This window comes from Rhizobium sp. GR12, from assembly GCF_036596185.1.
Taxonomy (GTDB): Bacteria; Pseudomonadota; Alphaproteobacteria; order Rhizobiales; family Rhizobiaceae; genus Agrobacterium; species Agrobacterium nepotum.
Window position 1 is genome coordinate 343437 of the sequence record NZ_JASXTH010000003.1, and the last position, 57671, is coordinate 401107.

The 57671-nt window shown below is 57.2% G+C and carries 44 protein-coding genes and 2 pseudogenes (2 of these 46 cut by a window edge); 29 read left to right on the top strand and 17 right to left on the bottom strand.

The window, feature by feature from the left end; translation table 11 throughout:
* Window positions 1-712, bottom strand: the 5' portion of a protein-coding gene (locus QSK43_RS07520) for an NmrA/HSCARG family protein (RefSeq protein ID WP_332302904.1). The gene continues 242 nt to the left of window position 1, outside the view; 712 of the gene's 954 nt are visible here — the first part of the coding sequence; the start codon lies at window positions 710-712; the stop codon falls past the left edge of the window.
* A gap of 135 nt (window positions 713-847) precedes the next feature.
* On the opposite strand from QSK43_RS07520, the gene QSK43_RS07525 reads away from it, so the two are divergent.
* On the top strand, window positions 848-1312 hold the full coding sequence (locus QSK43_RS07525; protein ID WP_332302905.1) for a winged helix-turn-helix transcriptional regulator: 465 nt from the start codon (window positions 848-850) through the stop codon (window positions 1310-1312).
* 248 nt (window positions 1313-1560) lie between these two features.
* Window positions 1561-2421 (top strand): PIN domain-containing protein, encoded by an 861-nt coding sequence (locus QSK43_RS07530; protein WP_332302906.1) that lies wholly within the window; start codon window positions 1561-1563, stop codon window positions 2419-2421.
* Window positions 2422-3485: 1064 nt separating this feature from the next.
* Here QSK43_RS07530 and QSK43_RS07535 read toward each other — a convergent pair.
* The 3 genes and pseudogenes from QSK43_RS07535 to QSK43_RS07545 form a co-directional block, all read right to left on the bottom strand.
* Window positions 3486-6461 carry a Tn3 family transposase gene (locus QSK43_RS07535; RefSeq protein ID WP_332302907.1) on the bottom strand — a complete coding sequence of 992 codons (2976 nt, stop codon included), beginning with the start codon at window positions 6459-6461 and terminating at the stop codon, window positions 3486-3488.
* A gap of 222 nt (window positions 6462-6683) precedes the next feature.
* A pseudogene (locus QSK43_RS07540) lies at window positions 6684-7082 on the bottom strand (hypothetical protein); the annotation flags it as partial.
* 234 nt (window positions 7083-7316) lie between these two features.
* Window positions 7317-7961: a TetR/AcrR family transcriptional regulator gene (locus QSK43_RS07545; protein ID WP_332302908.1), complete on the bottom strand. Its 645-nt coding sequence runs from the start codon at window positions 7959-7961 to the stop codon at window positions 7317-7319.
* An 89-nt stretch (window positions 7962-8050) separates the two neighbouring features.
* Between QSK43_RS07545 and QSK43_RS07550 the strand changes: the two genes are divergently transcribed.
* From QSK43_RS07550 to QSK43_RS07595, 10 genes are all read left to right on the top strand, one after another.
* The gene (locus tag QSK43_RS07550; RefSeq protein WP_332302909.1) at window positions 8051-8734 is read left to right on the top strand and encodes a DAPG hydrolase family protein; all 684 of its coding nucleotides are present in this window, start codon (window positions 8051-8053) and stop codon (window positions 8732-8734) included.
* 290 nt (window positions 8735-9024) lie between these two features.
* Window positions 9025-9882, top strand: a complete 858-nt coding sequence (locus tag QSK43_RS07555) for a cysteine hydrolase (protein ID WP_332302910.1) — start codon at window positions 9025-9027, stop codon at window positions 9880-9882.
* An 88-nt stretch (window positions 9883-9970) separates the two neighbouring features.
* On the top strand, window positions 9971-10519 hold the full coding sequence (locus tag QSK43_RS07560) for a helix-turn-helix domain-containing protein (RefSeq protein ID WP_332302911.1): 549 nt from the start codon (window positions 9971-9973) through the stop codon (window positions 10517-10519).
* A gap of 68 nt (window positions 10520-10587) precedes the next feature.
* Entirely contained in the window at window positions 10588-11100 is a 513-nt protein-coding gene (locus QSK43_RS07565; protein WP_332302912.1) for a GNAT family N-acetyltransferase, read from the top strand.
* A 644-nt stretch (window positions 11101-11744) separates the two neighbouring features.
* Window positions 11745-12623, top strand: coding sequence for a WYL domain-containing protein (locus QSK43_RS07570; RefSeq protein ID WP_332302913.1), 879 nt, complete (start codon window positions 11745-11747; stop codon window positions 12621-12623).
* 57 nt (window positions 12624-12680) lie between these two features.
* Window positions 12681-18593, top strand: a complete 5913-nt coding sequence (locus QSK43_RS07575; protein ID WP_332302914.1) for an ATP-binding protein — start codon at window positions 12681-12683, stop codon at window positions 18591-18593.
* A gap of 125 nt (window positions 18594-18718) precedes the next feature.
* On the top strand, window positions 18719-20194 hold the full coding sequence (locus QSK43_RS07580; protein WP_332302915.1) for a hypothetical protein: 1476 nt from the start codon (window positions 18719-18721) through the stop codon (window positions 20192-20194).
* 181 nt (window positions 20195-20375) lie between these two features.
* Window positions 20376-21503, top strand: a complete 1128-nt coding sequence (locus tag QSK43_RS07585; protein ID WP_332302916.1) for a hypothetical protein — start codon at window positions 20376-20378, stop codon at window positions 21501-21503.
* Window positions 21504-21507: 4 nt separating this feature from the next.
* On the top strand, window positions 21508-23736 hold the full coding sequence (locus tag QSK43_RS07590) for a ThiF family adenylyltransferase (RefSeq protein WP_332302917.1): 2229 nt from the start codon (window positions 21508-21510) through the stop codon (window positions 23734-23736).
* Complete coding sequence (locus tag QSK43_RS07595; RefSeq protein WP_332302918.1) at window positions 23733-24884, top strand: patatin-like phospholipase family protein; 1152 nt, start codon at window positions 23733-23735, stop codon at window positions 24882-24884. Before QSK43_RS07590 ends, QSK43_RS07595 begins: the two co-directional genes overlap by 4 nt.
* Window positions 24885-24941: 57 nt before the next feature.
* Here QSK43_RS07595 and QSK43_RS07600 read toward each other — a convergent pair whose 3' ends face one another.
* Complete coding sequence (locus QSK43_RS07600; protein WP_332302919.1) at window positions 24942-26072, bottom strand: RHE_PE00001 family protein; 1131 nt, start codon at window positions 26070-26072, stop codon at window positions 24942-24944.
* A gap of 198 nt (window positions 26073-26270) precedes the next feature.
* Between QSK43_RS07600 and QSK43_RS07605 the strand changes: the two genes are divergently transcribed.
* Entirely contained in the window at window positions 26271-27416 is a 1146-nt protein-coding gene (locus QSK43_RS07605) for a site-specific integrase (RefSeq protein WP_332302920.1), read from the top strand.
* 2144 nt (window positions 27417-29560) lie between these two features.
* Here the strand turns inward: QSK43_RS07605 and QSK43_RS07610 are convergent.
* A complete protein-coding gene (locus QSK43_RS07610; RefSeq protein WP_332302980.1) occupies window positions 29561-30643 on the bottom strand; it encodes a LacI family DNA-binding transcriptional regulator in 1083 nt (360 codons plus the stop codon).
* Window positions 30644-30868: 225 nt separating this feature from the next.
* On the opposite strand from QSK43_RS07610, the gene QSK43_RS07615 reads away from it, so the two are divergent.
* The 4 genes from QSK43_RS07615 to QSK43_RS07630 all read left to right on the top strand — a co-directional run bounded on the left by QSK43_RS07615 (window position 30869) and on the right by QSK43_RS07630 (window position 35477).
* A complete protein-coding gene (locus QSK43_RS07615) occupies window positions 30869-31702 on the top strand; it encodes an ABC transporter substrate-binding protein (protein ID WP_332302921.1) in 834 nt (277 codons plus the stop codon).
* A 63-nt stretch (window positions 31703-31765) separates the two neighbouring features.
* Window positions 31766-33274, top strand: coding sequence for an amino acid ABC transporter permease/ATP-binding protein (locus tag QSK43_RS07620; RefSeq protein WP_332302922.1), 1509 nt, complete (start codon window positions 31766-31768; stop codon window positions 33272-33274).
* Window positions 33275-33297: 23 nt separating this feature from the next.
* Complete coding sequence (locus QSK43_RS07625; RefSeq protein WP_332302923.1) at window positions 33298-34305, top strand: Gfo/Idh/MocA family protein; 1008 nt, start codon at window positions 33298-33300, stop codon at window positions 34303-34305.
* Between the two features lie 41 nt (window positions 34306-34346).
* Complete coding sequence (locus tag QSK43_RS07630; protein ID WP_332302924.1) at window positions 34347-35477, top strand: NAD(P)/FAD-dependent oxidoreductase; 1131 nt, start codon at window positions 34347-34349, stop codon at window positions 35475-35477.
* Window positions 35478-36011: 534 nt separating this feature from the next.
* Here the strand turns inward: QSK43_RS07630 and repC are convergent.
* From repC to repA, 3 genes are all read right to left on the bottom strand, one after another.
* Window positions 36012-37226, bottom strand: coding sequence for a plasmid replication protein RepC (gene repC, locus QSK43_RS07635; RefSeq protein WP_332302925.1), 1215 nt, complete (start codon window positions 37224-37226; stop codon window positions 36012-36014).
* Between the two features lie 199 nt (window positions 37227-37425).
* Window positions 37426-38457: a plasmid partitioning protein RepB gene (repB, locus tag QSK43_RS07640; RefSeq protein WP_332302926.1), complete on the bottom strand. Its 1032-nt coding sequence runs from the start codon at window positions 38455-38457 to the stop codon at window positions 37426-37428.
* A complete protein-coding gene (gene repA, locus QSK43_RS07645) occupies window positions 38454-39737 on the bottom strand; it encodes a plasmid partitioning protein RepA (RefSeq protein WP_332302927.1) in 1284 nt (427 codons plus the stop codon). Before repA ends, repB begins: the two co-directional genes overlap by 4 nt.
* Window positions 39738-40210: 473 nt before the next feature.
* Between repA and QSK43_RS07650 the strand changes: the two genes are divergently transcribed.
* The gene (locus QSK43_RS07650; RefSeq protein ID WP_332302928.1) at window positions 40211-40387 is read left to right on the top strand and encodes a hypothetical protein; all 177 of its coding nucleotides are present in this window, start codon (window positions 40211-40213) and stop codon (window positions 40385-40387) included.
* Window positions 40388-40559: 172 nt separating this feature from the next.
* On the opposite strand, the gene QSK43_RS07655 is transcribed toward QSK43_RS07650, so the two are convergent.
* Entirely contained in the window at window positions 40560-41432 is an 873-nt protein-coding gene (locus tag QSK43_RS07655) for an MBL fold metallo-hydrolase (RefSeq protein WP_332302929.1), read from the bottom strand.
* A 26-nt stretch (window positions 41433-41458) separates the two neighbouring features.
* A complete protein-coding gene (locus QSK43_RS07660) occupies window positions 41459-42001 on the bottom strand; it encodes a cysteine hydrolase family protein (protein WP_332302930.1) in 543 nt (180 codons plus the stop codon).
* A 101-nt stretch (window positions 42002-42102) separates the two neighbouring features.
* Between QSK43_RS07660 and QSK43_RS07665 the strand changes: the two genes are divergently transcribed.
* Both QSK43_RS07665 and QSK43_RS27130 read left to right on the top strand, forming a co-directional pair.
* The gene (locus tag QSK43_RS07665; protein WP_332302931.1) at window positions 42103-43071 is read left to right on the top strand and encodes a GlxA family transcriptional regulator; all 969 of its coding nucleotides are present in this window, start codon (window positions 42103-42105) and stop codon (window positions 43069-43071) included.
* 417 nt (window positions 43072-43488) lie between these two features.
* Window positions 43489-43857 (top strand): annotated as a pseudogene (locus QSK43_RS27130) (autoinducer binding domain-containing protein); the annotation flags it as partial.
* Here the strand turns inward: QSK43_RS27130 and QSK43_RS07670 are convergent.
* A complete protein-coding gene (locus tag QSK43_RS07670) occupies window positions 43854-44177 on the bottom strand; it encodes a winged helix-turn-helix transcriptional regulator (RefSeq protein ID WP_332302932.1) in 324 nt (107 codons plus the stop codon). The pseudogene QSK43_RS27130 and the gene QSK43_RS07670 overlap by 4 nt on opposite strands.
* 149 nt (window positions 44178-44326) lie before the next feature.
* On the opposite strand from QSK43_RS07670, the gene gstA reads away from it, so the two are divergent.
* Entirely contained in the window at window positions 44327-44962 is a 636-nt protein-coding gene (gene gstA / locus QSK43_RS07675; RefSeq protein ID WP_332302933.1) for a glutathione transferase GstA, read from the top strand.
* A 295-nt stretch (window positions 44963-45257) separates the two neighbouring features.
* Here the strand turns inward: gstA and QSK43_RS07680 are convergent, their stop codons facing one another.
* Window positions 45258-46022: an SDR family oxidoreductase gene (locus QSK43_RS07680; protein ID WP_332302934.1), complete on the bottom strand. Its 765-nt coding sequence runs from the start codon at window positions 46020-46022 to the stop codon at window positions 45258-45260.
* A 123-nt stretch (window positions 46023-46145) separates the two neighbouring features.
* Between QSK43_RS07680 and QSK43_RS07685 the strand changes: the two genes are divergently transcribed.
* Window positions 46146-47051, top strand: a complete 906-nt coding sequence (locus QSK43_RS07685; protein ID WP_332302935.1) for a LysR family transcriptional regulator — start codon at window positions 46146-46148, stop codon at window positions 47049-47051.
* A 62-nt stretch (window positions 47052-47113) separates the two neighbouring features.
* On the top strand, window positions 47114-47200 hold the full coding sequence (locus QSK43_RS07690; protein ID WP_332302981.1) for a YdeI/OmpD-associated family protein: 87 nt from the start codon (window positions 47114-47116) through the stop codon (window positions 47198-47200).
* Between the two features lie 248 nt (window positions 47201-47448).
* On the opposite strand, the gene QSK43_RS07695 is transcribed toward QSK43_RS07690, so the two are convergent.
* From QSK43_RS07695 to QSK43_RS07710, 4 genes are all read right to left on the bottom strand, one after another.
* Entirely contained in the window at window positions 47449-48201 is a 753-nt protein-coding gene (locus QSK43_RS07695; RefSeq protein WP_332302936.1) for a GntR family transcriptional regulator, read from the bottom strand.
* 143 nt (window positions 48202-48344) lie between these two features.
* Entirely contained in the window at window positions 48345-49472 is a 1128-nt protein-coding gene (locus QSK43_RS07700) for a sugar phosphate isomerase/epimerase family protein (RefSeq protein ID WP_332302937.1), read from the bottom strand.
* A gap of 78 nt (window positions 49473-49550) precedes the next feature.
* Window positions 49551-50423, bottom strand: a complete 873-nt coding sequence (locus QSK43_RS07705) for an amino acid ABC transporter permease (protein WP_332302938.1) — start codon at window positions 50421-50423, stop codon at window positions 49551-49553.
* Between the two features lie 3 nt (window positions 50424-50426).
* Window positions 50427-51359: an ABC transporter substrate-binding protein gene (locus QSK43_RS07710; protein ID WP_332302939.1), complete on the bottom strand. Its 933-nt coding sequence runs from the start codon at window positions 51357-51359 to the stop codon at window positions 50427-50429.
* 521 nt (window positions 51360-51880) lie between these two features.
* Between QSK43_RS07710 and QSK43_RS07715 the strand changes: the two genes are divergently transcribed.
* The 6 genes in view from QSK43_RS07715 to QSK43_RS07740 are tightly spaced (at most 34 nt apart) and all read left to right on the top strand, a layout consistent with a single transcriptional unit that may run on beyond the window.
* The gene (locus QSK43_RS07715) at window positions 51881-53095 is read left to right on the top strand and encodes an ABC transporter ATP-binding protein (RefSeq protein ID WP_332302940.1); all 1215 of its coding nucleotides are present in this window, start codon (window positions 51881-51883) and stop codon (window positions 53093-53095) included.
* A gap of 26 nt (window positions 53096-53121) precedes the next feature.
* Window positions 53122-54162 carry an ABC transporter substrate-binding protein gene (locus tag QSK43_RS07720; protein ID WP_332302941.1) on the top strand — a complete coding sequence of 347 codons (1041 nt, stop codon included), beginning with the start codon at window positions 53122-53124 and terminating at the stop codon, window positions 54160-54162.
* A 9-nt stretch (window positions 54163-54171) separates the two neighbouring features.
* The gene (locus QSK43_RS07725; protein ID WP_332302942.1) at window positions 54172-54999 is read left to right on the top strand and encodes an ABC transporter permease; all 828 of its coding nucleotides are present in this window, start codon (window positions 54172-54174) and stop codon (window positions 54997-54999) included.
* The gene (locus tag QSK43_RS07730) at window positions 54992-55813 is read left to right on the top strand and encodes an ABC transporter permease (RefSeq protein WP_332302943.1); all 822 of its coding nucleotides are present in this window, start codon (window positions 54992-54994) and stop codon (window positions 55811-55813) included. The genes QSK43_RS07725 and QSK43_RS07730 overlap by 8 nt, the downstream gene beginning before the upstream one ends.
* 34 nt (window positions 55814-55847) lie before the next feature.
* Window positions 55848-57272: a Xaa-Pro peptidase family protein gene (locus QSK43_RS07735; protein ID WP_332302944.1), complete on the top strand. Its 1425-nt coding sequence runs from the start codon at window positions 55848-55850 to the stop codon at window positions 57270-57272.
* A gap of 1 nt (window position 57273) precedes the next feature.
* Window positions 57274-57671 carry the 5' portion of a flavin reductase family protein gene (locus tag QSK43_RS07740; RefSeq protein ID WP_332302945.1) on the top strand. It continues 274 nt past the right edge of the window, so only the first 398 of its 672 coding nucleotides appear in the window; it begins with the start codon at window positions 57274-57276; the stop codon falls past the right edge of the window.

The following is a 57671-nucleotide window of genomic DNA, read 5'->3' on the forward strand; positions in this document are numbered from 1 at the left end:
TGATACCCGTTACACGCTGAAACGTTTCGACCATCTCGCGAGGGGAAATGATGTCACCCACGATCGGCAGTGTCTTACCATTGAACGTGTCCGGGTCAGACAATACCGAGAGCACAGCTGGTCCCGTCGCCGTTGTCGGATCGACAAACGGTGCGCGAAAGTCTTCCGGAAGGTAGATTGGCATGAGGAGCGTGTCCCCTTGCATCTGGGGCACGTAATATTCGAGCAGGTTGGTGTAGAAAAACGCGAGGGACACGAACGAATGCGCAATGGGTAGGGTGCGAATGTAGTCGGCAACCAGTGCCTTGTCCGTAAAGTGCGGCGTGAATTTCTTACCCGCGGTGATTTTGTCGACATTTTCCAGAGTGGAAAAAACAATGTGACCTACGCCCGCCTCGACTGCCGCATCGGCAAGCTGTTTGCCTAGCGCGAGTTCAGCATTGTCTTCCGGTGTGAGCTGGGGCGTCATCAGGTAGGCACCATCGGCACCTTGAAATGCCGTAACAAGTTCCTTCTGATGGCCTAGACCGAGGGGCGCAACAACAATTTCCGCCCCCAGATCCGCCAGACTACGGGCCGCCGCTGAAGCGGGGTTTCTGGTCAGAGCGCGGACTCGATATTGATTGCTTTTGAGGAGCGTCATCGTAACGCTGCGGCCCTGTTTGCTGGTTGCGCCGACAACCGAAATAAGCGGCTTTTGTTCTTGAGGCATCAGAAATCAGTCCCTTTTGTAGGTTCAGTCACTGGGAACAGGCACGCTGGTTTTGGCGCATCCGTCTTTCCATGCGGGCTACATAAGGGTAAGCTGCTTTCTTGATAAGTACGTACAAAGAGCGCTTGTAGTATCATGAATGATAGTACCTCAAAGACACGAGCACGTCGTGCAGCAACGAAAACGGGTTGCGCTGTTGAGGCGACAATTTCGGTAATCGGTGGCATCTGGAAGCCTGTCATTTTGTTTCATTTGCTCGATGGCAAGTTGCGATTTAACGCGATCTGTCGTCTCACTCCTGCAGCGACGCCGCGGATGATTACGCTTCAATTGAGGGAGTTAGAGGCCGACGGCATCATCAGCCGGACAATTTATCCCGAAGTGCCGCCCAAGGTGGAGTACGAACTGACGGAACTCGGATTCTCATTGGAGCCATTACTGCTTGCGATGTGCGGATGGGGCGAGAGGCTTCAGGAGTCGCATGGCATTACCTGCGACACGGGAAAATGCAGACCTCGATCCCCGAAACAGGTTTTGGAGGCTGGGCCTGATCGCTGGACTTCGGTGACAGATGAGCCACCTCTCATTGAGGCGCCGTAATTTGCGGGCCTGCTACGGCGCGTTCACGCCCACATGCTGGTGCCGGCGCCTCTAAGCGTCACCAGTCTCTAGTCTTGAAGGGACTCGAACCAATGGCGTGCGCTCCGCTGAAATCCTAAGAGGTTGTTTATGTTTATAATATTTGATCTCGCGAGCAGCGCGGTGGCTGAAGTGCAACGCACCGCAATCATCAGTTACGCTCAAGCTTCAAATGCTCTTTGCGCTAGCAAACGATAAGGCAAACGACGATGCGCGCACAAGAGACCGAAACCATCTACGTCCTCGACACCAATGTCATTGTCCGTAACCCAGAAATTATGGCGAGAGTCGAGCCGCCACGACTCGTGTTTCCGTCCCCGGTCCTGCGAGAACTTTTTTTCCGCCGAGACCGAGGTGGCCGCGAGGAGTTGTTGGCTATCATCAATCGACTGATATCCAAAGGCGCACGCCAGATTGGTCTCGACCCTGAAACGCCTATGCCGTCTGAGCTTCTAGACAGTTCCTTCCGACTTGATACGGCTGATATCGAAATCGCAGCGATTGCAAAACATTTAGCCGATCGCAGTGCGGCTAAGGTCGAGGTTGTAACTGCCGACCAGCCTTTGCGTGCAGCGTTGACAAAGATCGGCATTCAATCCCAATCCCCAGTCGATGTGATTGCCTTGCTTCGGGAGATACCGCCGGACCCACAAACCGAAGAGACCGTCCGTAGAGTCGTCTCCGCGGATAACGCTTATGTCTGGCGGAGCGTTATTGCGGCAGTGGTTTGCGCCGCAGCGGGTGCTTACTACGCTTGGAATTTTGTAGCGGTTACCAAATACCTTCCAGCCGTCGCGACCGTGGTAGGGATACCAGTTCTTGGGGTCTTATTATTTTGGCTACGGGAACGCTTTAGGCTAACATATGGTATCGCCGAATTCGCGTTTGGTGTCTTTGGTGCAATCGCTGTTTTCCTTCCCAATTTCGACTATTCCGCGCTCGACCAAAAGTCGGCTCTGCAGATTGCAGGTAGCTTGTACGTTATTGTTCGGGGGATGGATAACGTCGGCAAAGGCTTAGAAGGAACGAGATGGAACGGCTTCTGGAAATCAGTCTTCCGGAAGGGCTGACGATCAGGTTCAGCCAGCAATCTTCGTTTTGACGAATGGACAGAACCTTGGGTCCGAGCGTCTTTCCGGCGCGCTGCCCGATCGCCTCGCCCGCATGCCCCCGCTCGCGCTTCGCGCTACCGCGGGTCCCATGCGAGCGCCACAAGTCGCCTGGCTTTGCTCCGCCAATTTGCTTGAATTTACTCCGGCGTTGACACCGTCTTGGTCTTGAAGCAGACGATATCGATTTCTGGAGGGAGTATCTTTAGGTCGGGGGACGAAATTTTGAGTTGCTTCCGTCATAGGTCAATCGGCGGCATGCGGCACGATCACGTGTGTGGTTGCATACCCAACTTCTGCAAGAATGAAGAAGCGGACCGAGCCAGGATCAGTCTTGCGTCTAAGTTACTGTCAGCGCGTCGGCGGCGCTCTATTTTAAGCGTCAGCGTATCTCGCCGCTACAATAAGTGGCTCCGGTGATTGTTGATTCGTCCTATAGTCGTCTCACTCTGATTGCTTCGAACTCGCAAGGTCTCTAATCATGATAGGCCAGACCGGGGCGACCAATCCGATTCGCATACAAACTTGGTTGAGTACTCCTTCCGGGGCAGGACGTAACGGAATCGTCAAGCCCAATTTGACCGGAGAAGAAATTGCCTGAACTCGGACGTTTTTGCTGCTTCAATTGCCCCAAGCCGGATCTAGAACTTAAATCGCTGGAAGATCGCTGCCCGAATTGCGGCTACACTTATGGATTTCCCCTATTCGATGTTCCCAAGTCGATCGGCAAGTTCGAGGTCCAGCGATCGCTTGGACGCGGCTTCTACGGCGCAGCGTTTGTCGCAAAGCGACAGGGCGCGGTGCGCGCGCAAAGAGTCCTAAAAGTCTCGCCAAAGGCGATGTACAGCCACTTCAACAAATCGTTTGAAGACGAGGTGGCGCGTCACTCCGAGGTCGCGGAAGGCTCCGAGTTTATTGTCGGCGTTGAAGACCTGTTCGAAGCCGACATTACCTTCGGCGACCTTACGAGGGGTCGGAACAAGAGCAGTGCAAAATCGTACGCTAAGGGCGAACGGAATGAGAACTTATGCGACCCGCCGCAGCCCAGCTGGAAGGCGGAGCGCTCGGAATCCGTTCGGCATCTGATGTTCCGCATCCCAGGTGTAGATGCCGGTAAGGTTGATATGTTCCCAACTCAGCGGCGAGATGTGCTTCAACTGAATATCGGGAATGTCTCGCCCCGCTCGTTTCAGCTGTGTGACCGCGCGATCAAGATAGACCGTATTCCAGTGCACGATCGCACTGACGACAAGATTGAGCCCTGATGCGCGGAACGCCTGGCTTTCGAACGACCGATCACGGATCTCGCCTCGCTCGTGGAAAAAGACAGCGCGCTTCAGCTTATGGGCGGCCTCGCCTTTGTTGAGACCCGCTTGGCATCTCCGCCGTAGTGCCGGGCTTGAGTACCATTCGATCATGAAGAGCGAACGTTCAATCCGACCGAGTTCGCGGAGCGCCTTCGCGAGATGGCTTTGCTTCGGAGACGCAGACAGCTTCTTCAGGATCGTAGACGGCACCACGGACCGCGTCGTAATCGACGCCGCAAGATGGAGCAGATCGTCCCAATGGTCGAGGATCAGATTGGCATTGATCGGCGCCCCGATGTGGTTCGACAGCGCCGGATATGCATCGCACTTGTCGAACGTGTGGAACTTCCGGTCTTTGAGATTACGCAGTCGTGGTGAGAACCGCTTGCCTATCAGGGCGAACAGCCCGAAGATATGATCACTGGCACCGCCCGTGTCGGTAAAGTGCTCCTGGATGTCGAGGATCGTGTCCTGATCGAAGAGCCCGTCGAGCACATAGGCCGCCTCGCTTTCGGTCGGACTGATGGGCAAAATGCTGAAATAGCCGTACTGATCTGACAGATGGCTATAAAACTTTGATCCGGGCTCGCTACCGTAATGCAAATTGATGTCGCCGCGCTTTGCAGCCCGGTCGCTCGTACGGAAGAATTGGCCATCGGACGACGACGTTGTGCCATTGCCCCAAAGGCGCGAATGCGGGTGCTGGGTGTGGGCATCGGTGATGCACGCTTGAGCCGTGCGGTATGTCTCCGATCGGGCGTGGAATGTGCGCATCCACCCGATCTGGTGAGCGCTAGTCCCCTTGGATGCGCCCGCCATTCGCTTTGGCCCGAGATTGGTCGCATCCGCCAGTACGCCCGCGAGCATGGCAGAAACATTTTTCGGTACGTCGCCGGTGCGAACATGCGTGAAGAAATCTGCAAAGCCGGTCCATTCATGCACTTCTCTCAGTAGGTCGGGAACCTCCACCAGCGGATACATTTCGCTGATCTCGGCATTCAATTCCTCGGCGGCCACAGGGATTTCGCGGGCAGTAGGTGTGATGATCAGGCTTCCGGCCTCAAGACGAACTCCTTCGAGCTTTCCAGACCGTGCTCTATGCGCCAGACGCTTCAGGTTGAAGTCGAGCATCTGACGCGCTTCGGCAAGCCACTGCGCGCCATCAGCTTGGACGCCCAATCCGAGACAATCCTCCTCCTTCAACGTGATGAATGTTGTTCGCGGCATCAAATGCTCGTCAATGGGCCGGAAAGATCGGCTGCCATCGACCCAGATCTCCGCAGATCGAAGCCGGTCTCGCAAAGCAGCGAGCGTTGCGATCTCGTAGAGACGGCGATCAGGTTTTTCCCGTTCGAAGATGAGCCGCCGGTCAGTTTGGCTAAGGTGGGTGAACGGGACGCGATCGGGGAGCGTCCGTCGCTTCTCGGCATGAAGCCGTTTAAGCAGTGCAATTGCCGCGAGAAGCGGATCGTGGCGACGCGCCGAGCGGAACGTGAATGCCTGAAGAAACGCACCAGTGTATTTGTGGACGGTCGCATATTGCTCGGCTGCTACGGTCAACGGCGGTGCCTCGTTGTCGTCGACCATCGACTCGAGCTCAGGCTTCATCCGAAGCAGTTGACCCCAGCCGACTCTTTGGTCGAGAACATCCATTGCATTCCGACCATTGTCGTTGGCGGACTGCAGCGCGGTGATCGTATCGAGAAACATGCGTAGCGCTTTGGTGGTGTTCGCTCTGCAGTCCATCTGCCGCTGCTTCTTTCGGTTGTTGGCTTGTGAGAACAACTTACCCATTGGTTTGATGAACATCGTCACCGCATCGTCCGTGAGCTTCTGGCAAAGCTTGATGACTTGAGCCACGATAGAGCGTGGCGACGGCTGGCATTGAAGTCGTTGGCAAGCCAGGCCGGGGGTTGCGTTACCCTCCCGGATCATCTGGTCCCACCGTCCTGCTGATATGCGCGCCTGCAACGTCGGATCGATCTCCAGCCGCCGCAGAAAGGCTATCCGCTCTGTCAGCCCGACCAGATTCGACGCACCTGGCGCTTCTGGCGCCGAGCGTAGCCAATGAAAGCGCGTCTGGCCGATCGACGGATCCACTTCTAACAGCCGATCCAATGATCGGAGCGTATCGAGCGGGATGTCTTTAATCAGAGTTGTCTCTGCCCAACGGCGAGCTATCGCACGACCGGCAAGGCCAATCCGTTCGATCGTGTCGATCGCCGGTAGAAGAGCGCCGCGTTCACGAAACGCGGCGACAATCGAACTGACTATCGCAGCACCGTCGTCGGACGTCGCCGCCGCCTGAATTGCAGACAATAGCGCAGCGCGGCGATCTTGCAGCGTCGCGCTTCTCGTATCCAGATACATCATTAGCCGTGCTGTGTGATCCCGACGGGTTTCTTCACGGCGTGCATAGAGCGAAAATGCTTCCGGGGCGGCGCCGATCTGATCAGCAACATATTTAAGCATGGCGCGAGGCGGAGTTTCCTCTGCCCCCAGCACTCGAGCTTGGTATCGCATCAGACATAGCTGAACGGCAAAGCCGAGTTGGTTTTGGTTACGTTTCCGCAGTTCGATCTCCAGGCTATCCGCCAATGACAACGAATAGTGTCGGATCAGGCTGTCCTCGTCGACTGGTATGTCGATAAGCTTCCGACAATCTTGATCTTTGAGAAGCTTGCGCTTTGCCATCGCTCGACTCCATCCATGACGAATCTGCGCTGGGCGTTGTCGAGTCGGGCCGGACAGAGAAATCAAAACTGGCGCATGTCGATGGCAATCCACAGAGATCGAACGCCCCAAATCCGAGCTATGGCATTGTTCATGCTTCGTTCGGCCTTAGCGTACGATTTCGGACTGCTCTTGTTCTGACCCCTAGTGGCGCTGATCGTTATCGGCAGAATTCACCAACTGGTAATCGTGCCGCGACAGCCATTCCTCCGCGGCCTCGCGGTTCGTTGCGAGATGGACGAGTTCGGCATGATCGCCGGGGCGGTCGAAGACGCGGCAACTGCCGATGCCAGGACGTTCGACAATGCTGAAGGTCAGGCTGGTTTCCAGCGAGAACGTGCGGTGGATGCGAATGGTGATGACACCGTCGCCGCCATAGTCACCTTCATGCAGCGTGATGTTTGCCGACAGGATGATGTTGCTGGCGACGCGCTCGTCCTACTTGCGGATCAGCCGGCCGGAGCTGTTGCTGGTCTTCCAGGCGGACAGCTTTTTGCGATGCCGTTCGGGCGGGCGAGGTGTGCCGTCGGACCATTTGAGGATGGAGCCGATCGGCGCCAGAAATGCGATATGTGCAGACATGCGGGTTCTCCCTGAATTTTGAGGGGTGTTGGAAACTGAACCGCCGCCGATGGAGACCATCGGCGGCGGGACTTCATTCGGAGAAAAAATAGAAGCGGCTATTCCGCCGCGATCCCGTAAGCGTCCCCGTTCTCCTCCGGCTCGTCGGTCTCGGAACCATCATCGAACGTACGGGGAAGATCGTCCTCAGCCTCGAAGGGATCGGCACCCTCTTCCTCAAGGGCCGCAGAGTCGCTATGGTGCCGTGCCCAACTCTTCAAACAATATACGTGCGTAGAAATCCACGCATTCGCCAACCCGTGCGGTGACCTCCTCGTCGGTATCGTTCCATGGTGTTTCAAGGCCGATAGCGGCCCTGCGCAAGGGCTCAGCAACAAGAGCAGCAAGGATCATCCGGGCAGATCGGATGACATCAAATGATGGGACATCGGCCTGGGACTCGCGCAGCCAGTTCGCCACGGCCAGCACCCCCCGCTCAACTCCGTTTCGATTATAGATTTCTGCGAGCCGTTCTCGACCCTCCTTGTCAGCACAGATGAGACGGAAAAGGGCGACAGCTTCCTTGGACAGGGCGATCCGGTAAATCCTGCTCAGTAGCTCCCGCAAGCTTCCCGGATCACAACGCGGCTCGCCTGGCTGGTGGTCTCCACTGGTTTGGAGTTGCTCAGTCCAGGACGCTACGATTTTCCCGACCAGTTCCTCACGATTGGCCGCCATAGCGTAAACAGTCTTTTTGGCAACGCCTGCGCTACGCGACACCGCATCGATGCTGAACCTGGCAAATCCCTGGTCAAAGAGCAGCTGTGTTGAGGCTTGGAGAATTTCGCGTTCCACCTCGAGCCGATCACGGGCCGGACGCCCTCTCGCTCGCTTTTCCAAATCTTGATCTCCTTGACCAACGTCGTTCGAAGGGTATACCGATCATATTTAGGAAACGCTAGTGGTTTCCTAAATATAGGAGATTGGAAATGCAACATGATCTGGAAGCGGCAATCCCTGTCGCATTGCTGCACGCCGACCCGATTAGACTGGAAATGGGGATTGAGCGCTTCGCCTCCGGCACCCTCACGGTCGCCTGCAGAACGGTAATGCCAGGGTGCAATGGAGCGATGCTGGAATGGTGGTTCAAATATTTTGAAACCGACGAGCACCTTCGCTGGTGGCACCCGATTGATCACAGGCGCCATTTCGGTTGGGATGAGCTTTGGAAAAAAGGTGAGAACTACATCGGCGCGACGATCACGGCGACGGAGTCGCTGGGAGAGGTTCCTCCGGTCAAAGCAACCATCAAATTCCTAAACCCAGCCACATACTTCAGTGCCAAGGACATCGATGGCGCAAAGCAGGTGGGCGGCGTATCCGCACTTTTCTACGCCGGAATTGGCTTTGGCGATGATGTCGAGATTGACGGGTATGGAATTCCAATAGGCGGCCGGATGATGCACGTCACACGCGACACGTCTGATGGCCTCGTTCTGCGAAGCAGATTCGTTCTTGGTCTCGATAGCGACAAGGGCGGCCACGCTGTCCCGGACGAGATCGGACTGGGACTGATGCGCCATTGCCATTCGGAGTTCTCGTTCCTCGCGAAGGCACTTCCGTCTGCATATTATGGTGATCTTGCAAATCCTAGACCTGCCGACAACTGGTAGCTTCGCCCAACTGAAGTAATGCAAGATAGCCGAGCGGCGAAGCATCATGAACGCTCGGCCTTCTAAGCTGCCTCGTTGATGATTGTGTATTTAAGCACTCCTAACCTGTCGACTTCGACTTCAACAACGTCCTCACCGGGTTTCGTTCAAAGCGGTGGATTGCGCCTGGCCCCACACCGCCCGAGTCGCCACTTGTGATGAGGTCGCCTGCCCTGCCTGCGTTACGATAACGTCTACCGAGAAGCGATACATCGTAATACTATATTGCTACTCTATAGTATGATGTTGGCATGATGCTTGCAGGTGTCTTTGTCTCCGCAAACGCGGAGGAAGGCAAAGCCAACACCAGAGAGGATATCATGGACAATTTTGTAATATCTCGCCGTACCAGTATGCTTGGAGGTCTCGGCCTCGCTGCCGCTGCCGTAGGCATTTCGAGGGCCAAGGCAGCGCAGACTGCTTCAAACGTAGGCGGCATCAGTGCAATCCCGGAACTCGCGCCGCAGTGGAAGGAACTGAACCTCGTGGAAATCCTGTCTCGTCCGGCCGCATATTGCTCGGTCAGCCAGAACAAGTCCTGCTACGATCCGGGCGGCGTCCAGTCCGCCGAAGGACATCGCGAACGAGGCAGCTTGCCTGCAACGGTCAAGGTCGTCGAGGCAGCACGGCAGGCGAAGAACTTTGTTTCGTTCAATTGGATCGGGTACGAGGTCTTCCGGCAGGATTATCCGATGAACGATTTCGACCGGGCACAGTTCGGCTCCTGGACGAAGGGCTTGAGCTGGACGAAGGAGGAGCAGGCTCGCGACGCCGAACTCGTCGGCGAACTCCGTGCACTGGTCCGTCCTGGTGACAACGAGTTCAACGAGCGTGCACTGCAGACAGCTTTCGTTGGGACACAGTTACCCCTCGAACTTTCCCGCAAGAAGGTAGAGGTGATCGTCCTCACAGGTATCCACCTGGACTGGTGCATCGAAGGCAACGCACGCCTCGCCCGTGATAACGGCTATCTTCCGATCGTGATCGGCGATGCGTGCGGATGCCAGAAGCCCGAGCAGGAAAAGGCTGCGATGGAGCGGATCAACAACTTCTTCGCCCCCGTCATTTCAGCCGACACGTTCGTAAAGCTGCTCAAGCAGGCCGCATGATGAACCCCCGGGGCGTCGAATTTTCTTCGGCGCCCGTTGCCATTCTTGAACGGTCTACTATCGTAGCACGATGGGCAACGAAATCGACATGGACAAGCGCATAGCAGCGCGCCTTCGCACCGAACGTGAAAGCAGAGGCTGGTCGCTCAGCGACCTCGCGGAAAAGGCATCGGTTTCACGCGCCATGATCCACAAGATCGAACGAGGGGATAGCAGCCCGACCGCAAACCTTCTGGGCAAGCTGTCTGGAGCTTTCGGGTTGAGCATGTCGACTCTGTTGGCCCGCGCCGAAATCAAGCAGGGCCGCCTCCTCCGCATGGACGATCAGCCGACGTGGCAGGATCCGGAGACCGGATACCTCAGAAGGCATGTTTCGCCGAGTTCCGACCTCCCTTTCGACATTGTCCATGTGACACTTCCTCCCGGAAAGGAAGTTCCCATGCCTGCGTCGGCTTACGCATTCCTGCGTCAACTCGTGTGGGTTTTGTCCGGGGAGTTGGTTTTCGTCGAGGGCGACGTGAAGCATGAGATGAAGGAAGGCGATTGCCTCGAGCTTGGTCCGCCAACCGATTGCATCTTCCGGAACGCCACCAGGAAGCCCTGTTCTTATGCGGTCACAGTCCTGAAAGTGTCCTGATGGCGCTTGCATGCGATCGTCTACTATGTTAGATTTTATTACACCATAGTAGACGGATCGGATTCTCCATGTTCATTCGCAACGCGCACTCCGGCGACCTGGAAACGGTTACCGAGATCTACAACGATGCTGTCGTGAGTACGACGGCGATCTTCAACGACTCCATCGTTGACGCGGCGAACCGCGCGGCCTGGCTCGCCGAGCGGACGCGACTGGGCTACCCCGTTCTCGTCGCCGTCGACGATGACGGATCTGTCATGGGCTATGCGTCGTTCGGCGACTGGCGAGCATTCGACGGATACCGCCACACGGTGGAGCACTCCGTCTACGTCCATATCGATCATCGGGGCAAAGGCATCGCCGAAGCGCTGATGAAGGCGTTGATCAAACACGCCCGAGAGATTGGCAAGCACGTGATGATCGCGGGGATCGAATCCAGAAACGTTGCATCGATCCGGCTGCACGAGAAGCTCGGCTTCGGCAGTGTTGAGCCGATCCGCCAGGTTGGCATGAAGTTCGGTGAGTGGCTGGACCTGACGTTCATGTACTTCACACTCGACGATCGTCCCACTCCAGACTAAGGCGACCCAATTAGACTTGAAATGGGTATCGACCGCTTCGCCTCCGGCACCCTCACGGTCGCCTGGGGGGGCCGATATGACCACCGGGTGCTGGCGGGTGTGCCTATGCCACGACAAGACCTGCCGGATTGTTAGACGCCATGTCGGCGTGGCTTGGTGCGCCCGACAATCTTCAGGAGAATGCCGCGATAGAACTTATATCCGCGACGTGGAGACGTGGTTCGACCGCCTACTCCTTTGCGCTGGTCGGCTCGTCTGCCAGCATAAACATTGGACCGAGCCAATGAGGTAGTGACAGACGTCCTCACCGCCAGCGGACAAACCGCGGGAAACCAGGAAACATCCGTCTACATCGTATTTTCTAAAATAGGGACGCCGCGATCGCCGTTCTTGAAAGTGACGAACGCCTTGAACGGAAACGAACCTTCGACCCTCTTATTGATGCAGGCACACGAGATGGCCCACCGGCAGCAGCAAGCGGGCTCACTTCGCCTCTGAGATTCCGCCTATGCTATCCAACGCATTTCTCGGGCAGAATTCCTGACATTCGATGGCCATCCGGGCGCCCGGCATTTTGTCCTTGTTGCAAAAGTCCGGATAATCAGTATAGTTCTTATACTAATCCAGTTCGTTTGGAGAATATAGTGGAAGCACAAAGCAGCGGTTTGCGGTGGGGAACGGAACAGCGATTGGAGTTCATTGAGTTTCGGTGTTTCTGGGAGGGCGGCATACGTCGTGGCGACATAACAGACACATTTGGCGTATCGGTTCCTCAGGCTTCAAACGACTTATCGCTCTATCAGAAAATGGAACCTGAGAATCTGCGTTACGACACGCGGGAGAAGCGATACGTCCCGACCTCGTCGTTCAAACCTAGATTTCTAAATCCAAGTGCGAATCGATATCTTGCGCAGCTCAAATCGCTTGCAGATGATGTAATCGGGCTTGAAGAAACTTGGATATCTCATGCACCACCGGCAGATTCCTTGCCGATACCGTTCCGCTCAATCAAGCCCTCGGTTCTAAAAGCCATGGTTGGATTGATCAGAGGCCGGCAATCCGCCGAGATCTATTACCAATCGATGAGTTCTAATCGGACCAACAGCATCTGGCGCCGCATCACGCCGCATGCTTTCGGAAGTGACGGCCTTCGCTGGCATGTGCGTGCTTTTTGTCATTTGGACGAGGCGTACAAAGATTTTATCCTGTCACGGTGTGAAGACATACGAAATGAGGGACCGGCAGGGGGACTCGATATTGATGACAAGGACTGGAACAGTTTTTTCGAGGTCATCCTCTGCCCAAATCCCGCTCTGTCGGAATCGCAACGCCGAACAGTAGCCCTCGATTACGCCATGACCGACGGTAAAGTTCGCATGGCTATCCGATACGCAATGCTCTACTATTTCCAAAAACGGCTCAGACTTGATGTCAATTCCGCAGCAGATCGGCCTGCTGAGAAGCCGGTAGTCGTGGAAAACTGGGAAGAATTCAAGTCCGCTTTGCCGCGTGTCGGGACCTGATCTGGCCATACACCTCAAAATGGATCTATCGTAAGCCGGTTTCTGGGGAGGTAGGGCGTGGGCGTTAGCGTTAAAATTGATTCCGTTGTCGATCGCGAAACTTTGCGCAGCCCTATACTGGCGTTGCCCTCACGAATCGATGCCGCATGGTTCCAAGATTGGACACCGATTTCCAATCGCCAAATTCGACTGTTCCACGAAAAATGGGGGCCACGCGTTCAAACCATAACCGGCTTCGCCTGGCCGGTCGAACGGCCCGAAGTGGATGAAGTTTTCAGCCTTCTTCCTGAAGCCACGCGATACCCCTATTTTCTTCGTCTATTTCTGCGAGAGATCGAGCCCTCCAACGGACGGAAACGTCCCTTGGTCAAACGGCTTTTTACGAGGTATGTCGAAGCATGCCGTAGCATTGGCGTTAAGCCGGCTGCCTCTTCAAACCAAGAAGCGACGCGCCAGCAACTGGCCGACCTCGCCGTGAAGGGCCGCGACGAGATCGCGACCGCTGTGGTCATTCTTGAATGGTCCGCTCTTGCTAGTCCCGACAAGCCACTGTCGATGTACAACGTCGCAGAAGCTCTTCCGGATCTTCGGGAATACATTCTAACGCTGATGTCCTGTTCGTCTTCGGAATTTGCACGCCTCAGTGTTCCTTCCTCGCAAGAGTCAAAAGCTGGCGACGACGCATTTTCCCGCGAAGTGGCACCATCGGTGTCGCAGGGCGAAGCGACGATGCAGCTCGACGAAAATGCCATAGAATTGGTCGAAGAAGACCCCAGTCGCGTGATGAACGCGTGGGCCAGCGATCTTGAAGCTATCTCCAATCTGGCGTCTTCTGCCAAGGGGGGCGAGCCGGATTCAGATCTGGTCGAAGAGCTCCGTTCCCTTATCGGCTCACTTGAGAGCCACGTCAGCCATTACAGCCAGTTTAGGGGACAACGTCCGACTGCAGAGTTCACCGCTCGGATGCAAGAGGCTCTCCACGAGGTGAGAGGCGTCCTGGTCGAACTCGAACTATTGGCGGATGATCTTGCGCTTTTGGTCGAGCGCGTGTTCGATGCAGTTGCTTTGATCCCAATCAAAGCGCCTCTCGAAAACGTGCTTGAAGCAGAACGCTTGTTCGAAACCGCCCAGTTGGCGGCGCAGCATGTAGGTGAGACATACGCGCAGTACCAGGCGCCGTCGACGCTTCCACCAAAACAGTATCTCCTCCATGCCCAGTCTCTCCTCGAGACCATCGAGCACTCGGCCCGTCTTGCCTTCGAACGTTGCGAAGATGTTGTCGATTTGTTGCGATCAGGCGGTGTCGACGGGCAAGACCATAGCGATCGCCCTGGCGAGGTCAAAAATAGCTCAATCGAGAGCAATGCCTTTGCGGACCGGGCTGAGCTCCCCGATGTAGCTACATTTCTTCACGAAGACGACAACCCTTTCGAGATACCTTCACCCGAGATTGCCGAGGCGTTTGAAGAGCCTGCAATCGATCCGTTCGTGGCCGACATCAAATCCAAGGCCTCCGATCTCTTCGCGCATCATGAATGGGGCCTTGGGTATCATTTTGCCCGTGCGTGCGAAAAAATCATGCCGGCAACGGATATTGCATTCAGCGCGGACGAGTTGAAGATCATCGCTCTCGGTAAGGAAATGATCGGCTCAAAGTACGAGCCTGAGGGCTTTAAGGACTCGCTGGAAGCATGTGCGATTATCGCCTCCGAAATTGCTGCGTCTGAGACGAGTAGGGACAAAGCACGGCAGGTCGCGCTCTACGCTGCCGTGATCCCAACCGCCTTGTTCAACGTGTCCGAAAGCACCAATGCGTTCGTCATTATCGATCTTCTTCAAGCGAATAGCAGTTGTTCCGACTTTTTTCGGATTCGCGAAGTATTGGAGGAAAACCGAAAATCCAATTTCCCGCTGACCTTTCAAAACATCGCAGCGGCTGGGGACGCGAAGGCTGATCGGTCCTATCTGGAAGAACGCCGGCAGCGAATATTGGAGAAAATAAAGGCCTTCCAATCGTCGAACTTCCGATTCGCCTTAGGACAAAAGGTCAAGAAGGAATTGTTCTCCTCCCAGGGCGAACTCAATATACTCATGATGGCCATGCAGACGCCGCGAGCAAGTGCTGGCGCCGCAAGGTTCGCAGCCGAATTCGGCGACCGCGCTCGGATCATGCAATCACTGGAAAGACTTGCCGAGACTGTGGGCCATGGGCAGGTTATCGATGGTGCCGCACGAGAACGCTTGGTCGCATTTCTCTCCGATCTCGCTTCTATGTGCCAGGACTTTACCGATGCGACACGGCAGGCAGACGAGTTTCAGGCGACAGCAGGGCGCAAGGTTCTTGTCCGGCGTCTAATAGACGGTCTCGTGGCAGGAGTCGATCATTTTACGGCTCACCTGCCGAAGGACGAAAACGATCCCCTTATCCGCAGCGCAAATCAATATGCCAGCGACGTTCTGTCAAGCCTAGCCAGTGTCCTGCGCGGCGGTCAGACGCCGGATTTCGATCGGTCGGCGGTCAACCTTGCGCTCCATGTCCCGCTGTTTTGGCTGCCGAAAATGACATGGAGTCACGCCTGGATCCCCTCCCCTGCAGATAGTCCGAAGCTCATCAAAGCAATCACGGACTGCGACCTCCCCCGGCTCCGCCATACCAAAGACATGGAGTTCAGGCAGACGGTGGAGCAGCGATGCCAGGAGGACGCGTTCTTGGCGGCGAACGCACTTTTGCAGTTCTGGAAATACTTCGATGTGAGTGGACCCGAGTTTGAGGGTCTTGAAGCGCGCGTTGCAACGGCCGAGAGCGTCCGCCGCGGCCAGCTCAACACGCGGTATGAAAGCGTCGCCGCCCTGCTGCAGAAGGTTCGCCGCATGGCACTCGGCAGTTTGAAGGGCGCCACCGATCTCGAGGAGAGCCTTCGTTCGGTGATAACAAACAAACCGGTTGACGAGCTTGCGTGGGATTTCATGCCCGAGGAGGTGGAAGGCGCGCGGGTAACCGACGTCAATGCGGCTTTCGCCCGCCTGATCGACCTGGAAGAACAGGCGCGTAAACTCTTGGATGAAGGTAAGGCCGCACTTGCAAACCGGATAGCCGAACTCTTTGCGTCGGGCGACATCAACGACGGGGAAGGCCAAACCCTGCAAAAGCTCTTGGAGTCTGACGATCTCGCGACCCTTTCTGACTGGGTTGCGATGTTCGCACCGGGCGAAACAAGACGACCAATTTTAGAGGCTGGCGTTGCGAATAAGGACCTCGCGCGCTTCCGCTCAATCCTCGGCAGTATCAAGGGAGCCGATCTCGTTCAGCTCGGCCAAAGTCTTGCAGCTGGGACTGACGATGGTGTCTTCGGCATTTCAAGGCTTGGCTACGAGCAGCGGGACGAAGCAAATGAAATTCTTAAATCGTGGCAGCACTTCAAACGGCAGATGAAATCTGGGGTTGGAAGCCCTCAACTGTCGGCGAATCTTTTGGCGCTCCTTAGCCAAATTGCATATGACTGCCAGCTCGTAGAGATCAATAAAACCAAGAGCGACGACCGGCAACTTCTCGTCATCGACGCGACGATGAACCTGCCGTTTGACGTCTCATCGCTTATCTTGCCAGATTTCGGTAGCATGACGTCAGGCTCGTGGCAGATCGCCGCCGCTTACAACTCAGTTTCGACCAGCGACTTACTTTCTCTACCAGAAGGCGCAGAAAATCGGGGGACACTGGTTCTGTACTTTGGATCCCTACCAGCAGACCGCCGCGATAGCCTGAAACTCGAGTGCCTTCGCCGCCGTCGCAAACTTCTCGTCGTCGATGAGATCCTTCTCGCAACTGTGTTGACGATGCCGGAGCAGCGGCGTCTTGCGTTGTTCGAACTTGCTCAAGCCTCGACTGTTGCGAAGCCCTATCAGGACTACGGGCGCTCGCAGGTTCCGCCCGAAATGTTCAAAGGGCGTGCGAAAGAATTGGCAAGCATCATGGATCCCTTCGGATCTTACATCGTGTATGGGGGACGTCGCCTCGGCAAAACTGCTCTGCTCCGGCATCTTGCACGTCGAGCTCCGCCAAATGCGCAATTTGGCTACATAGACTTGGCGGATTCGTCTTCCAAATCTCTTTGGGAAAAAGCGTCTGCTGTCCTCGGCGGCATCTTTGTCGGAAAAGCTGTTTTCACGCCCGAGGCTTTCGAACAAGGCATCAAGGACTATCTGCAGGCTGATGGTCGTCGAAGAGTTCTCCTCATGCTCGATGAGGCAGACAACTTTGTCCGCCAGGAAGCAAAAGAGGCGCAGCATCACCACGTCTTGCGACTCATTTCCCTGATGAACGACACCAATCACCGGTTCAAGTTCATCCTCTCGGGGCTGCACAACGTCTCGCGCATCACCAAGGCCGAGAATTCGCCGCTTGCGCAAATTTCGAACGATCCTGTTCGGATCGGCCCTCTCGTCAATGGCGACGCCGGCGATGCCGAGGCACTCGTACGCGTCCCGTTAGCGGCGCTTGGCTATGAATTTGCCAATCGAGAAGATGTCTGGCGCATCTTGAGCTTTGCCAACTACTACCCAATCCTTCTGCAGGTCTTCTGCCAAGGTCTGCTCGACATCATTGAGGACCATCAAAAATCCACAGGCAAGCTGGTCTGGAACATCACGTCGGCGATGGTGGACCGTGCGCTGAAAGATCAGCGCATACGGGCGCAGCTCTACGAAAGCTTTGAAAAAACCATCAAACACATCGAGCAACGATATGAACTTCTAACCTATATCATCGCGGAGCGCGCGCTGATTGATGTTGGGGAAGGCATAGATGGTGATGGCATGACGACCAGCGAGGTGGCCGAACGTGCCATCAAATATTGGCCCGAGGCTTTCCCAAAGGGAAGTGACCCGGCAGAGATCGATTATCTCCTCGATGAGATGGAAGGTTTCGGCATCCTTCGCCGGATATCGGCAGGCAAATGGGGACTCCGCTCGAGGATGCTGCTCGATCTCATGGTCACCGATGAAGAAGACCTTCTTGCGCGCATTTATAGTTTCCACGGGCGCACACCCGAAGATCATTTCGATCCTAAGAATGCGCGTTCGCGGATCACCGTTGGCGGCCGCTCTGACAGCGAAGCACGGATTTCTCCGCTAACCGACGGCCAGGAAGCAGCGATACTAGATGCAAAAATCGATCCTTCCGCCACTTTCGTCATTTTCGGGCCGCAAGTCGCGAATGTCGAGCATGTTTATCTCGCCTTAAAGCGAACCAATAATCCGCGCTTGGTTGTCGAGGCAAGAGGCTGGCGCGATCGCGCGGATCTGATAAGCGATATCAAGCGGGCTCGCCAGGATGACCAGGTACTTGTCCTCATCATCTCACACCTGACAGATTGGAAACCCGATTGGGTTCGAGACGCGGCCAAGCAACCGAATGTTATTCGCGGGCGCGTTCGACTTGTGTTTGTTGGTGGAGCTCGGCATGCAGATACATGGTCGCAAGTATTTCCTTATGGGGTGAAGCTGCCACCACGGGTTCAGGTCGAAACATTGAAGCCGTGGTCGCGATCTTACATCGCTGCGAAGCTGGACACGATCAATAGCTTGAAACCGCAAACTATAGACCGAATACTCGACGTGACAGGCGGCTGGAACGATCTTTGCCAAACGCTTTTCGCTTCCGCGTCTTCGAGTACGATGGTCTCAAAATCACTTCAGGAGCTGTCGGCTTCTCTGACCGTGGAAGACGTTGTGACTGGTTTTGGCGTCCCGCCAGAATACATCAATACTTTCCAGACAGTCGCGGAATTGGACGGCGAAACGCCGGAAATGGTGTTGTCGTTACTCGATGACCAGCCTGCGGCATCGTCGGTCGTGCGCTTTGGTCTGTTGATGGGGATATTGACGATCACGGCTGCCGATCCCAACAGCGGATCCGGCCAAATTATTTCGACGAATAGCATCGCTAAGGTGATGTTGACGTCAAAGCTTTAGACGGTCCTATCATGGAGTGGTGGAATCTCCCCGGGCCTGCACGTTTCATCTCCGATTTGCTGGCTAGCCTCCTGCAACGGGGAATTGCGCTGGCGGAATGTCCGCGGCCGTTTCCAGAGGGGCTGTTGGACGCGATCGGCCTTGCCGCCGATCACGATTTCGCTCTTTCCGCCATACGCATCCGAGCGACAGACTTTGCTAAGGATGCTTCAATCGTTCATTCGCTAGCCCGCGGGCACGGGACCAGCGGCATTTCGATCGGTTCAATCGCCGAATTCTTGGCCTATCCCGAATTCTCAAACTCGATTTTTGTTGTGGAGGGGTTCGATTCTAGCGCTATCAGCCAATGGAGCGCATTGATCAGAGCCGTGCTTTACGAGCGAGTGAGGATCGGTCACGATGGCGGACCCTATCTGCTGGTCCTGCCACCCCCAGGACTAAACGATGACGATAAGCTACGGCTGTCCGCCGATCTTCCACGACAACAACTGATAGGGGCCGTAACTGCGGTTGATACCTATGCCTGGGCCGGAGCTATAGGTCTGTTGCATTCAGGTACCCTCATTGAAAATGTAGCTGTTGGTACTGTCCTTGAGATTGCTGCTTGGTCGCGTGACATTCTTGAGGCATCCAAAGCTTGGAGTGAAAACGACAAGCTTCTTCCACATGACCGCATTGCGGACATTGCTCGATCTCGTGCGTGGCCCTTCCCATCATGGGAGAACGGTCTTGTCGATCTTTGGGGCGCAGCTCCTGTTCCGCAAATCGCTGCCGCTTTTGCGCATGGATATCATCGGGAACTGCCGCGACGCATTTGGGCGGCGCAAATGAAGTCGATACTACCCTGCCTTGACATCGTAAGGCGTGGCGTCATTGCGAAGCATCAACAGGGCCTCTCACGTCTTGTCAGTATTGAGCACCCCTATCGAAGAATGTTCGGCTCCTCTGTAAGAGAGACCGTTGATCCCTGGGAGCTGGAATTCTATGACCTCGAGACGTTGCTGCAAGGCCATCTATCAGAAAGTGATCGGGCAGGGTTGAAAGCGCTCAGAGGCGCTCGCAATAATTTGGCTCATGGTCATCTCCTCGATCCGTCTAGGCTGCGGGACATCGACATTTGGTGGCAGCAACTATCAGAGCGCTTCCCGCCGGTTGTTCCGGGTTGGCGTTGGCCCCGGACCGGGCAAAAGCTGGTCCTGACCATCGGTCCATCGCTTGGCGGCAAAACCACCTGGGCAACCGCACAGGGGCTTCCCATCGTTTCTTCCTCGGCAATGGGAAATAGTGCCTCTCAGCGAGTTCGCCAGGAGCTGGAAACGAAGGTTCAGCAAGTACTGGAGTCGGGAGCCAGTGTCATTTTCGATGATAGGCATTTGAATTCGCTTCACAGGCAGGTGACCGTCGCACTGGTACCGCCCGATATTCAAGTTGAGTATGTGATCCTAGATCGGACGATCGACGAAAAAACTCTCGGACTTGACCCCCAAAAGGAAGCTGTCGTGCGCAAGCATCACGACAAATTCCAATCTGCGCTAGAACGGCACCTGTCAGGCGATGGGCTCGCCAACGTTACGGTACGCGACCTTCGGACGACGCGATGACCACTTAATATTCCTTTCACTGAGTTCCCCGTTCACGGCGGATGCGCCCGGCATCACACAAAAATTACGTCGCATGGGAATAGATACTTGACGGATACAGTTAGTATCCTCTATATAGAAACTATTCCCAGCAACCCTTAATGACGGCGAGCCCGAGGCTTTCGCCGAATGGAGACCCTTTATGCCTGCCTATATGAGCTTTTTTCCTCTCGGTAATGCGGATACAACCCTTCTTCGACTTGCCAATGATGATCTTGTCTTGCTCGATTACGCCAACATGCGTGGTAGCGACCCTACCGACAAGCGTATCGATCTGCCGAAGGCTTTGCGGGACGAGCTCGACGACGCAGGGCGCGATTCTTTCCGAGTCGTCGCGTTTACCCATCTCGATGACGATCACATCTGTGGCGCCTCGCAATTCTTCTGGTTCGATTACGCCCGGATTCACCAGGGCCCAGACCGCATTAAGATCGATGAACTCTGGGTGCCAGCCACGGCTATCACCGAGCCTGACTTGGAGGGCGATGCCTGGAGTATCCGTCAGGAAGCCCGCCATCGGCTGAAGGAAGGCTATGGCATCAAGGTTTTTTCGCGTCCGGAGAAGCTTGCGAAATATCTGGCCGAATGGGACTTGACCGTCGAGCAACGTCAACACTGCATCGTCGATGCTGGCGAGCTTGTCCCAGGCTTCTCGAAATACGATGCCGGCCAGTGCGAATTTTTTGTGCACAGCCCCTTCGCCTGGCGTACGAATACGGGACTTGAGGATCGGAACGAAGGTTCGATCGTGGTGCAGATGACCGCTCGTGAAGGCAACAGCGAGAGCTATGCTCTTCTCGGTGCAGACATCAATCACGAAACGCTGTCGCAAATCGTTCAGACCACACGCAAGCACGGTAACGAACATCGACTGCATTGGGATGTGCTGAAGCTCTTCCATCATTGCTCGTATAAGTCTCTTTCGTCTGTCAAAGGGGAAGATATCACCGAGCCTTTCGAAGATGTCCGATGGCTGTTCGAGGAACTCGCCCGCGAGAAGGAAATCATCGTCTCGCCGAGCTGGCCAATCCCGGAAAAAGGCACCCAAGAAGACCTGGATGCGCAGCCGCCGCATCGTCAGGCGGCCAACTACTACAAAAAGATTGTCAAGGATTCGAATGGTCAGTTCAAGGTGACGATGGAGACCCCGACCCGTTCGAGCCCGAAGCCGATCAAGCTCAAGATCACCGCGGCCGGTGTCGCCGTGGTCTTGACCGCAGCCGCGTCCATCTCGAGTGCAGCAGCCGCTGTTCCTACGCGGGCTGGATAATACTATGTGGCAGCCCGAGAATAGCATCGAAATAGAGGCGAGCGCGCTGAAAACTCCCCTCGCCCGTTCGTTGGCCGCCCACATCTTCGGCGCGTCTTCGGGATTCGCCACGTTGCGCGAATGTAGGTTAATGGATGAAATGGGTGTTGAGATCGTCTCGTTCGACATCCAGGTAGACTTGCCGCAACGGCCGGTCTACCCCATCAACCCTGTCGAAACGGTATCAGTCTGTTTTTTCCGCGAAAGCGATCACGCGCCAGCCGTCCTCGTGGCGCGTCCCGACTTTCCCGACACGCCGCATCAAAACCTGGTGCCGAGTGGACACCCGTGCGCGCTTTGTATCGACGATCGGCCGTGGGCCGACATCCGCAGCGGCTACACGGGGTCGGAATTAATGTTACGGATTCAAACCTGGTTTGCAAAAGCCAGTCAGGGCGAGCTGCATGGCGATGATCAGCCCTATGATCCGTTCTTTGCGTATGAGGGCGGTCACCAGATTATCGTCTCAGCCGATGGCGAAAGGGCGATGAATGACCGTACGCCGCTGAACGTCGTAGCAAGCGACTCGCGCCTCCGGTTCCTGATCGTGGGCGCTGCCAACCAGGCACGTCAGAGATCAGGGCAGCTCCAGGTCCACATTCTGCATGTTGATGTCGAGCCGCAAGCAATGCGGCGCATTCGGTTCGCGCCGAGGACGTTGCTGGAGCTTTCGGAAATGCTGGTTGAAAGAGGCGTCGATTTCTCCACACTACTTCAGACCTCGATCCTAGATTGGCACGCAGTTGGCAAGAATGATAGCGAGGATCGCTGGATTTTCTGCATCCTGTTGCGGATGCCGCAGGTTCACCCGCACACCGGCGTTGTAGGGGCGACAATGCCCATGGCGTTCATTTGCGAAGCCAGCCCTGGCGAAATCGGCGTTCGTATGGGCGTCCTCGATAGAAATACGTCCGAGGCTGCAAGGGGCATCCAATTTGTGCGTCGATTGTCGACTGCTCCGAATCTAACCGGATTGGATCTGCCTGTATACTACGCGCCGGTTCACTACGAGTTGGATGCTCAGCGCGGAACCGTGATTGCGGGCAAGACCACTGTAGACAAACGCCATATGGTTATGATCGGCGCAGGCTCGCTTGGCTCGTCGGTGTCAGAGACACTCGCGCGAGAGGGCCTATTCTCGTGGACTATTGTTGATGACGACGACCTCTTGCCCCACAATGTCGCCCGGCACACGCTAACCGGCGCCGATCTTGGACACGGCAAGGCGGAGAAACTCTCCAAACGCTTGCGGCTAATTCGACCCGACACGGATTCTGCCTTCATTCAGGAGAATGTCCTCCGCGTTACGCTGAGCGGTGAACTCGAACAGGCTCTCGCCCATGGAGAGCTCCTCTTTGACGCTTCTGCATCGGTGCCGGTATCCCGGTTTCTTGCTGATCACCCTTCCTCGGCGAGACGAGTTTGTGCCTTCTTCACACCGAACGGTAAGTCTGCGGTGCTGATGATCGAGTCCAGCGACCGGTCGACAAACCTCCGAGACTTGGAGGCATCTTACCTTCATGCCATCGCTAGCAATCCTGTCTTCACCGACCATCTGGGCGCCCCCCACCAATTGCGATACACCGGTGCTTGCAGGGCGCTGACCAACAGAATCCCAGCGAGCTCCGTCGCCATCCTGACCGGGCTGATTGCGCATGGCATCTCGACCAATATCATGGCTTCCGAACCTGTCGTGAAGATCTGGACGATTGATGATCGTGGTAGTGTAAGCTGTGTCGACCCCGAAGCTAAAGTCGAACGCCATGCAGTCGACAGCTGGACGATCCTCCTTCCACGGTTGCTGAGCCTCGAGCTGAAACAGCGGCGCGCCTTGGCGTTACCGAACGAAACGGGCGGGCCGCTAACGGGGATCATCGACTACAGTGCCAAGACGATCGCAATCACGCACGCGCTGCCCGCGCCGGTCGATAGCGTTGGGCTGCCAACCAGTTTCGTTCGCGGAACGCGACGGCTGCGCCAAGCAATCGAGCAGGCACAAGCGCGGACAGGCGGCCAAACGCGCTACATCGGAGAGTGGCACTCGCATCCTAGTGGCGCTTCGGCTAGCCCAAGCGGGACCGATCTTAAACAGATCGCCGATCTCTCAATGATCTTGAACCTAGACGGAATGCCGGCCCTTTCGCTCATTCTTGCTGAGAACGAGACCAGCATATTGATCGGAGAGGTGCGATGATCTCAGCCGACCTGCGTATTGGCCTGGCCCTCTCGGGTGGAGGCCTTCGAGCGGCCGTATTCCACCTCGGCGTGATGAAACATCTCGCCGAATTCGATCTGCTTGAGCAGGTCTCACAAATATCGACTGTATCTGGCGGGAGCCTCATTGCCGGGGCGGTTTTCTCGGAAGCGGCCGGGCAATGGCCGTCATCAGCGCAGTATCTTGAGACCATCTACCCATCGCTACGAACGCGCCTGGTTTCAGGCGATCTGTTCAGCTTTCGCGCACTCGGGGTCTGGGGGGTATTCAGAGAGAATATTCGCATTCTGTCAGCTCGTTCCCACATTTTGTCGCGCCTTTTGCAGCAACGTTGGGATATCAGAATGTTGCTCTCAGATCTCCCGGCGACGCCGATCTGGCACATAAACACGACATGCTTCGAGACAGGGAAGAATTGGCGCTTTACACGGGGTTCGATGGGCGATTGGCAGTTCGGAACACACTATTCACCGTTGGTCCAACTATCAGATGCGATTGCGGCTTCCGCCGCAGTTCCATACGTCATCGGCGCACTGAAGCTTCCTTTGCCGGGGCATGGATGGTGGCAGACCGACCCGGCCACCAAGCGACCCATTAGAAAGATCGAACCTATCTCTCGGACCGTGCGACTATGGGATGGCGGGGCCTATGAAAACATGGCCCTTGAACCCCTCTTCAAACCGATTGACGGATTGAAGGGATGTGATCTTCTCATTTGTAGTGACGCCTCCGGTCCCTTGGGTAGGCCAACGGCTCTGGTGCCTGGCTTGGTCGCGGGTCGGCTCGCCTCGCCCAGGCTTTTCGATATTGCGTCCGATCAGATTCGCGCGCTTCGCTCGCGCATGCTCATCAACGCGATCCGGCGAAATGAGATCAAGGGATTTCTGTTTCGAATGGGTACGACCGCGGGGCAGTTTGGTTTATCTGCTGAGGCCGTTCGCGGATATCTCAGTGATGACGGCTGCCTAAGTTGCCTGAACTACCCGACGAACCTAACGCGATTAACGGAGGCAAATTTCGACCGCATAGCGCGGCATGGAGCGGAAGTTGCGCAACTGACAATGGCGGCCTTCGCTGGCCCCACGAATACTCCGGTGAACCCGATTGCGGCTGCAAATCGCAAGTGAACCTCACGTGACGACCGTTGTATGGACAACGCGACGTGGAATTGTAACCTCGCGAGCTTACAGCACACCCCAGGCCCGAAACCTCCCCCTCCCGGTCATCTCCCTGAGGCCGAGCTCCAGAACAATTCGCCGCGCCGCCTGCGGCGTCACATCCAGCGTTTTTGCCACCATTCCGGCCGATACAAGGGGACGGGCCATCACCAGCTCAACCAGTTCCGGCAGTTTTGACGACGTGCGGCGTCCGTCCAGCTTGCGGTTCATCATCGTTTTCGCCAGAGTCAGCCGGTCATGCTCTTTCAAGCCAATTTCGCCGGCTGCGATCAGGCCGTGAGCAATGGCGAGCAACCGGGTCTCCCGATCACGATGCCGGCGCCGATCGACGGGAATGGTTTTCAGTCCGAGGTTGATGGCGGCGAGATGGGTGCCGGTGGTGACGCCGGACTGGCGCAAGATCGAGGCGGCTAATAGCCGACCGAGCCACGGCGCATGCTGCAGGACCGAAAGCTCGTTCCAGGCATCGAGGGCGACGATCGCCTGCAGCACCGCCGGCAAGTTTTCGGCCTGACGCAGCACGCCGCGCCATTCCTCTAGCTGAGCATCCTCGTCCCAGTCGAGGTCATAGACCAGTGTGTCTCTGTCAGCCGCGCTGGCGCGGCCGGGCCGGGTTGCGCTTTCGATCGCAGCCTCCGATCGGGCCAGCAGCGCATCGATGGCGGCATAGTCGACGCCAGGTAGATTTTCCACGTCATCACCATCGTCCCCTTCCCCTTCCCTATCGATGGCTACCGCGGGCCGAATGTCGTCGGCTGGCTTCTCTGCTTCAGCGCCAACCGGATTGATGTCCGACGTCTGTCGCAAAGTTCGGATACCCTCTGTCGATAAGGCCCAATCTGGCGACTGCGCAGCGATGCGCCGACGGGTGCGAAGCACGTCGCGGGCGATTGTCAGCTCATGGGTCGGTGTGCGAATATCTCGCGTGGCATCATGGAGGACGAGGTCTTCGAGATGGACGAGTTCGCCGTCGATCCACAGCGAAGCGCAGGCGTCGGCAAAATGAGATCGTTCGATCCATCCCTGACCGACCGGTGAACGGGCGATCCGTTCGTCGAGGCGCGCCAGTCCGATACCCGCTCGAAAAGCGGGCTCCATCAGGGCGGTCATGCTGATTTTCGCGAGATCGTAAGCCATTGAATTTATGGTAAATGATTTGTTATAGGAACTCTATCTGAAAGTTGGTGTTCCTCAAATGGTATGACTGCCAGTTGGCGTCCTAACCACCGATAAGTATCTCTTATCGATGGTAGATTGATTTCGCGGCCCAAATCAGCAAAAGTAGCCTTCGCCACGGTCCTTTGAAGCCTTGCGAGACCGGTTCAGGAGCCCAAAATGCCCCCTTTACAGAAGTCCCCTGTCGATCGGCGCGCTGAAGAGCTTGACACGATTGCCGCCGTGCTGCCGCTCGAGCGCCGCGACGAACTCGCTGAACTTCTGACCGACCAGGACGTTGAGACCCTGCGCCATCTCGTCAATCAAGGCATGGGCGACAATACACTCAGGGCGCTGACGTCGGATCTCGCCTACCTTGAAGCCTGGGGACTGGCGACGACCGGACGGTCCCTGCCCTGGCCGGCCCCCGAAGCACTACTCCTGAAATTCGTCGCCCATCATCTGTGGGACGCCGAGAAGCGCGTTTCCGATCCCGACCATGGCATGCCCGACACTGTTGCTCAAAATCTTCGCGGACAGGGGTTCCTACGGGCGACCGGACCGCACGCCCCTGACACGGTACGACGCAGGCTGGCAACCTGGTCGACGCTGACGAAATGGCGTGGCCTCGACGGTGCCTTTACCTCTCCTTCAGTCAAATCGGCGGTCCGGCTTGCCGTGCGTGCCGCGCCGCGGACACGGCGCCGCAAAAGCGCTAAAGCCGTCACCGCCGATGTGCTGGCACAATTGCTGGCAACCTGCGCTACGGAAAGCCTGCGCGATCTGCGCGACCGTGCGATCCTGATGGTGGCCTTTGCCTCCGGCGGGCGCCGGCGCAGCGAGATCGCCGGCCTGCGCTGTCAGCAACTGGTCGCTGAGGCGCCGATCCCGACGGAGGATGCAGGCCCCCTGCCCTCTCTTGCCATTCATCTTGGCCGCACCAAGACGACCAGTGGTGAGCAGGACGACGTCGTCTATCTCACCGGCCGTCCTGTGGACGCGCTGAATGCATGGATGGTTGCCGCCGGGATCGACGGCGGAAGCGTATTCCGGGCCATCGGACGATGGGGAAATGTCTCGCGTCACGGTCTTGATCCACAGTCAGTCAATGCCATCATCAAGCAGCGGGCTGAGATGGCCGGGCTGGATTCGAAGGAAATTTCAGCTCACGGGCTAAGGTCGGGCTATCTGACTGAAGCCGCCAATCGTGGTGTCCCCCTTCCTGAAGCAATGGAGCAGTCGCGTCACAGGTCAGTGCAACAGGCATCCAGCTACTATAACAACGCCACGCGAAGAAGCGGCAGGGCTGCGCGGCTGTTAACATAAACAGAAACAACCTCGCAATTCGGGAATAATGCGACATAAATACAGCGGTAACTGCACGTAGATTGAAGCCGGACTCCTGCATTTCATTGCCAACGACCCTGCCGCTGCACTGCTCGGCTCTCGTCAGGTTGGCAAGACCTCGCCGGCCATCGATATTGGCAAAACCGCGCCCTCCATCTATCTCGATCTGCAACGGAGACAAAACGGGCCGGGCCGTATGAACCGGAACCCTATCCTGCAAGTCATGATGACAGGCTGGTCATTCTTGATGAGGTTCACCGTCTGCCAGATGTTTTCCTGGTCCTTCGGGACGACTTTCCCGATAGTTTACTGCGCCCAGTGACCGTGGGATTATGCGCTGGAGACAGGTTTTCATTCGCACCTGTCTCGACCCCGATATTCCGCTGCTGGTCCCGCGCGCACCCGCTGAGACCGTTCTGGACCATGCTGGCACACCACCGGTCAGGCTCCTGAACGCAGCCGGGCTCGCCCGCTCCATTGGGATAAATGACCGTTGCCTCCGATCTCGTCCTTCCCGTCTACCTGCTTCTCATACGTTGCCTCAAACCTGGCGATCCAGATGCTGGTAAGCCGCTGGTCACATCACCAGAAGTCTATGTAGGCAACAGCGGCATTGCCCATGCGCGTCCCGAACCTGGAAGCGCCAAACAAATGTCTGAACATCCGGTTGTGGTTTCAGTTGGGAGGATCTCGTGATGGAAACTCTGCCCTCCGCGTCGCCCGAAGGTACGGCAGCCAGCTTCTACCGTACAAGGCCCGTGTCTGGATCGACCTCCTGCTGCCCCCTCCAGACCAGAAACCCTGGCCAATAGAGATCAAGCGGAGTCTGCCTTCTAAATTCGAGAAAGGGTTTCACCTCGCTTGCACAGATCTCCAGCTGAAATCGGGCATCATTGTCTGTCCCGGACCGGAGGCGTTTTCTCTTCCAGACGAAGTGACCGCGATGTCCCTCCTCTCCGCCGGCCACCTTTTGCCTGAGCAATAGCAGAATGCTCGTTGAGGTGGCGGCAATGCCACCCGCCCCTCCCCCGCCGGCGCGCTGCTGCCGAAGGTGGATCGGTTCCGGTAGGGCTTGCCTGGGGTATCGTCTTCGTCAGCCCGAGCCTCTGTCGACGTTGGGCGGCCATTGAACCCTGACTGGGCATCGCCTTGCGCACGTACATTGGACGACCGCGATCCATCCGTCAGCTTAAGTCACGACCTCCCCGGCCCCTTGACGGCACATCTGAAAGAGATCATCGCGGTATTCGCGCGCCCTGGAGGTTTAAAGTTCTCTCTCAACAGCAACGCCGGATTAACAGCAGTGCCAGCCGATAGGGGGAGCCCCCGTGCGTAAAGGCGTATGCTGCATCTTCCTGATCGCAGTTCTCGTACGCTGTCGTGTCTTTTTGCAGGAGATACGGGGCAGGGGGCCGCAACAGGCGTTGAAGCGTCAGCTGGCTTGACGTCGCTACGAAACAGCGATCGCTGGAGCAATTGGCAAAACCCTGTCAGCTGACAGGATTGCGGTCAACGGCTCCACCCCCTCAGCGCGCTGTCCACCGTCGCTCGTCCATTCAGTCGTCCAGCCCTTTGGGTTCCTCAGGAGAGCAGCCAAGGAGCGTGCACCACCGGGCCATGATGGGAAATACCTGTCACGCAGCCGCCACCAAAATCCTGTCAGCTGACAGGAAAGTCTGGTTCACAAAAAAACAGAAAGGGGAGGGGAGGGAGAAGGCCCAGCAGGATGAACGCGGCACCCCGAAGGCCCAGGTCACACACTGACAACTCAACTTCCGTCAGCCAGGAAGAGTGCCGTCAGACCCACATCCGACATCTCCGCAGACAGGCACCTGCAGCGAAGACGATGCAGGCGCGAGAACCGGCTCCTGTTTAGAACTCCGCTAGTTTTGATTGCATCAACACACGAAAAAAGAATCTCCCACAGACACGATTCGGGAAGACAAAGTCCCACGCCGCCACTTCGTTGCGAACCGTCAGGACGCAGCACCGACCGGACACGCCAGACAGGTTCCTATAGGCACTGCAGCGCCAGCGCCCGGCAATGTCCCCAGGAGGCAGGATAGCTATCCTGCCGGTTCTCCCGTTCAAAGCCAGCCCGCGTGGTAAGGAACCAGCGGAAATCAGAACGATTCAATATCCGGCGCCACGGCTATTGAAGCACGCTGAACCACGTCCGTTTGAAGGATCACCCGGCGGGCCGGGGCATCAAGCCCGTTAAGCCGTTCAACGATCAGGTTTGCGGCCGTTTCACCAAGTTGATAGACCGGTTGGCGCACCACCGTGACTGCCGGAGAGGTAACGGCAGTCCAGTCGGCGTCATGAAAGGAAACGAGCGAGAGGTCAGTTGGAATGGACAGGCCGATAGCCCTTGTCGTCTTGAATACCTCAAGGCCGATAACACTGTCCGAAGCAATGATTGCGGTCGGGCGATACTTTGCCTTAAGCATTGCCGTCACCATCTGGCGGGTCGTTTCCGGTGTTGCAGCTCCCATCTTAACCCAGGAGTCCATCTCCGTAAGGCCTGCCTCGCGACAGATATCAAGATAACCTTCGACACGTCGACGTACCGAGCCCGTGCTGATATCGCCTGGTGATCGGAAAACATGGTCGGGCGTATCGCAGGCCGTCAGATACGCTATGCGGCGGTGACCCAGAGCGATGAGCTGGCGCGTGATGCCTTCTGCTGCGTGCCTGTCGTCGGCAATCACGGTGTCAACGTCGAATGCTTCGACGCCACGATCAAGCAAGGCGAGGGGGCGCCCGGATCGCGCAACCTCCCGAAGATGCTCTGCATCGCTATCCTTGGCTGGGGAAACAATCAGGCCGTCTACTCGCTTGGCAAGCAGCGTACGGACTGCGGCTTTTTCAGCGGCGACGTCTTCGCCGGAATTGGTCAGAATGACGGTGAAACCGGCTTTCCTTGCGACATCCGTAATGCCCCTCACCGCAAGACTGAAGAACGGGTTTTCGATATCGCCGACCACGACGCCAATCGTCCCCGAGCGTCCCGTCGTCATGCTGCGGGCAAGCTCATTGGGTCGGTAGTCGAGGGCTCTCGCAGCCTCGGTTACGATTTCACGGACGCGCTCGCTTACCGTTCCGTATCCACCGAGCACACGCGCGGCAGTCGCTTTCGAGACCCCTGCCTTTCGAGCTACATCGGCGACGGTGACAGAGCCGTTTTGAACTGAATTCTGGTCCATGAAACTAGCCTTACAAGAGATATTGACGAGTGGCAAATGCGAAGATAACAATTGACTGAAATCAAAGAGACCGGTCTCATTCAATAAAGAGACCGGTCTCATAATAAAATGAGTAATACCCAGCATGTGATCGCATGGGCCGGATGAGTGGTTTGCACCGCTGTCCGGATGGGACCCGTGTGGTTTGAAAAAATCGCAGACAACAACACCAGAGGAGAATGAACAATGACATTTCCAGACGCAGTATCGTTACCCTTCACCAGAATTCGCGCCGCGCTTCTTGGCCTTGCGGTCGGTCTCTCGACAAGTACCTTGCCGGCCCGTGCTGCAGAAAATCCCTATGGTCTGATCGATCCTGGCACAATCAGCGTCGGTACGATGGGTGATGCCAAACCTTACGCTTTCACCACAGCCGACGGCAATTTTACCGGCTTCGATATCGAGCTTTTCCTGAACATCGCCGGGCGCCTGGGCTTCAAAAAGGACCAGGTTATTTTTACCGGTCAGGAGTTTGCCGCCCTCATGCCGTCCGTTGCCAACAGCCGTTTTGACATTGCCGCTGCTGCCATCGGTACGACCGCGAAGCGCAAGGAGGCCGTCGACTTTTCCGATGGCTATCTTGCCGGTTACCTTACCGTGTTGACGCCGGAGGAGAACATCAAGGGTGCGGCGGACCTAAAGGACAGGCGTCTTGGCGTCGTGCAGGGTACCCTGCAGGAGATTTATGCCCAGAAGAACTTTAAAGATGCAGCCCTCGTGAAATTCCCGGACAACAATTCGGCGGTATCAGCGCTCAACAACGGCACGATTGACGCCCACTTCCTCGATTATGAGGCGGCGAAGGACTATTCCGCCCGTTACCCGGTGCTAAAAGTTGCCGTCAACATTCCGAGCTTCGATGCACCTGCGGGCTTCGTCATCCGCAAGGGCAATGATGCCCTGCGGGCGGCTCTGAACAAGGAGCTGCATGCCGCGATGCAGGACGGTACCTGGAAAAAACTGCACGAAAAATGGTTCCCGGGCACGCCGATGCCGGACGCATATCTTCCCAGGCAGTGATGCCAGCTTCCGGTCCGGCTCATCAGGGTCGGACCGGCTTTTCTTCTTGCAAGGGAATATCAGATGAACTGGCTTGAGAACTTGCGTCGCAGCTTCCTTGACTGGAATGCGATGGCTGAAGTGCTGCCGACCATGATTACGGTTGGATTGAAAAATACGCTGATCCTCGCCGCCACATCGACCATACTTGGTGTCGTGATCGGCATGATACTTGCCATCATGGGCATATCGCGCTCGCCATGGCTGCGCATTCCTGCCCGTGTCTACACAGATATATTCAGAGGACTTCCGGCGATTGTGACCATCCTTCTGATCGGTCAGGGTTTTGCCCGCGTCGGACGTGAACTCTTCGGCCCGTCGCCTTATCCGCTCGGGATTCTTGCGCTCAGCCTGATTGCCGGTGCCTATATTGGCGAGATCTTCCGGTCTGGCATTCAGAGCGTCGAACGTGGGCAAATGGAGGCATGCCGCGCGCTCAGCATGAGCTACGGGCAGGGGATGCGGCTGATCGTGGTGCCTCAGGGGGTTCGCCGCGTGCTGCCGGCGCTCGTCAACCAGTTCATCGGCAACGTGAAAGATTCCAGCCTCGTCTACTTCCTGGGCCTGCTTGCCTCGGAGCGCGAGATCTTTCGCGTTGGTCAGGATCAGGCCGTTGTGACAGGTAATCTCTCGCCACTTTTGCTGGCGGGCATCTTCTATCTTGTCGTTACGGTCCCGCTGACACACGTTGTCAACACCATCGACTTTCGCCTGCGCGTCGGCAAACAGCGTCCGACGACAATCACCAGTGGTCTTGAGGAGGTCAGCGAACTCGATAGCGCCACGCGTTCGTCCCAGCCAGCGTTTACCGGTGGAAGCGTCGACGTTCGGCAACTCGCCATGGCCTACGGTGAACTGGACGTGCTGAAGGGGGTTGATCTGTCGGTCAAGGCTGGCAGCGTCACCTGCATCATCGGCCCGTCTGGGTCGGGAAAGTCGACGTTGTTGCGCTGCCTTAACCGGTTGGTCGAGCCAAAAAGCGGCGACATCCTCGTCGACGGGCAGAGCATTCTCACGATCAGGCCGGAGCGTTTGCGCCGTCGCGTCGGCATGGTTTTTCAGCACTTCAACCTCTTTCCCGATCATACTGCGCTTGAAAACGTCATGTTGTCGCTGACGAAGATCAAGGGGATGCCAAGGGCGGAAGCCGAACGGATTGCCAGAGCGCGGCTCGCCGACGTCGGTCTGGCAAGCCGCCAGCATCATCGTCCAGGCGGCCTTTCAGGCGGACAGCAGCAGCGCGTTGCGATTGCCCGCGCTCTCGCCATGGAGCCTGAGGTCATTCTGTTCGACGAGGTGACAAGTGCACTCGACCCCGAACTGGTAAAGGGTGTCCTCAACCTCATGGCTGATCTGGGCAAACAGGGCATGACGATGATTGTCGTGACGCACGAAATGGGCTTTGCCCGCCGTGTGGCTGACCAGGTCGTGTTCATGGACGAGGGGCGTGTCGTTGAGGCGGGTACCCCGGAGGCCGTTTTCGATAAACCGCAAAGCCCGCGGCTCCAGCGTTTCCTCGCGGAAGTACTCTGAGCTCAATGCCAAGGAGAATAACAATGACACAGACAATAAGATGGGGCGTGCTTGGCTGCGCGGACATTGCTGCCAGGGCGGTCATCCCCGCCATCCAGTCCAGCCGTCTGGGGCGCGTTGTGGCAATTGCCTCGCGCGATGCCGGCAGGGCGAAGGAGATGGCGGCCCGCTTCGGCATCGCCAGGGCCTATGGCAGCTACGAGGAACTGCTTGCCGATCCGGAAATCGACGCAATCTACAATCCTCTGCCCAATCATCTCCATGTGCCCCTGACGATCAAGGCGCTGGAGCAAGGCAAACCCGTGCTCTGCGAGAAGCCGATTGCACTTGATGCCGCGCAGGCGATGGAACTGGCAGTGGCACAAAAGGCCGCGGGCCTGCCGGTCGCAGAAGCCTTCATGGTGCGTCACCATCCGCAATGGAAGAAAGCACGCGCGGTGATCGCCGAGGGGCGCCTCGGCGAGGTCAGGGCCATCCAGACGATCTTTTCCTACTATCTCGACGATCCCGGGAATGTGCGCAACCAGGCTGATATCGGTGGCGGGGGTCTGTTCGATGTCGGGTGTTATGCCATCAACACGGCGCGCTTCCTCTTCGATGCAGAACCGTTGCAGGCGATCGCTCTTATGGAGCGCGATCCCGTCTTCGGCACGGACCGGCTGACGAGCGGGATGCTCGGGTTCCCCCATGGCAGGCAACTTGTCTTCACCTGCTCAACACAGCTTGCCCTGACCCAGAAGGTGACGGTCCTCGGTACCCGGGGTCGTATTGAAATACCGATACCTTTTAACGCGCCGGCAGATGTGGCGACCGTGATCGTCGTGGACGACGGTTGCGATCTTTCTGGTCGTGGTCGCGAGTTGATCGCTGTCGATCCGGTCGACCAGTATCGCGAGCAGGCCGACGCCTTTGCTTCTGCCGTTCTGACGGGAGAGCCGCTTTCGGCGGGCCTGGATGATGCCATCGCCAATATGAAGGTGATCGACGCGCTTGTTCGCTCGGCGACAAGCGGCCGCTGGGAAACTCCCTGATCCTTTCTAACAAGCACGCGAACGAATTGAGAGAGACAAGCATGAGAAAAAATATCATTACCTCCGCGGTCATCATCGGTGCTGGAATTTTCGGGGTGTCCACGGGATTGCACCTCGTCCGGCGCGGCGTGAACGTGACGATAATAAATGACGGCCCACCGGCTAACGGCGCTTCGGGACGTTCCCTTTCCTGGCTGAACTCCGCCAGGATGCGCTCTCTGCCTTACCATCTTCTTCGCGTGGCAGGCATCGACCGGTATCGGACGCTCGCCACACGCTACCCGGATGCCCGTTGGCTCCGCTTTGATGGGGGCCTTACCTGGGATGCAGAAGGGGAGGGCAACGAGATTGAGCAGGCTTTCGATTATGAGACCTCGATCGGATATGACGCCACTCATCTGACCGCTGGCGAGGTCCAAAATGTGACACCCGGCGTTGACGCTCGCACAATTCCGTCGTCTGGGGCGATCTTCAATGCGGGTGAGGGCTGGGTTGACCTTCCACACCTGATCAATCAACTGCTGAGCGAGTTTTCGACGCTCGGAGGTACTCTTGTAACCGACCAGGGAAAAGCCAGGATTCTCATAGAGAAAGGGCGCGCGATCGGCGCCGAGACAGCGTCGGGAATGCGCATGGCCGCAGATGCGGTTTTGCTCGCAACCGGCCCGGACGTGCCGAAGATGGTTGCCGAAAGTGGCACGACAATCAGCGACGGGACACCGGTCGCGCTTCTTGTTCAGACCAAGCCACTTACCCATCCTCTCCGGGCAGTTCTGAACACTCCGCGGGTTGCGGTTCGACCGGCCCCCGGCGGAGCGTTATCCATTGACGCCGACTGGGCGGCGGACGAGGGGGTGAAGATTGGCCCCGACGGCGGGTATGTAATCGACAATTCGGTCGTGCGCTCACTGCTTGAGGAGGCGTCCAGAGTGCTCGAAGGCAACCCGGAGCTTGAGGTTGCTTCCATTGGTGTCGGCGGCAAACCAATCCCGGGCGATGGAGAGCCGGTCCTTGGTGGTCTGAGAGACATTCCCGGCTATTACGTCGCATTCAGCCACAGCGGCGCAACGCTGGGTCTGATCGTGGGTGAACTGCTTGCCTTTGAAATGGCGACGGGGGCGGAGCATCCCATGCTCGCCACCTTCCGGCCGGAGCGAGTTTCAGCGCAGTAAATTCGCCACGACGACCTGCCATCGCGGTCGATGGTGGCGGGTCTCTTCGATGCCTTCGAGCCCTTGCGCTTAGAACGGCACTGTCGGCTCGAAGCTGCATATTTGGCCAACTCAAAGAACAAACTTTGATTGTGATTTCAGACTCAAGTGGTTACCAGTGGGCCTCTGCGCGAGTGATGGCTTCAAACGCTTCGACCCTTTTCGCCCAACAAAGGGAAGAAGGCGGTCTCTGATTTTCGCCCTTTCTGACCGCTTGGAGCCCTAGTGACTAGCACCTGAGCCCTTCCACCTGCTAAGACGGAATGGAGAAACAGGAGTTCTGATTGGGCTGCTTTGGCCCAATTACGGTCATCTAGCGTTCTTGCAGTGTCATTTCGCCCCCAGCTGAACCGGCCCCTGTCATGTACCAGGGCTCTCTGTGATCCCGCCAGTGCCATTCGCTGCCGACAAGCGCGGCCAGTTGAGCTTCTTTTTACGACAAAGCCGCTGGAAAAGACCGACCGTTGCGTCGCGGACTGATGTGGATAATCAGTCTCATCCCGTGGCTTTCGCAGGTTGACCCGCCGCGCGCAGCAAAGCCATGAGTACCGGGCCAAGTGAGAACTCTCCTCGGCTTGCCCGGTTGGTCAGGTCCCTGAGATACCCACCCGGCGAGTTGATATGTCCGCCGCGCTCCAGGATGCAGGCAATTGTCACTGCCGCATTTTCAGGTCCCATCATTTCGCAGGCCTCCTGATACGCGGAAGGGCTTACGCCCAGCATTGATCGCACGACCACCGCCGCTGTCATCAGCTCGCGCCAGTTTCGAATTTGTCCTTCAGGCCCGTAGTTTGAAATTTCAGGGCAGGCCCGCAACACAAGACTTATGGGAAACGCCTTTATCGGCGGGTGCACGGCCTGCTTTTCCAGCCCCGGCTTCGCCTCCAGCTCTTTTCCGGAGCTAGGTTCAAGTTCATTAGGGTGGTTGGTATTTGAATTCTGTATGTGACGCTCAATCTGGGCATCATTGGTAGTCATTTTTGACGTAAAATCATCAGAATTCAGCAGCTTGATGATATCTTGCTGCAGATCGGCCATTTCTCTCCCCAGTATCTGGAGATCCCGAAGGCTCGGTGTGCGGGGTATGCGTCTTACGAGCTCCAGATATCGCTGCTCAATCTGATCCCAATCGCCAGGTGCGCCTTCCTCCACTGCTGCTGTAACAAGCTTGCGAATGTCCCGCCTGCTGATTGTGAGGTTCTCCCTGGCTCTACGAAAGGCAATTCTATCTGCAGCTACCTGCTGAGCAAGACATGCAAGCTCCTCGGCTCGCATCAGAAGCGGCGAAATATCAAATCCGAAAGCATGCTCGATCGACCCGCCACTGTCCTTTCGGGCATATCTCTTGCCGTTTGCACTGTCTCTGCGAACGATAAGCCCCGCTTCGACCAGCAATGCCAGGTGACGGCGCAACGTGGCGCCTGCAATACCATGCGCGCGGATCGAGAGCTGAATGTTTGACGGAAAGACCACCAGCTGAGCATCCTGGCGAAGTTCGTTCTCAGGATAAAAGCTCAGAAGTGCATCAAGCACGGCCAGACTGCGGTCGTGCAGCCCCAATACCTCTCTTGCTTCCGAAGTGTCCCGGAAGACCTTCCATTTGTCGGCTGACGCGCCCTGTTTGATCCTGGTGGTGGCAACCTGCCGCCTCACAAGCGCAAGCGTCACCGGCCGCCGCCCAAAGGGCGTCGTCACCTGTCCATCTTCCATCATCCTGCCTCTTCAAAAAGGCAAAAGAAGAACACTCACCAAAACGGTGCCAAACACTCTTGACTGGGATTCATGGAAATGCGATTCTCTAGTTGTCACACATCGAGAAGGGCTTCCATGACGGCAACGTCCAGGGGGCCTTTTTCTTTTGCTCGTTCCCTTCCTTGCAAATGTTCCGAAGCTGTCCTTTTGCTCCGGTCTAACGTTTTGATCTTTCACGCGTGAACCGTTCCGCAAGGGCGGGCAGTTCAGCTTCGATAAACTTCAGGAATTCTGCTCCAGCCGCCGTTTCGGCGGAAATGCGAATGTCCTTCGAAGAAGCGACATAGTTGCCCACCCGTTGACCTTCACTGTCTACGATCACCCGAGCCGGCATTCTCGACGAAGCCTTCGGCTTCAGGGCGTCCAAAACAGCCAGAAACCTCTGATCGGAATTCATCCGCTTTTCCGCAGCCTGTGCCTGTGACAGCACGTCGTGAAGATCGTCCACCGCTCCGGACTTTCCGGAGAAAGCCTTGGCAAATTCGGCCCATCTTGGACGCCCCACCTTTGGCGCGCGTCCAATCGCCTCAATGAGGTCCGATGGCACGGTGCGATAGACCGCCCTCATCCTGGCAAGTTCAGCATCATCGATGGACAGGGCAGCATAGATATCGCGAGGCTTTATCCCGGCCTCATCCATCCGGCGCGCAAAAAGGGCCCGCTCGATCCAGGTCAGGTCCTGGCGATCGGCATTTTCAATACCCTGCGCAATGACGAGCTCGACGTCGGAGATTTCGACTTCGATCGCCCGGACCGGGATGCCGAGCTCCTTTGCGGCCTGCAGACGACGGTGTCCGTAGACAACCTGATAGCGATCGGGGGACGAGGGCGACTTGCGGACCTGGATCGGGACCTTTTGACCCTCCGATCTTATGGAGTTACGGAAGGCTTCGAAATCTCCAGCACCGTCGTCGGGAAGACGATCCGGGAAGGGGGATGGATCGATTTTTGACGGGTCGAGCTCCCTGATCGCGCCGCCACCCGATTCCACAAGCGCTTTCAGGCGATCACGCTCGGATTTGATATCGTCGATGGCCCTGTGTGCAGCGCCGATGACCCCGGCACCGACACGTGCCGAAGGTGCCGGCTGTTGCGGAGCTGCGGTCTCATCAGTTGACAGCCTGTTTTCGAGTTCCGCCGACAACAGGCCAAAACTCGCTACAATTGACTTGCGCGATGACTTGGTCATGAGCGCCCCCAGCTATTGTTGATCAGTTTTAGTATCGCCTCATTGACGGCGTCGACGGCTTCCCGGGCGCGCTTATGGGTATCACGTCCAATCTGGCCCATTTCGAGCTCGTAAATCGACCGCTTGGCAAGCCCGGCCGCCTCAACCGCCGTGCTTTCGATCAGGGTCGGGAGCAGGACGTCTGTTCCAAACAGATGCCGCATCATCGCGACGACCTGCGATTGCGGCGCGTCGTTCGGATCGTGGCGGGTGATAAGATAGCGTATGAAATCCTGGTCGAGTTGCGCACCGCTCTCGTTCAGGACGCTGATCAGATCGCCCATCATCAACAGGAACTGGCTCATGGAGGCTACGTCAAGCATTGCCGGATGTACGGTGATAATCATGCTGGTTGCAGCATAAATTGCGCTGAGCGTCAGGAACCCAAGTGACGGAGGCGTATCGAGAATAACGATATCATAGTCTTGGTCGACTTCCGAAAGAACGAGTTTCAGTCGCTCGAAGAAGATCGCCCCTGAACCGGATTTCTGTGCGAGCACCCGTGGCGTCTCGTGTTCATACTCCATGACTTCGAGGTTGCCGGGGATCAGATCTATCCCATCGAAGTAGGTCTTGCGGATGATGTCACGGATCGGTCGACGTTCTGCATCGTCATATCGAAGAGCCGCGTAGATCGTTTCGTTTGCACCGACGTCGAATTCGGGCTGGGCGCCAAACAGGGCGGACAACGATGCCTGCGGATCAAGGTCCAGAGCAAGAACGCGGTATCCCTGCAAGGCGAGGTAATGCGCAAGATGGACACAGGTTGTTGTCTTGGCGCTGCCGCCCTTGAAGTTGGCGATGGCCAGGACCTGCAGATGCTCGCCTTCGCGTCTCCGTGGCAGAAACCTCAGCGCTTCGGTTGGCTTCTGGGCAGCAAAAAGCTCGCGCAATTCGTTTATCTGGGCGAGCGTATAGAGGCGATGATTATTTTCCAGCCGCCCGGGGATGGGGCCGCGCCCTTCGCTCGACATGAGCTTCAGAGTAGAATCGGGTATGGAGGTCAGCTTGGAGACTTCGTTCGTCAGGAACGGTCGAAGGCTCTTTTCCGATATCGGAGGATACATACGGGTGCGAAGCTGCTGTAACTGCTGCGACAGAAGGCCCGCATGGCGCATGATCTTGCCGCCCGCGTCTTCCTTCTGACCACTCGTGGTTTCTGCTTGTTTCGCTATCGCCATATCGCCCCCTTGGCGGGCAGCATTCGGTTTGCCGACCATTGCCCGCCAAAGATACAACATGATTCTGTCCGCACGTCCAGCCAGTTAGGGTTAACAAAGCCTTAACGGGTTAACGTCTGCGGCCCATAACCAGTGGGATGGAAACTACCTTTCCCTATATTTTTCCGTAGCTTAACATGATACCCGCACGGGACTGATCCCAGTTTGTTCTAGGGTTAATTGCACATGGGGAGAGGTTATCGAAACGCCACTGTGCGTGCCACGGTGAGGCCGAGCGCGCGCGACTCATCAAAACGCGGATTTGTAGGATTCAACAACTGCCACCCGGTCCTGAGATGTGCTGATTTCCCACGAACACAAACAATGGGGAAATTCATGGATATCATTGCGATCTCAACACCTCGGAACGAGTCCGAAAAGGATCTGCTTTCAGAGCAGCACAAGCTTCGGGCAAAGGTCTTTTCAGAGCGCTTGGGATGAGACGTCAACGTCCATTGATAAAGTCACACCGCGATTCGTCGCCTGGAGGAGAAATGCGTCATCAGACAAAATCGTTTATCGTTGAAATCAGGCAGTCCCGGAAGCTGAAACCCAGTACCCAGAAATCGTCGATCTGGGGAGAACGGGATCTGAGCATCTCCGAAGATCACGTTACTCCCGCAAACCCGGTCGTGGAGCCGGCCGCTGTCGAGAACGGCGACCAGCGCTGAGACCACATTCAGGCGCGATCCCTCAACCAACATTGCGAGCCTCGACCGCGGCGGCCCGTGCGGCGAACGAATTCGGTCGCACGTTAAGCACCGGCGGCTTATGGAAGATGTCCATTTGTCATCTGGCGCGTGACGTGCAGGCATCCTGTCCACACGCCCGGCGAGGTTCGGCTCAGACGACAACTGTCTCACCATCGCCCGGAGTTCGCAGCCTGTCGGCGAAACCGTTGACACGAGCGAACGTCCGAAGGTCAGCCCGGCTGACAGTGCAGTGGTTCACCGCTTCCATATGGCAACAGATCAGGAGGGCTTCAGGGGCCGCCCGGTGTACCGCATGCACATCCCGCGTTCCCATAATGATGCCGCCCTCGATTCCGACGACCATTGCGTAGCCGGTGTTCAGAATCGCCACGTCTGGTCGGTGAACATTTAAAGCAGCCGCAACATCCTCTTGCCAGATCGTATCGCCGGCGAGGTAGATGGTCTTTGCACCGGCCTGCTTGAACACGACTCCGCACGCCTGACCAAGAACACTGCCAATCCTGGCGTAGTGCGCTTCGGTCCCGTGGCGACCGTTCGTCTTGATAAGCTGCACGCCATTGAAGCTGGAGGTGTCCGAAAGCACACGCACGTCGGAGAAACCCTGACCCCGGATGGTTGCAGCATCCGCGTCATTCTGCGCAAAAATCGGCAAGGCCTTCGGCAGGACCTTTCGTGCCTCCTCATCCCAATGGTCTTCGTGTAGATGGGTGATGATCACCGCATCCACGTCGATGATTTCTTCTTTCGTCATAGGAAGATGCACGAGGGGATTGCGCTCTTCGCTGTTTACCGAGCCTTCAAAGCCCGGCCAGGCATGACGATCCGAAAGCATCGGATCGACAAGGAAGCGAACGCCGCCATAGACTATCTGGAGCGTTGCATTGCGTATCTGGGTGATCCTTACGCTGCCTTGTGGCGCGGCTGCATCCTGCGCACCTGCCGGAAAGGCGCCTGCGACAAGTGCAGCGCTGGAAAATGTGAACAGTTCTCTGCGCGTGGTCATGAATTTCTGTCTCCTGAACAGGGGTGTTAGCGAGCGAGGAAGGCGTCGGTGGAAATCACTTCGCCATAGGCGAAGGCCAGCGCCGCCATTAACGCCGCATGCACCTGGGCTGCCGGCGTGGTAATGCCTTCGAAGTCCAGATCACGCGTGGCGCAGGCATCGTGGATCGTCGTGGTTTTATAGCCGAGATCATTGGCCGCACGTACCGTCGCATCGACGCACATATGGCTCATCGCACCGACGATCACGACCTGCTCGATGCCTTTTTCGCTAAGCAGACCGCTTAATCCCGTATTCCGGAAAGAGTTCGGGAAGTTCTTGGTGATGACCGACTCGCCGGGCGCCGGGCGCACCGTATCGTTGATCTCTGCCCCTGTGCGACCGGGGATGAAGAGCGGCCCCCCAGACATTTCATGGCGGATGTGGACGACAAGGTCTCCTTCAGCGCGAGCCTGATCGATGACGCGTGCGGCGTTGGCTGCGGCGGCCTCGATCCCATGCAGAGCGAAATTGCCTGATGGCCAATATTCATTCTGCAGGTCGACGACGAGAATGGCGCGGTTGGACATAGACTTTCCTTTCGTGGTTTCGGATTGCTTGCTTTGAGTATCGCCTTGCGCCATGGTCTCACCATTGGCGTAATCGACAGAATTAGAGGCAATATCGCCACATGACGGACGTAAAAATCGGTATCGTGCTATATCCGGGTGCGCAGCTTTCTGCCGCCCTGGGCCTGACCGACCTGTTCAAGGTGGCCTGTCGGACGGCTGACGGCTCAGAGCACGCATCCGCGCGCCTGCACGTGCGGCATCTGCAGGTCGGGGTCAAAGCGGAGCCCGTCGTTGCGTTCGACAGCGCTCCCGATGCAGCCGAGGAAGGCACAACCCCTTGCGACGTGCTGATCCTGCCGCCCTCGCTGGAGCCGCCAATATCAGCGGACGTCGCCGCTCCACTCGCGCGCTGGCTGCGCGCACGCCATGGCGAAGGTTCTGTACTGGCTTCCGTCTGCGCCGGGGCCTTTCTTCTGGCGGAAACCGGACTTCTCACCGGCAGGGCAGTCACAACTCACTGGGGCTCTGCCGACGCCTTCCGCTACCGTTTCCCCGATGTGGTGCTTGATACCGATCGGCTGATTATCGACGGTGGCGATATCATCTCGGTGGGCGGGCTGATGGCGTGGACCGATCTCGGTTTGAAGCTGGTGGAGCGTTTTCTCGGTCCTGTGGTGATGGCGCAGACCGCTCGGATGCTGCTGGTCGATCCACCGGGGCGCGAGCAACGCTATTACAGCGGATTCGCCCCACGGATGACGCATGGGGACGCAGCCATCGTCAAAGCACAGCATTTTCTTCAGGCAAATGGAGGCAACGACGCACGGCTTGCGATCCTGGCGGAACAGGCAGGGCTGGAAGAACGCACCTTTCTTCGTCGCTTTCAGAAAGCCACAGGTATGACAGCGACCGACTACGCTCAGCGCCTTCGGGTGGCCAAGGCCCAAGAGCTTTTGCAGTTCGGCGACTTTCCGGTCGACCGCATCGCCTTTGAGGTCGGCTATTCGGATTCGGGCGCGTTTCGCAAGATCTTCTTTCGGATTGTTGGCTTGACGCCTGGAGAATATCGCCAGCGATTTCGGACATAGCTGCGAGGCGTCCGGACATTATCTGCAACAGGAGTGCAGCGGGCAACGCCGATCCAGGAAGATGAAGAGCATCGGAGAAACCAGCATAGCGCCGTCCGCAGGGCGGGGTTTCGGGAATTCTCGTCGCGCCGGAGTGGGAAACAGGGCAGCCGCAGGAGCCTCAATATCGTGGCCCGAAGGGGAGGCGGGACCGACTGCTCCCTAGTCCGGCGTTCCCGATGACCGCCGCGCCGGCCAGCCCCGGATGCATGACTTGACCCGTTTTTCGTCCTCAGAAAGCGGGAGTTTGAGGGCGAAATCCGCAGCCTCTATGGCTTTGCTCATCTGGCTTTTCTGTGTGTCTGCACCCCGGTCGTGGAGTGACCACTTCTGCTCTACTGTCCGACGTATCCAGAAGAGTAGACGTCGCGATACCTTCAGAAGGAGTATTTCAATATCGATCCGGTCGTGGCGATTTATAAGACACATTTTCAGCCCGCCGACCGGTCGTCACTTGACCAGTCTTCAGAAAAAACCCGCGACCTCTTTAGCGAAGCTGTCGAGATGGGGGTCGGCCGCAACGGCGTGACCGTGCCAATACGGGGTCCGTCAGGGGAGCGCAGCCTTTTTTCCGCGACATCGAACATGCCCCGGCGAGAATGGAAAGATCTTCGCACATCTGCCCGGCACGATCTGATGCTTTTGTCCCACTGTATGCACGAGCGATTTCTCTCTATCACCGGCATCCGCGCGGGGTATCACAGGGGCCGCCGCTGTGCGGTGTCCGCATCGGACATCGAACTTTAGGCAGCATCCCGGGCTTTGAGCCACAGACCGAATTCCTGAACAACGCTCACGACCTTATCCAGGCGTTTCCCGTCCTCCGTAAGAGCGTACTCCACCTTGACCGGTACGGTCGGATAGACGGTGCGTTGGACGAGGTGTGCTTCTTCAAGTGCACGCAGATCGAGGGTGAGCATTCGCTGCGAAATGCCCGGCACTAGTCTCCGAAGTTCGTTAAACCGCTTCGGCCCGTCCACGAGAAACGATACAATCAGTAACCTCCAGCGCCCGCCAAGCAGACGCATGGCCTCTTCAACAGAGCAGCCCGACACGGTGTTTTTCATCCAATAACCCTTTTCGCCACACCAGGTATAATTTATATACCTAGATGACAAATTTCTGCGTTCTTACGTTTTTATACCGCCCGAACTACATGGAAGTCACGCCTTCTTCAAGCTGGAGAAAGGTGTCGAATCCATGGAGACCACCGAGAATGAAACTGTACTACATGCCTGCCGCCTGCTCGCTTTCACCACACATCGTGGCAAACGAACTCGGTCTCGACATTGAGTTCGTCAAGGTCGATCACAACGATCATACGACTGAACATGGACTGAACTTTTACAACGTCAACCCGCACGGCTACATACCTGCGCTGGAGTTTGATGATGGCAGGGTGCTGCGGGAAGGCCCTGCAATCGTTCAGTATCTTGCAGACCAGAAGCCGGAAAAGGGTCTTGTTCCCGCAAACGGAACGTTTGAACGATACAAGCTTCAGGAGATGCTTAGCTACCTCTCGACCGAAATCCACAAAGGCTTCATCCCACTCCTTTATGCGTGTTTGGCAGGTGACTACATCGAGACAGCAAGACCGAAACTGGAAAAGCGTTACGCATGGATCAATGACCATCTAGCCGACAAGCAGTTCCTCATGGGGGATAAATTCACGGTCACTGACGCATACCTGTTCGCCTTGACGGGTTGGGGCCAGGCACCCTGGCTGAAGTCCTATTACAATGCGCCAATCCGTTTTGACGGTCTCCACAACCTGAAAGCATGGTACGAACGGGTAAAGATCCGTGAGGCCGTGCAGACGTCGATCCTTCAGGAAGGACTGGATTTGAACTGACAACCACCATGCCTCCTTGCCCATCCAGGGAGGCAACTGTGGCAACGGGCTGCTTTTTCGCCAGCCAGTATCCGGCGTTCGGTACCACTACTCCCGTCACGTCCACAGCAACGTTGCGCATGACAATTGCCTCATTTCTCTTCAAAGCAGATACCGAGACGTCCGGTTCTGTCGCCGGGGCTTCGAGTAGTCCCGCGCTCCTGCCTGCAGATCGTGGCTTGCTGCGACGATCTGCTTCATTCTCGCCCAGCCTCCAGCCGCTTGCATGGCTGGTAGACAGAGGAACCCGTAGTGGTCAGGTACGGGTTATCGACGCACCGCCGTCAATCAGCATTGCAGTGCCGGTGACGAAGCTGGAGTCGCCCGAAGCCAGGTAGAGGACCGATCGCGCCAGCTCTTCGGGCGCGGCAACGCGCTTCAAAGCATGTAAATTCGTGATGAAACCCTGTTTATCCGGCGTATTGTTCATTTCGCGGTACATATCCGTGTCGACTGCGCCGGGCAGAATTGCATTTACACGAATGTTCTTTGGTCCGTACTCTGCCGCCAGAGCCTGCGTCAGGCCGATGAGACCGGACTTGCTGGCAGCGTAGGCCGCAACACCGGGGAAAGCAAAGCTGTAGCCGACGAACGTCGAGGTGAAGATCACCGAGCCACCGCCGTCCTTCTCCATCTGCGCAATCTGATATTTGGCCGCCAGAAATGAAGCGGTCAGGTTGATGGTCAGGGCCTCAGTAAAGCCTGCCTCAGAGACGCCGGTGCTCGGCCCCCCTTCTCCCAGGATGCCAGCATTATTAAAAGCGACGTCGAGCTTTCCGTAATGCCCCACCGCAGTGGCAACCAGTGCTTTGTGGTAGTCTTCAGATCGGACATCGCCTGCAAGGGCGATCGCCTCTCCGCCGTTCTCGTTGACTTCCGCCACCAACCTGTCGAGCTCAGCCTGACGACGTGCACCAACAACGACTTTAGCGCCTTCGGTGGCAAACAGCTTTGCTGTTGCGCGACCAATACCAGCGCTTGCGCCTGTTATAATCGCGACTTTTCCGTTCAATCGGGACATTCTCTCATCTCCTTCATCGATACCTGGCGACGGTTGTCGCTCCCCGGTTGACGGGAAGATGGCATTTCCTGCTCGTTCGGATTAGCCTCCAGATCGCGGAACTCGAATTCGGAAAGAGCGAACGTGATCAGGATCGAGGGTATAATTGCATTCGTAACAACTGCAGAGGCCGGGTCCATCAGCGAGGCGGCCCGACGACTGCGCCTTTCCAAGTCAGTCGTCAGCGAAAGGCTGGCTGAGCTCGAGCGATCCCTCGGCGGCGCGCTGCTACACCGCACGACCCGCAAGCTGACACTCACGGAAGACGGGATCGCGTTCCTCCCGCGCTCAATCCGCATCATGGAGGAGATCAAGACTGGCGCATCCGAGATGGCCGAACGGCGCGGCACACTTTCGGGGCCCCTTCGTATATCCGCGCCAGTGACGTTCGGACGTATGCATCTTGGGCCAGCGCTCTACCCGTTTCTTGCCGTAAATCCGGGAATGGAGCTCGTGCTTGATCTCGACGATCGACGGGTTGACGTTTCTTCGGACGGTTATGACGCAATCATCCGACACGGCCCCATCAACGACTCTCGTCTTATGGTCTGGAAGCTGTGTAGCAGCCGTCGGTTGCTGGTTGCGTCACCAGGCTACCTTGATCGATATGGAGTACCGAAGGCTCTGGCTGATCTCAATAATCATAAAGCAATCTTCTACACCAATCGTGGCGTCGCCGACTGGCGGTTTCAGACATCAGGTGGCGCGGTTGTAGTCCGCGCCAGACAGGCAGTCGGCATAAATAACGGCGACATGATGCGGGACGCCGCGACGGCTGGTCTTGGGATTGCACTCTTGCCCGCTTTTATTGTCGGTCCATCGGTGCGCGAGGGGCTTCTCCAGGAGATCGACATCGGCCATGAGCCAGAGGAGGAGTTCATCTACGTGGCACATCCGGAAGGCCGCAACGCCTCAACCAAGCTGCGGGCGGTGGTCGATCATCTGCGCAGAGCTTTCGGTGATCCACCGTATTGGGATACCCAGAAATAGTCGCTCCCCACACCGAGGCGGCCGCCTATGCACCAGCCAGCCACGCTGAAGTTCCACCGGTTTTGCAGGCCGCACTCGATGCGAACCCGAAGGCCGCAACTTTCTTCGCTACGCTCACTGGCGCTGACCGATATGCGAGCTGTATCTGATCGGCGTGTTGAAGAAGGCTGGGAGCAGTGTCCGAAAGATCAGGGACTTCGTTGCTATGCCAGAACGTGAAGAGACCGTCCACGGCTGAAAGCCCCGTTTCGGCCTCGCGTTTTTCTGTTTCTGGTGACCGACACGAGGCCAGGAGTTCAGCTGCTGAACAGGTAGAGGGATGATGCCTCCGGCACATCCAGGCACCTGGTCGCCCTGTCCAGTGGATCAGAGCACCGTTCCTGTGAAAGCGGGCCGGTCAGGAGAAGTTCTCCAGGACGGCAAGGAAGGTATGGCGGTCGCCCTGTCCCTCAGTCAGCCGGACCCGTCCCTCGATGTCCGCGAGATGATGATCCATCAGTTGTTGCGCCTTCGCCAGATCCTTTGTCTTCAGCGCTGCGACGATCATCCGGTGATGATCGGCGCCGCAATCGTCCTTTCGTTCTTCCTCGTAGAGGGACATGACAAGAGAGAGGCGCGCAACGATCTTCGACAGCATTTCCGTCATGACCGCGTTTCCACCCAGCTCCGCCAGAACGACATGGAATTTGCCGGATAGTACCGTCTTCGACTTCTCGTCACCGTGGTGATGAATGTGTTCTTCCTCGTCTGTCAGCTTCCCGAGCGCGTCCAGCTGATCGACGGTCGCGCGGTCCATGACCAGTTCGAGGATGACGTGTTCAAGCTTCCGTCGCGCTTCGAACAACGCTTTTGCCTCCTCGATGCCAGGCTCAGCCACAAAGGTGCCGCGGTTTTTCTTCCTCTCGAGGAGGTGATCGCTCTCGAGGACGCCAAGCGCGCCACGCACGACGGTACGGCTAACTCCGAAATGGTCGGCAATTGCATCCTCGAGGATCTTGACGCCGGGTTTGAGCGCGCCCTCACCAATCGCCGTTGCAAGCGTGACGCGGATCCGCTCGGTTACGTCGTCGTTGGCGTTTTCGGCAGTATCTGCCGGGCTGCTGGCCCTGGGTGCGGTCTTGGCGCTTTGACGGCGCGTCGTCCTCTTCATTTCCGTCTCCAAATCCGATCATGCAACATGATTAATTCCATGGGAATGTTCCTGCGTATATGCGCTTGATACCAAAAATCCAGATCTTCCCATGGTTTTAGATGTGCCTGCGACCGATGTTGACGGCACCAGGCTGCAAAGTGTCAGGCCGCCTGCTTCGAGGGCGGCATGGACAGCAGAATCCCGCTCTTTACGCAGATCTCCTCGATGTGACGTGCGGAGTCTTTTATAAACGTGACCGCTTCGTTGAAGCCGTAGAACTGGTGATCATAGGTAGGGTAGCCGTACTGGCTGGCCTCATAGGTCTCCCAATCCGCGATCTCTCCGGCAGACACACGTTTCTCGAACGCGTCTACCGATCCGAGATAGGCTTCCAGTTCCTCAGCTGTCAGATCGGGATGTCCGGCACGCCAGATCGGATCGTTGATCTCGATGCACTGGCGCGGATTGGCCTTGCGCGGCTTATCCTCGACGGAGGCTGCTACCTCCAGGGAGAGGTTCAGGTCGGGATTAGCCTTGGCGAGAATGGGAATAATTGTGGCGAAATCGACAATGCCGCGACCGACGGGGCGGGTCTGGAAATCGAGGCCACCGGTGGCATGACCGACATAGGCATCCTTGATGTGGGTCTGGCGGACATAGGGCGCCACACGTTTTGCCGCAAAGACCGGGTGTTCTGCGCGTTGCAGGCCGTTTGCTGTGTCGAAGACGACGCCCATGCAGTCCTCGCCGACCTTTTCGATCAGCCGAACGATTTCAAATGAGGTGATCTCGTCATGGGTTTCCATATTGAGATGAACGCCATGGGCGCGCGCCACGGGAGCGAGCTTCAGAAGCACCTTTTCGATGGCCTGCAATTGCTCTTCCCAGGTGACATCGGTGCGAAAGCGATCATTGGCGAGCCTGCCGCGATATTCCGACTTGAAATTGCCGGGCGATACCCAGAGCTCACGGCAGCCGATGGCAGCGCCCGCCTCGATCATGCGGGTAAAGCCAAGCATGATGTCGCCATCGCCGATGGCCCGGAATTCGGGTGCCTCGGCACTGCAATAGGGATTGATCTTGCCAACCCCGCTTTCGAGATAGAGACCAAGTTCGTCAGCCTTGGTCCTGATGTCGGCCAGTTCTGCCTTATCCAGCGTTTCGCTCATGTCGAGAACGGTACTGAAGAACATGCCCCCGAGGCCAAGTTCCTTGACGTGCTCCAGGCTTTTGAGTGGCCCGCGCTTTCTGGCTTCGGGCAGCTTCTGTCCGTCGATTCCCAGTCTCATGATCTGCTCCTTGATGTTTCCTGATCGGATCGGCTGCAATGGCGTTTCCGTTTGATTGATGGTTGAATTGGCAGCGCGTCAGACGCGTTGCGGTTTGTCTTTCTGTGCGCTGGCGCCCCGCCCTTTCGGAGCGAGGTGTTTTTCGAGAAAATACTGCCCGATCGAAGCGACGGTTGTGATGGCGAGGTACCAGAGCGAGGCAACGCACAGGAGTTCGATCACAAGGAAGTTGCGGGCGTAGATTGCTTGCGCCTGCGTCAACAGATCCTGCATGCCGATGACCGAAACGATCGCGCTGGCCTTCAGCATGCCGATTGCCTGGTTTCCGGTGGGTGGCACGATCAGCCGAATGGCCTGCGGCAAAACCACCGTGCGCAATGTCTGCAACGGTCTCAACCCAAGGGATGAGGCTGCCTCGCGCTGGCCGCTATCGACCGCTGTCATACCGCTGCGGATGATCTCGCTCATATTGGCGGCCTCATGCAGACCGAGGGCAAGGAAACCCGCCAGTGCCGGCGTAACGAGATCATTGACCGATATCGAATAAGAGCCGATGCCGATTTCAGGTACGAACAGCGCAATGTTGAACCAGAAGAAGATCTGGACGATCAGCGGCACTCCGCGGAACCACCAGACGAAACCGACGGCCATCGCCTTCAGCACGATATTCTGGCTGGTTGCCATGATGGCAACTATACAGCCGACGATGATGCCGGCGACCATCGCGCCGGCTGTCAGTTCCAGTGTCAATGCGACACCGTCGAGAATGACGGGGTCGACCATGTAACGAGGAATTTCGCTCCACTGAACGCTCTGGTTTCTGCCGATGGTCATCAGCAGAAGGACCAGCGCAAGAATTGCGCCGGTACCGGTCGTGATCTGCCCCCACCGCATCGGCTTGCCGACCGGAGGTGCGATGGCCATGCTGACGGGTTGAGCGAACAAGGCCATGGCTCAGTTCACCGGCATGCTGGCTGCATCGTTGAACTTCACGGTCTTCACCGCCAGCGGGCCAAGGCCCCATTTCTCCATGATCGCGAGGTAGGCGCCGCTATCGACCATGTGTTGCAGCGAAGCGATGACTGTATCGCGCAGTTCCGGATTGCCCTTTGAGGTCAGCATGCCGAGGTAGCCGACAGCAAGGCGCACATCGGGCAGAGCCTGCAGGCCAACACCCTTTCCGGTCTGGTTTTCCGTCGTGTAGACGCTGGTGGCGTAACCGTTCACAGTCGCATCGGCGCGGCCGGTGCGGACAGCCTGCAGCACGTCGGGCATCTTCGGGATCGACATGATGTTCATCGGCACTGCGCATTTGGCCGATGCTGCTTCCACCAGACGTGCCTGGAATGTGCCGACCGGCACGGCGACCTTCTTGCCGCACAGGTCTTCCATGCTCTTGATGCCGAGCGGGTTGCTCTTGATGGTCATGATCGTGGTCGCATCAAACATATAGTCGATGACATCGACCTGCTTTTCCAGCTCCACGTCGTCGTTGATGCCGGAGATTGTCATGTCGAAACGCTTCGACAGAACGGCCGGCACAATTGCGGCGCCTGCGCCAACATTGGTCATCTGAACATCGACACCGAGAATGACGCCAAGCGCTGCAGCGATATCGGCATCGATGCCGATCAGCTTTCCATCCTCAGCCTGAAAGCTGATCGGCGGCGTCAGATCGGTTGCGACCTTGATGGTCTTCTTGTCCTTGATGGCGGAAGGCAGGCCATCGGCCAGCTTCTGATTGAAGGTGACGCCGGGAAGTTTGGCGACATCGGCATCCGGTACCATTTTCACTGCGGTTCCTTCTGCCCCATGTGCAGAGGTGGCAAGCAGCACGAATACGATGCCGGTCAAGCTATCTTTGAGACGTTTGTTGAAGCTGCACATGTTGATCCCCTTTTATTGGCGTGCGGTTACAAAAACTGTGAAGCAATCAGTGTGCCAAGTCGGGCGCCAGGATCTTACCATGCTGTTTTCAAATGACTATTTTCAAGATGGACTACGCGTCTCTAATTACGAACAAAGTTTCGAATAAACATACGCAAATGAAATGATTAAAAAACCGCCCGACGCGACCGCTTACCATGCCCGTTGGTGGAAAATCGGCTTAACCAATTGAATAAAAACCATATTATCCGAACTGGGAAATTCGTGGATGACGCCGAAACTGGAGGAGTGTGTGTGAGAAAACCTCAGGATGGGCACGTTTTGCGCCGAAATAATTGCTTAACGAATAGGCGCAGGCTGTAAAATTGCACATATTGTAAGTTCGGATATTAATTCATCAGAACATAATTATATTAATACGAAACTGCAGAAAGCATAATTATCCAATTTGAATCATAGTCTTGCAAGAACTGACGTCGAGACATATCGCAAGTTGGCACGCGGCTTGCAACTCCTTCGCCATGACCCAAACAAAACTCAAAATCGCCGATCGACCGTATCACGGCCTGGTGCCAGGCAGCGCAGACCGCGCTTCGGGTTCGGCGCAAACCGAGGGAATATTCATGTCAGAGGCCTCCAAGCCTGCGGAAGGAAAGCAGCTCAGCGTCAAAGGTCTCACCCATAGTTATGGCGGACAGAACGCGATCGACGATATTACCTTCGATATCAAAACGGGTGAGATTGTCGCCCTGCTGGGGCCGAGTGGGTGCGGCAAGTCCACAGTGCTGCGCGCCATCGCCGGGCTGATCCAGCCGAAAAGCGGCAGCCTTCGGCTCGGGGATCAGGACCTCGCCAATGTCTCGGCGCGCTCCCGTGGCATCGGCATGGTCTTCCAGAACTATGCACTGTTTCCGCATCTCACCGTGGCGGAAAACATCGCCTATCCTCTCGCCTGCCAGCGGATGCCACGGGCAGAACGCAGGGCGCGCGTCGACGAGATGCTTTCTCTGGTGCGCCTTGACGGGTACGAAAACAGACTGCCACGCGAGCTGTCAGGCGGGCAACAGCAGCGCGTCGCGGTTGCCCGCGCCATCGCCGGGCGGCCGTCGCTTCTGCTGTTGGACGAGCCATTCGGTGCGCTCGACCGGGCACTTCGTTTTGATCTGCAGGTCGAGCTTTTACATCTGCAGAAGACGCTCGGCATTACCACGCTCATCGTCACACACGACCAGGAGGAGGCACAGAGCCTCGCAGGCCGGCTTGTCTTGATGAACAAGGGACATGTCGAGCAGATCGACACGCCAATGGCGGTTTATGACCGGCCGAAGACACTCTTCGTGAACACCTTCATCGGCCAGGCCAACGTGCTGCACGGAACGGTAGAGCGGCTGGATGCAGAGGCAACGACCGTCGCGCTGACAAACGATACCACTCTCGTGCTGCCGCGCCGCCTGAATTTCACGACCGGCTCCAAGGTCAGCATCACCTTCCGCCCGGAAGACGTTCGCCTGCAGGCGAACCTGAGCGCTTCCTCGCTACCCGCTCGATTGACGGTGTCCGTGCCGCTTGGGCCGACGCTGGTTCATGATCTCGTCCTTGAAGACGGGACGGGTCTGCGCGCGTCGGAGGTTCGCGGCCCCTCCACATTCATTCCCGAGCCGGGAGCACAGCTTTTTGCCGAGATCGACACCGGCAGGTGTCACGCCTTTCCGAGTGAACCGGAAACATCCCCGTAAATAAACAACAACGAAGAGGTGAACACATGAAAGACTTGCATATTACCCGCCGCAATTTCGGGTTTCTCGCAGCCAGCGCCGCAGCCGTGGCTGCCCTGCCATATTCGGCCCGTGCCGCTGATGGCACCGCCGTTGCAGCGACTTTCCCCGGCAACTGGGAGGACGGTTATCGCACGGTCCTGACCCCTCTCGTGAAAGAGGCAGGCTTTGACCTTACCGTTGCCCCGGCCATGGCGCAGGACCAGCTTGCCAAGGTGATGGCAAGCCCCGGCAACCCACCTTACGACACGCTTCTGATGTCGCCTGGCCAGATGGCCGTCGCCATCGAGAAGGATCTGATCCAGAAGATCGATCCGTCGAAACTGAAGAACTGGAGCATGCTCGATCCGGCCTTTCAGGGCGAGTACGGTCCGACTGTCACGATCGAAGTCAACGGCATCGCCTACAATCCGGATCTCGTTCCGCGCCCGAAGGGTTATCGCGATCTTTTCGAAAACCCCGCCTATAAGGGCAAGGTTTCCTGGACCGGTTTCGGCTCCAACACCGCCGTTATGGCCTATACCCAGATCGCCAGGATTTTCGGTTCCGGTCCTACGGACATGGAGGCTGTTTTCAAGCTTTTCAGGGACAATCCGGAGCATCTGAAAGGCGTCGTGGACAGCACCAATCACCAGATGACGCTTTTCCAGCAAGGTGAGATTGCCGTCTTCATGTGCTCCACCGGCAATGTCGCGCGTCTTAAATCCATGGGTCTCAAAGCCGAGTTCGTGCAACCGGAAACCGGTTCGCCGGCGGCCCCCGTCAACATTCATCTGACCAAGGGCGCAAAGAACATCGATGGGGCTTATGCCTATATGGATGCCGCCATTTCGAAGGCTGCACAGGATCAGTTGAAAATGCCGCCGCAGGAAATGTTCCCGACCAACAAGGACGTCGGACTGACACCCGGCATCGAGGCCTATGTGACCCGCGAGCAGCTTGCGAGCCTCGTCTATCCGGATTGGGCCATAATCAACAAGAACCGCGCCGACTGGATTCGCCAGTTCGACGCTCTCGTCGCCGGTTGAGGTAGCACAATGAAGGCGAGCGGCTTTCCATACGTTGTCCCGATGCTGTTGCTGTCGGTGGCGTTTTTTGCAACGCCGCTCGCTGTTCTCGTCGGCTTCAGTTTTGTTGGTGCCGATGGGTTTTCCCTTGAGCACTACGGACGCTTTTTGGGCGACGCGTTCAATTTCCGCGTTCTCGTCAACACCGCCCGGCTGGGTCTGGAAACTGTTGTCGGCACGACGCTGCTTGGCGTGCCGATAGCGCTTCTTTACTGGCACAGCGGCAAGACCGCGCGCCAGGTCATCATCTTCCTGACGCTGATCCCGATGCTGACCAGCAACGTGGTCAGAACCTTTGCCTGGATCGTCATTCTCGGGCGGCAAGGCCCCATCAGTGAGGCTTTGATGGCGTTCGGTCTCACCGGCAGCCCCATCAGTCTGATGTTTACGGAGCTTGGACTTGTCATGGCCATGTGCCAGATCGACCTTCCTCTGATCATTCTGCCACTGGTTGCCATCCTGTCACGCACACCCGTGCAGTTTACCGAAGCGGCGCAGGTCTCCGGCGCTGGCCCCTGGCGTATTTTGATAACCGTTCTGCTTCCCCTGATGCTACCGGGTCTGCTGGCAGGCTGGATTCTGGTGTTTGCCAGCACCAGCAGTTCCTTCGTCACCCAGGCCGTTATCGGCGGTGCGCGCAATGTCTATGTTCCGCAGCTTATCTACCGTGAGGTCGGAACGCTTTTCGACTGGCCCATGGCATCGGCGATCGCAGTGGTTCTGCTGCTGTCCACCGGCTGCCTGCTGATCGCTCTTACCATGATTTCCCGCCACAGGAGGCTCGTCGGCCATGCGTGATCGTCGCGAAAATCCTGTCCCGGCTTTTCTCTACAAGGCGTTCGTTTCCGGCTTTGGCGGCTTGAGCCTGATCTATCTCATCGCGCCTATCGTTATCGCACTGACGATGTCGTTTACGTCGGGACAGACACTGAAATATCCGCCGGAAGGCTTCTCCCTGCGCTGGTACGAGGCACTGCTCGACCCGGCACGTTCGGCAACTGAGCATATTGCAGCGGGTAATTCGCTGAAGATCGCCGGTCTGGCCGTTCTCGGTTCTTTGCTGTTTGCCGTACCTGCCACCATCGGCATGACGCGGATGAAGCGAAGCGCGGTCGGAACGATTGAGCCCTTGCTTCTGGCACCACTCGTTCTTCCTAGCCTTGTTTATGGTCTGGCCGCCCTGATCGTTGCGAATTTCGCCGGCTTCCAGCCGTCGCTCTGGCTCACTGTCGTTGGTCATGTCGTCGTATTCGGGCCGCTGATGTACCGTGCCGCCTCGGTTGTTGCTCAAGGCATCAATCCATCGCTGGCGGAAGCGTCGACGGTGATGGGGGCGAACTGGTTCACGACGTTGCGACGGGTGACACTGCCACTGTTGATGCCTGGCATTCTGGCCGGCGCATTCCTCGTTTTCATCCAGTCGCTCGACAACGTCTCCGTCTCGCTCTTCCTCGCCGATGCGCAGACGACGGTACTGCCGCTCAGGATGTTCGCACTGATCGAGGAATCGCTCGATGTCCGTGTCGCGGCCATGTCGGGGATCCTGATCGGCCTGACGCTGGTGGTGATGCTGGTTGCAAGACGGGTACTGGCGCCGCCCCGGCAAACCTGACCCATAGAAAAAATACTCTCGGAAGGAATACTCAATGAACATACGAGCCACGAAGGCGGGCGCCTATCGCATCGGATCACTGCTTGCCGATTTCCAGCCGGATTTCGACTTCGCAGCACCTTTGCCCCTGCCAGTTGAAGAGTTTGAGGAGCGTCTGCGTCGCATTCGTCGTCAGGCGGTCGAAGCCGGGCATGACGCGCTGATCGTCCACACCGGCGGCGTCGGCTGGTTCCACACTTCCAACCACTATCTGCGCTATATCTGCGACTGGATGCGCGAAGGCGTGCTGATTATCCCGACGGATGTCGACAAGCCCATGATGCTTCTGTCCTTCTTCACCCAGTCCGTGCTTCTGCCGCCGGGCGGCGAACCGGTTCTGGTGGAAGATATCTGGCAGATTGGCCCGATCGGGCGCGAATATGCCGACCGTCCGGGCGACAGTGTCATCAAGACCGCGGAAAAATGCGCAGAACTTCTTGTTGGGATGGGCCTGTCGAAGGCACAGATCGGTCGTATCGGTGATCGTACCTCGCTGACCTTCTGGGCGGCACTCGATGAACTGCTGCCAAAGAGCAGATTCGTCGCCGACAATGCCATCCTCGACCGGATGCAGAAGCTGCGCTCTTCCCGCGAAATCGAGATGTTCCGCGCGGCCGCCCAACTCGTCAGCATTGCCACACAGGCCGCCTACCACGTCGCTAAACCCGGCATAACCGACCACGAAATCTATGCGGCCTTCACCCAGGCTCAACTTTCCTTCGGCGGCGAGACCGGAGACGGATATCAGATCGGCATCAACGAATTCGGCACCCATTGCGGCAAGCCCTACGGCCATGTCGTGCGCGCCGGTGATCTCATCAACCTTTACGTCTCCAACGTTACGTATCGTGGCTACACCGCCCAGACGGCGCGCATGATCTCCGTTGGCGAGATCACCAAAAGGCAGGAAGAAGTGCTTGCCGCCTGCACGGACGGTGTCAAACGCGCCGAAAAGCTGATCCGGCCGGGCGTCTTGATGCGTGACGTCAACAATGCAGCCTTCGAGCCGATGATCGAGCGTGGCATGCTGATTTCGCCGGAAGCCCGCACCATGCCCTATAACTGGGCGCCGATGGATGATGGAAGCGCGCGTCTGATCCCGCGTCAGTATGTGAAGAATATCGACTGGGAGGCGCAGGGCCGCACCCTCATGCACGTCTATCCGGCCACACAGGGGCCGCATAACCCCAATCTCGGCCATTCGGTTGGCATGGCAGGCGGCCAGAACAGCTTCAACATCTCGTCGCATAATTACGACCGGCTGGAAGAAGGCATGGTGTTCGTGCTGCACACGCAATGGCTCGAGCCACTCTCGGCCGGCTGCAATGTCGGCGACATGTATGTCGTCACGAAGGACGGTTTTGAAAATCTGAGCCGTCACACTCCGCTTGAAACCCACCGCGTCGCTGCCGAGGCTTGAGATGACCAACACCGCTGCACACACCCATTTCGATTTCGCCAGGCTCGATGAACGGGAGCGCTACAAGATTTTGATCGGCACGGTGATCCCGCGTCCCATCGCCCTCGTGACGACCGTCAACAAGGACGGTCAGCCGAATGCCGGGCCGTTCAGTTTCTTCAATGTACTGACCCATGATCCGGCCATCGTCGCCATCGGCGTCGAAAACTATGCGGACATGCGCTTCAAGGACACGGCTCGCAATATCCGCGAGACCGGCGAATTTACGGTGCATATCTGCGACAACGCGCTTGTTGATCAGATGGAGGTCTGCGCCATCAAGTTCGGCCCTGATGTGGACGAAATGGAAGAGGCCGGCCTTGCGACCGTGCCCGGCCAGATGGTGTGCAGCCCGCGTAT

Excerpts from the sequence above, each read along its gene's own strand:
- QSK43_RS07525 (WP_332302905.1), top strand. The coding sequence starts at position 848 with ATGAATGATAGTACCTCAAAGACACGAGCACGTCGTGCAGCAACGAAA.
- QSK43_RS07530 (WP_332302906.1), top strand. The coding sequence starts at position 1,561 with ATGCGCGCACAAGAGACCGAAACCATCTACGTCCTCGACACCAATGTC.
- QSK43_RS07535 (WP_332302907.1), bottom strand. The coding sequence starts at position 6,461 with ATGGCAAAGCGCAAGCTTCTCAAAGATCAAGATTGTCGGAAGCTTATC.
- QSK43_RS07550 (WP_332302909.1), top strand. The coding sequence starts at position 8,051 with ATGCAACATGATCTGGAAGCGGCAATCCCTGTCGCATTGCTGCACGCC.
- QSK43_RS07555 (WP_332302910.1), top strand. The coding sequence starts at position 9,025 with ATGATGCTTGCAGGTGTCTTTGTCTCCGCAAACGCGGAGGAAGGCAAA.
- QSK43_RS07560 (WP_332302911.1), top strand. The coding sequence starts at position 9,971 with ATGGACAAGCGCATAGCAGCGCGCCTTCGCACCGAACGTGAAAGCAGA.
- QSK43_RS07565 (WP_332302912.1), top strand. The coding sequence starts at position 10,588 with ATGTTCATTCGCAACGCGCACTCCGGCGACCTGGAAACGGTTACCGAG.
- QSK43_RS07585 (WP_332302916.1), top strand. The coding sequence starts at position 20,376 with ATGCCTGCCTATATGAGCTTTTTTCCTCTCGGTAATGCGGATACAACC.
- QSK43_RS07590 (WP_332302917.1), top strand. The coding sequence starts at position 21,508 with ATGTGGCAGCCCGAGAATAGCATCGAAATAGAGGCGAGCGCGCTGAAA.
- QSK43_RS07595 (WP_332302918.1), top strand. The coding sequence starts at position 23,733 with ATGATCTCAGCCGACCTGCGTATTGGCCTGGCCCTCTCGGGTGGAGGC.
- QSK43_RS07600 (WP_332302919.1), bottom strand. The coding sequence starts at position 26,072 with ATGGCTTACGATCTCGCGAAAATCAGCATGACCGCCCTGATGGAGCCC.
- QSK43_RS07605 (WP_332302920.1), top strand. The coding sequence starts at position 26,271 with ATGCCCCCTTTACAGAAGTCCCCTGTCGATCGGCGCGCTGAAGAGCTT.
- QSK43_RS07610 (WP_332302980.1), bottom strand. The coding sequence starts at position 30,643 with ATGGACCAGAATTCAGTTCAAAACGGCTCTGTCACCGTCGCCGATGTA.
- QSK43_RS07615 (WP_332302921.1), top strand. The coding sequence starts at position 30,869 with ATGACATTTCCAGACGCAGTATCGTTACCCTTCACCAGAATTCGCGCC.
- QSK43_RS07620 (WP_332302922.1), top strand. The coding sequence starts at position 31,766 with ATGAACTGGCTTGAGAACTTGCGTCGCAGCTTCCTTGACTGGAATGCG.
- QSK43_RS07625 (WP_332302923.1), top strand. The coding sequence starts at position 33,298 with ATGACACAGACAATAAGATGGGGCGTGCTTGGCTGCGCGGACATTGCT.
- QSK43_RS07630 (WP_332302924.1), top strand. The coding sequence starts at position 34,347 with ATGAGAAAAAATATCATTACCTCCGCGGTCATCATCGGTGCTGGAATT.
- repC (WP_332302925.1), bottom strand. The coding sequence starts at position 37,226 with ATGGAAGATGGACAGGTGACGACGCCCTTTGGGCGGCGGCCGGTGACG.
- repB (WP_332302926.1), bottom strand. The coding sequence starts at position 38,457 with ATGACCAAGTCATCGCGCAAGTCAATTGTAGCGAGTTTTGGCCTGTTG.
- repA (WP_332302927.1), bottom strand. The coding sequence starts at position 39,737 with ATGTTGTATCTTTGGCGGGCAATGGTCGGCAAACCGAATGCTGCCCGC.
- QSK43_RS07650 (WP_332302928.1), top strand. The coding sequence starts at position 40,211 with ATGCGTCATCAGACAAAATCGTTTATCGTTGAAATCAGGCAGTCCCGG.
- QSK43_RS07655 (WP_332302929.1), bottom strand. The coding sequence starts at position 41,432 with ATGACCACGCGCAGAGAACTGTTCACATTTTCCAGCGCTGCACTTGTC.
- QSK43_RS07660 (WP_332302930.1), bottom strand. The coding sequence starts at position 42,001 with ATGTCCAACCGCGCCATTCTCGTCGTCGACCTGCAGAATGAATATTGG.
- QSK43_RS07665 (WP_332302931.1), top strand. The coding sequence starts at position 42,103 with ATGACGGACGTAAAAATCGGTATCGTGCTATATCCGGGTGCGCAGCTT.
- QSK43_RS07670 (WP_332302932.1), bottom strand. The coding sequence starts at position 44,177 with ATGAAAAACACCGTGTCGGGCTGCTCTGTTGAAGAGGCCATGCGTCTG.
- gstA (WP_332302933.1), top strand. The coding sequence starts at position 44,327 with ATGAAACTGTACTACATGCCTGCCGCCTGCTCGCTTTCACCACACATC.
- QSK43_RS07680 (WP_332302934.1), bottom strand. The coding sequence starts at position 46,022 with ATGTCCCGATTGAACGGAAAAGTCGCGATTATAACAGGCGCAAGCGCT.
- QSK43_RS07695 (WP_332302936.1), bottom strand. The coding sequence starts at position 48,201 with ATGAAGAGGACGACGCGCCGTCAAAGCGCCAAGACCGCACCCAGGGCC.
- QSK43_RS07700 (WP_332302937.1), bottom strand. The coding sequence starts at position 49,472 with ATGAGACTGGGAATCGACGGACAGAAGCTGCCCGAAGCCAGAAAGCGC.
- QSK43_RS07705 (WP_332302938.1), bottom strand. The coding sequence starts at position 50,423 with ATGGCCTTGTTCGCTCAACCCGTCAGCATGGCCATCGCACCTCCGGTC.
- QSK43_RS07710 (WP_332302939.1), bottom strand. The coding sequence starts at position 51,359 with ATGTGCAGCTTCAACAAACGTCTCAAAGATAGCTTGACCGGCATCGTA.
- QSK43_RS07715 (WP_332302940.1), top strand. The coding sequence starts at position 51,881 with ATGACCCAAACAAAACTCAAAATCGCCGATCGACCGTATCACGGCCTG.
- QSK43_RS07720 (WP_332302941.1), top strand. The coding sequence starts at position 53,122 with ATGAAAGACTTGCATATTACCCGCCGCAATTTCGGGTTTCTCGCAGCC.
- QSK43_RS07725 (WP_332302942.1), top strand. The coding sequence starts at position 54,172 with ATGAAGGCGAGCGGCTTTCCATACGTTGTCCCGATGCTGTTGCTGTCG.
- QSK43_RS07730 (WP_332302943.1), top strand. The coding sequence starts at position 54,992 with ATGCGTGATCGTCGCGAAAATCCTGTCCCGGCTTTTCTCTACAAGGCG.
- QSK43_RS07735 (WP_332302944.1), top strand. The coding sequence starts at position 55,848 with ATGAACATACGAGCCACGAAGGCGGGCGCCTATCGCATCGGATCACTG.